The 42,850-nt window shown below is 46.7% G+C and carries 38 protein-coding genes; 20 read left to right on the forward strand and 18 right to left on the reverse strand.

All coding sequences use genetic code 11. The annotated features are described in order from the left end of the window. Positions 1 to 72: 72 nt before the first annotated feature. The 6 genes from QUB11_RS20965 to QUB11_RS20990 form a co-directional block, all read right to left on the reverse strand. Entirely contained in the window at positions 73 to 2,628 is a 2,556-nt protein-coding gene (locus QUB11_RS20965; protein ID WP_333391621.1) for a DHH family phosphoesterase, read from the reverse strand. A gap of 118 nt (positions 2,629 to 2,746) precedes the next feature. Beyond that, positions 2,747 to 3,562 (reverse strand): PD-(D/E)XK nuclease family protein, encoded by an 816-nt coding sequence (locus QUB11_RS20970; RefSeq protein ID WP_333199401.1) that lies wholly within the window; start codon positions 3,560 to 3,562, stop codon positions 2,747 to 2,749. Between the two features lie 163 nt (positions 3,563 to 3,725). Further along, a complete protein-coding gene (locus tag QUB11_RS20975) occupies positions 3,726 to 4,091 on the reverse strand; it encodes a DUF5615 family PIN-like protein (protein ID WP_333199403.1) in 366 nt (121 codons plus the stop codon). Further along, positions 4,088 to 4,390 (reverse strand): DUF433 domain-containing protein, encoded by a 303-nt coding sequence (locus QUB11_RS20980; RefSeq protein WP_333199406.1) that lies wholly within the window; start codon positions 4,388 to 4,390, stop codon positions 4,088 to 4,090. The genes QUB11_RS20975 and QUB11_RS20980 overlap by 4 nt, the downstream gene beginning before the upstream one ends. A 169-nt stretch (positions 4,391 to 4,559) precedes the next feature. Beyond that, positions 4,560 to 5,228, reverse strand: coding sequence for a Uma2 family endonuclease (locus QUB11_RS20985; RefSeq protein ID WP_333199407.1), 669 nt, complete (start codon positions 5,226 to 5,228; stop codon positions 4,560 to 4,562). Positions 5,229 to 5,459: 231 nt separating this feature from the next. Then, the gene (locus QUB11_RS20990) at positions 5,460 to 5,720 is read right to left on the reverse strand and encodes a hypothetical protein (protein WP_333199409.1); all 261 of its coding nucleotides are present in this window, start codon (positions 5,718 to 5,720) and stop codon (positions 5,460 to 5,462) included. Positions 5,721 to 5,884: 164 nt separating this feature from the next. Here QUB11_RS20990 and QUB11_RS20995 point away from each other — a divergent pair, with 164 nt between their 5' ends. Next, positions 5,885 to 6,124 carry a helix-turn-helix transcriptional regulator gene (locus QUB11_RS20995; RefSeq protein WP_333105633.1) on the forward strand — a complete coding sequence of 80 codons (240 nt, stop codon included), beginning with the start codon at positions 5,885 to 5,887 and terminating at the stop codon, positions 6,122 to 6,124. 42 nt (positions 6,125 to 6,166) lie between these two features. Here QUB11_RS20995 and QUB11_RS21000 read toward each other — a convergent pair whose 3' ends face one another. The 3 genes from QUB11_RS21000 to QUB11_RS21010 form a co-directional block, all read right to left on the reverse strand. After that, positions 6,167 to 6,607: a retroviral-like aspartic protease family protein gene (locus QUB11_RS21000; protein ID WP_333199411.1), complete on the reverse strand. Its 441-nt coding sequence runs from the start codon at positions 6,605 to 6,607 to the stop codon at positions 6,167 to 6,169. 83 nt (positions 6,608 to 6,690) lie between these two features. Continuing rightward, entirely contained in the window at positions 6,691 to 7,275 is a 585-nt protein-coding gene (locus QUB11_RS21005) for a PAP/fibrillin family protein (protein ID WP_333199413.1), read from the reverse strand. Between the two features lie 158 nt (positions 7,276 to 7,433). Continuing rightward, a complete protein-coding gene (locus QUB11_RS21010; RefSeq protein WP_333199415.1) occupies positions 7,434 to 9,110 on the reverse strand; it encodes a glycosyltransferase family 4 protein in 1,677 nt (558 codons plus the stop codon). A 412-nt stretch (positions 9,111 to 9,522) separates the two neighbouring features. Between QUB11_RS21010 and QUB11_RS21015 the strand changes: the two genes are divergently transcribed. The 8 genes from QUB11_RS21015 to QUB11_RS21050 all read left to right on the forward strand — a co-directional run bounded on the left by QUB11_RS21015 (position 9,523) and on the right by QUB11_RS21050 (position 19,029). Beyond that, entirely contained in the window at positions 9,523 to 9,762 is a 240-nt protein-coding gene (locus QUB11_RS21015; RefSeq protein ID WP_006631296.1) for a DUF3134 domain-containing protein, read from the forward strand. Between the two features lie 129 nt (positions 9,763 to 9,891). Next, positions 9,892 to 11,007: a phospho-N-acetylmuramoyl-pentapeptide-transferase gene (mraY, locus tag QUB11_RS21020; RefSeq protein WP_333199417.1), complete on the forward strand. Its 1,116-nt coding sequence runs from the start codon at positions 9,892 to 9,894 to the stop codon at positions 11,005 to 11,007. Positions 11,008 to 11,346: 339 nt separating this feature from the next. Further along, positions 11,347 to 12,330, forward strand: coding sequence for a glycosyltransferase (locus QUB11_RS21025; protein ID WP_333199419.1), 984 nt, complete (start codon positions 11,347 to 11,349; stop codon positions 12,328 to 12,330). 334 nt (positions 12,331 to 12,664) lie between these two features. Beyond that, positions 12,665 to 14,524, forward strand: coding sequence for an NAD(P)H-quinone oxidoreductase subunit F (locus tag QUB11_RS21030; RefSeq protein WP_333199421.1), 1,860 nt, complete (start codon positions 12,665 to 12,667; stop codon positions 14,522 to 14,524). Positions 14,525 to 14,628: 104 nt separating this feature from the next. Then, positions 14,629 to 15,348 carry a carbonic anhydrase gene (locus tag QUB11_RS21035; RefSeq protein ID WP_333199423.1) on the forward strand — a complete coding sequence of 240 codons (720 nt, stop codon included), beginning with the start codon at positions 14,629 to 14,631 and terminating at the stop codon, positions 15,346 to 15,348. 107 nt (positions 15,349 to 15,455) lie between these two features. Then, positions 15,456 to 17,006: an NADH-quinone oxidoreductase subunit M gene (locus tag QUB11_RS21040; RefSeq protein WP_333199425.1), complete on the forward strand. Its 1,551-nt coding sequence runs from the start codon at positions 15,456 to 15,458 to the stop codon at positions 17,004 to 17,006. A gap of 201 nt (positions 17,007 to 17,207) precedes the next feature. Then, a complete protein-coding gene (locus tag QUB11_RS21045; protein WP_333199427.1) occupies positions 17,208 to 18,530 on the forward strand; it encodes a CO2 hydration protein in 1,323 nt (440 codons plus the stop codon). Positions 18,531 to 18,822: 292 nt separating this feature from the next. After that, a complete protein-coding gene (locus tag QUB11_RS21050; protein ID WP_172190588.1) occupies positions 18,823 to 19,029 on the forward strand; it encodes a hypothetical protein in 207 nt (68 codons plus the stop codon). Here the strand turns inward: QUB11_RS21050 and QUB11_RS21055 are convergent. Beyond that, complete coding sequence (locus QUB11_RS21055; RefSeq protein ID WP_333199638.1) at positions 19,026 to 19,244, reverse strand: type II toxin-antitoxin system HicB family antitoxin; 219 nt, start codon at positions 19,242 to 19,244, stop codon at positions 19,026 to 19,028. The two genes, QUB11_RS21050 and QUB11_RS21055, sit on opposite strands and share 4 nt — an antisense overlap. A gap of 317 nt (positions 19,245 to 19,561) precedes the next feature. Then, positions 19,562 to 20,032, reverse strand: coding sequence for a hypothetical protein (locus tag QUB11_RS21060; RefSeq protein WP_333199429.1), 471 nt, complete (start codon positions 20,030 to 20,032; stop codon positions 19,562 to 19,564). A gap of 131 nt (positions 20,033 to 20,163) precedes the next feature. Here QUB11_RS21060 and QUB11_RS21065 point away from each other — a divergent pair, with 131 nt between their 5' ends. From QUB11_RS21065 to QUB11_RS21080, 4 genes are all read left to right on the forward strand, one after another. Then, positions 20,164 to 20,382, forward strand: coding sequence for a helix-turn-helix transcriptional regulator (locus tag QUB11_RS21065; RefSeq protein WP_333158825.1), 219 nt, complete (start codon positions 20,164 to 20,166; stop codon positions 20,380 to 20,382). Positions 20,383 to 20,458: 76 nt separating this feature from the next. Next, complete coding sequence (locus QUB11_RS21070) at positions 20,459 to 20,671, forward strand: helix-turn-helix domain-containing protein (protein WP_006631306.1); 213 nt, start codon at positions 20,459 to 20,461, stop codon at positions 20,669 to 20,671. 88 nt (positions 20,672 to 20,759) lie between these two features. After that, complete coding sequence (locus QUB11_RS21075; protein ID WP_006631308.1) at positions 20,760 to 20,972, forward strand: helix-turn-helix domain-containing protein; 213 nt, start codon at positions 20,760 to 20,762, stop codon at positions 20,970 to 20,972. A 142-nt stretch (positions 20,973 to 21,114) separates the two neighbouring features. Further along, the gene (locus QUB11_RS21080; RefSeq protein ID WP_333055355.1) at positions 21,115 to 21,309 is read left to right on the forward strand and encodes a hypothetical protein; all 195 of its coding nucleotides are present in this window, start codon (positions 21,115 to 21,117) and stop codon (positions 21,307 to 21,309) included. A gap of 79 nt (positions 21,310 to 21,388) precedes the next feature. Here the strand turns inward: QUB11_RS21080 and QUB11_RS21085 are convergent, their stop codons facing one another. The 5 genes from QUB11_RS21085 to psaA form a co-directional block, all read right to left on the reverse strand. After that, the gene (locus tag QUB11_RS21085; RefSeq protein ID WP_333199431.1) at positions 21,389 to 21,925 is read right to left on the reverse strand and encodes a hypothetical protein; all 537 of its coding nucleotides are present in this window, start codon (positions 21,923 to 21,925) and stop codon (positions 21,389 to 21,391) included. A 2-nt stretch (positions 21,926 to 21,927) separates the two neighbouring features. After that, positions 21,928 to 23,283 carry an AAA family ATPase gene (locus tag QUB11_RS21090; RefSeq protein WP_333199433.1) on the reverse strand — a complete coding sequence of 452 codons (1,356 nt, stop codon included), beginning with the start codon at positions 23,281 to 23,283 and terminating at the stop codon, positions 21,928 to 21,930. Positions 23,284 to 23,525: 242 nt separating this feature from the next. After that, complete coding sequence (locus QUB11_RS21095; RefSeq protein ID WP_333199435.1) at positions 23,526 to 24,611, reverse strand: DMT family transporter; 1,086 nt, start codon at positions 24,609 to 24,611, stop codon at positions 23,526 to 23,528. A gap of 86 nt (positions 24,612 to 24,697) precedes the next feature. Then, on the reverse strand, positions 24,698 to 26,926 hold the full coding sequence (gene psaB, locus QUB11_RS21100) for a photosystem I core protein PsaB (protein ID WP_333103716.1): 2,229 nt from the start codon (positions 26,924 to 26,926) through the stop codon (positions 24,698 to 24,700). 110 nt (positions 26,927 to 27,036) lie between these two features. Next, positions 27,037 to 29,331 carry a photosystem I core protein PsaA gene (gene psaA / locus QUB11_RS21105; RefSeq protein ID WP_333199437.1) on the reverse strand — a complete coding sequence of 765 codons (2,295 nt, stop codon included), beginning with the start codon at positions 29,329 to 29,331 and terminating at the stop codon, positions 27,037 to 27,039. A 761-nt stretch (positions 29,332 to 30,092) separates the two neighbouring features. Between psaA and QUB11_RS21110 the strand changes: the two genes are divergently transcribed. The 6 genes from QUB11_RS21110 to rppB all read left to right on the forward strand — a co-directional run bounded on the left by QUB11_RS21110 (position 30,093) and on the right by rppB (position 39,123). Continuing rightward, complete coding sequence (locus tag QUB11_RS21110) at positions 30,093 to 31,721, forward strand: hypothetical protein (protein WP_333199439.1); 1,629 nt, start codon at positions 30,093 to 30,095, stop codon at positions 31,719 to 31,721. A gap of 83 nt (positions 31,722 to 31,804) precedes the next feature. Then, positions 31,805 to 32,773, forward strand: a complete 969-nt coding sequence (gene arsM / locus QUB11_RS21115) for an arsenosugar biosynthesis arsenite methyltransferase ArsM (RefSeq protein WP_333199441.1) — start codon at positions 31,805 to 31,807, stop codon at positions 32,771 to 32,773. A gap of 391 nt (positions 32,774 to 33,164) precedes the next feature. After that, positions 33,165 to 33,824: a hypothetical protein gene (locus tag QUB11_RS21120; RefSeq protein ID WP_333199443.1), complete on the forward strand. Its 660-nt coding sequence runs from the start codon at positions 33,165 to 33,167 to the stop codon at positions 33,822 to 33,824. A gap of 106 nt (positions 33,825 to 33,930) precedes the next feature. Further along, the gene (locus tag QUB11_RS21125; protein WP_333199445.1) at positions 33,931 to 37,080 is read left to right on the forward strand and encodes an efflux RND transporter permease subunit; all 3,150 of its coding nucleotides are present in this window, start codon (positions 33,931 to 33,933) and stop codon (positions 37,078 to 37,080) included. Continuing rightward, positions 37,077 to 37,790, forward strand: coding sequence for a two-component system response regulator RppA (rppA, locus tag QUB11_RS21130; RefSeq protein WP_333199447.1), 714 nt, complete (start codon positions 37,077 to 37,079; stop codon positions 37,788 to 37,790). Before QUB11_RS21125 ends, rppA begins: the two co-directional genes overlap by 4 nt. A gap of 1 nt (position 37,791) precedes the next feature. Further along, positions 37,792 to 39,123: a two-component system sensor histidine kinase RppB gene (gene rppB / locus QUB11_RS21135; RefSeq protein ID WP_333199449.1), complete on the forward strand. Its 1,332-nt coding sequence runs from the start codon at positions 37,792 to 37,794 to the stop codon at positions 39,121 to 39,123. A 260-nt stretch (positions 39,124 to 39,383) separates the two neighbouring features. Here rppB and QUB11_RS21140 read toward each other — a convergent pair whose 3' ends face one another. Further along, a complete protein-coding gene (locus QUB11_RS21140) occupies positions 39,384 to 39,860 on the reverse strand; it encodes a DUF2726 domain-containing protein (protein WP_333199451.1) in 477 nt (158 codons plus the stop codon). Further along, positions 39,860 to 40,570: a hypothetical protein gene (locus QUB11_RS21145; RefSeq protein WP_333199454.1), complete on the reverse strand. Its 711-nt coding sequence runs from the start codon at positions 40,568 to 40,570 to the stop codon at positions 39,860 to 39,862. The genes QUB11_RS21140 and QUB11_RS21145 overlap by 1 nt, the downstream gene beginning before the upstream one ends. A gap of 295 nt (positions 40,571 to 40,865) precedes the next feature. Between QUB11_RS21145 and QUB11_RS21150 the strand changes: the two genes are divergently transcribed. Beyond that, positions 40,866 to 42,506, forward strand: coding sequence for a thioredoxin-like domain-containing protein (locus QUB11_RS21150; protein WP_333199456.1), 1,641 nt, complete (start codon positions 40,866 to 40,868; stop codon positions 42,504 to 42,506). Positions 42,507 to 42,850 lie beyond the last annotated feature (344 nt).

Consider the following 42,850-nt stretch of genomic DNA (forward strand, 5'->3'; position numbering starts at 1 on the left):
GTCCAAAAAGGACGGGCGGGACGCCCATCCCACAATAACAATTAAAATTGTAAGTTATTTAATTCGCGATCCTTAGAAGGGATTTGCTGTAGAATCTTCTTGGAAAACGGTTTCTCGGGCGATCGACACAATGGTGGACAGGGGTACTTCACAGAAATATTTCCGCCGGAATTGTTCTTCGGAGACTGCTGCTAGGAATTGCGCTGCAAAACGGGCGGCGATAGGGGAATTTGGCACGGAGGATTGGATGGATTGGCTATCTAATAAGGATTTGGGGATTTGCTCTGGCGCGTCTTCCTGCTGTGCGGTTTCGGGTTGTCTGGTGATGTGGAAAGCTCGATCGCGATAATTGATTTTGAAACCGAGATATGTTAGGGTTTTGAACCCTAGTTGCAGGGATGTGTCGCTGATACCGAGTTTTTGGCGAAGTTGCTGTCTGGTGACGGGTTTTTTGGTGCGGCTGAGGTATTTGGCGATGCCGATTAGTTGTTGGCAGATTTGCTGTGGGGGTACGAGTGGGGGTAAGGTGTAGGCGATCGCGAGTTTTTTCTGAGTGTGCTGTGCTTGCCGAAACCAGATCCGCAGTTCGTCCCAGCTTGCGGGGCATTCTTTGAGGACGATCGAGTTTTCGCGATCGACCTTTTCGGAATTGTAAACTAGATTGTCGATCGGCATTTGAAATTCTAAGTTTGTGCTAGCGCCTAACAACTCTTCCTCGTTATTTCTATTGCGCCAGTCTACAATCCAATCTATTTGAGTCGGGGAATTTATTTGGTTGTCTGCCGTGCGTTCCCGCACTGCTACGAGACGCACTTCATACCGCGATTTGTAAGTATTAAAATCGAGTTCTACGGTGACATCGCAGCGGCTTTGGGGAACTTCGTTTTGATTGTGTCCCCACCAAATGCCGGGAAATCCCATATCGGTAGATTCATCCCTAATTGTAAATTCTGTTTTAAGATATTCTACTTTTTGCCCTTTCAAATCCTTAATTTTTTGATTCCAGAGATTTTCAAACCAGCAGTTTTCAATCAGCAATTTGGGTGCGGGGTTGCCCATACCGCACGGTTCGAGCAATTTTAGTTCTTGAAATAAGTCTTTGCCTAATTCGGAGACAGTAATTTTTAGGTCTGCTTGAACTGGGGCGGCTGTTAAACTATCTGTACTGTATTGTTGTCGCAGTTGCTGATTTACCGCATCGGTAAATAGGGGGATATTTTCAACGGGGAGACTCAATCCGGCGGCGAAGGGATGACCACCAAATCTGTCCAATAAATGCGCTTGGTCTTTGACTAATTGGTAAAGGTCAATTTGATTGGCAGAACGGGCGGAACCCCTGGCAATTTTGCATGGGGAAAGTGTTTTTGATTCTGGATCTAAGAAAGAGGTAAATTGCGTTTCGGGGGAATTTTCGTTAATTTCTTCGCTTCCTTCTGTGCTGAATAAAATCACGGGGCGGCCGTATTCTTGGGCGATTTGTCCCGCTACTAATCCTAATACTCCTACCGGCCATTGGGGGTCGCTGAGGACGATGACGCTAGTAGTTGAGAGGTCGAGTTTGGCTAATTTGTAGGCGGCATCTTTGGCAACATCTTTTTGTAAAGATTTGCGCCGGGAGTTGGCAATTTCGGTTAAATTTGCTAGTTCTTCGCAGCGTTTTTTGTCGCGGCTGGTGAGGAGTTCTACGCAGAAGCTGGCATCGCCTTGAATGCGGCTGACGGCGTTGATTCGGGGGCCGAGGCCGAAGGAAATGTCGGTTGGGCGATCGCCCGATCTTTTGCACAGTTCGAGCAATTTTGCAACTCCTGGGCGGGTGGGATTTGCGAGTTGTTTTTGCAGTTGTTCGATTCCGAGTTGTGCTAGGTAGCGGCTGTCTCCTGTAAGTTGGACTAAATCGGCAATTAAGCCGATCGCTACTAATTCTAATAAATCTGTGAGTGGGCGCTGCGGAATATCCGGTAATGTGTGATATAATGCTTCAACTAATTTATAAGCTACTCCCACTCCTGAAAGGTTAAATAGTTGGTGGTTTGGGGGGAAGTAGCGGGGATTGATAATGGCTGTAGCTGGCGGGCGATCGTCCGGTAATGTATGATGGTCGGTGATAATTGTATCGATGTTTAAGCTGGTGGCATATTCGATTTCGGCGATGTTTGTACTGCCGGTATCGCAGGTAATAATTAAGCTAATTCCATATTTTGCTAAGGCATCTATTCCCGCGATATTGAGTCCGTGAGATTCGGTTAAGCGGTTGGGAATGTAATAAATTAGTTGGTCGTTTTGAGCAAAGAATTCTCCCAGTCCGTCCCAAAGTACGGAGGTTGAGGTAATGCCGTCGGCGTCGAAGTCTCCCCAAATTGCGACTTTTTCGCCACTGTTTCGTGCTTGCTGGATTCTTTCTATCGCCCAGTTCATTTCTAGTCCGAATTCAAAGGGACTTGCTGGTTGGTAAAGTTTTGGATTTAAAAAACCGGGTATTTGTTCTGGGTTGTGAATTCCTCTATACCACAGAAGTGCGGCGGCATAGTTTCCGGGGAGTTCTGGTGCATGGTTTCTGACAGCTTGGATCAGCCAAGCTGGGGGCTGGGATAGGGGTTGAGTTGGCAAATTTTGAAGTATTTCTGTCATAAGTTATTTCATTAATTCCTGTAGGGGCGGGTTCACCAACAATCTTTCATTCACATCCACAATATCTATAAACCCGCCCCCACCGGGCGACTAATAGTTGCATAGTACAAGATTTGAATTAAATAAATATTTCATCGATTATAGCAAGATTTGGCAGCCAATCTGTAGGAGTTTCTGCGAGAAGATCGGGTGAGGTAATTTTTGTGTCTGTTGTGCGGTTGCAGCGAGTGGCAAATTGACAGGAATCGCAAAGATTGGAACTAATTTCTACTTGGGGTAAGAATTCGCCGCCTTCGGTATAGCGCTGTCGCCAGTCGGTTAGCTGCTGCAATAGGTGGGTTAAATCTTGTTTTGTGCGATCGTGTTCTGTTTGGTTGTAATCAAATGTGAGTTTTTGCGGCGGTTCTTCTCCTTGCAATTGTACGAACCAGTATGTCATGGAAACTTGTTCGGGGGAATAGTCGCTGGTTTCTACTAACACGTATAAATAGAGGCGAGTTTGCCAACTTTCGGCTATCCATTTTGATTTTTGAGGGCGGGGATAGGTTTTCCAGTCGAGAATTTTGGCGGCGTTTGGTTCTGCTATTAGCAAGTCATAGATAACGGTGAATAGGTAGTCTTGGAAAATTAGGGTGCGGGGGTGTTCGGCTTGGCGGAAAACTCGCTCGCTATTTTCTGAATTGGCGAAAAGTTCGGGTGCGGTGTTGATAAATGCTGCCACACAGCGTCCCAGTTCGGGGTCTTGTTGGATGATGAATTCAATGGGAAGTCCGAGTTCTCGCTGCTGCATTAATAGGTGAAAGTGGCTTCCCCATGTGAGTTTTTCTTTGTGTTCTGGGGATGCGGTGGTGGCTAGGAGTTCGAGGTAGCTGTGTTGGAATTTGCGGGGGCATTCTTTGAGGATTTTGAGTTGGGTTTGGGAGAGTCGGAGCATTTTTTTAGGATTTTATCTTTTATATTTTTTATGCTGGTAAGCGAGGCGATTAATCTTTTTTTGGACCGCAGATTGAGGCAGATGACGCAGATGCACGCAGATAATTTTGATCGCATTTTTGGAGGAGAGTGCGATCGCCCTTGTCTTTCCCAAGTGCGATCGCTTATCCTTCACCCCAAGCACTTAAAAACTCGACTTGATTGTACATTTCCTCTGCAGATTTACTAGCTATAATTTTTAGCAAGCGACGCAATTGTTCCCCAACTGAATAATTCTGCTGTCCCAAAATTATCCCCATATGTTCTTCCCCTTGCGTGCTAAAATTAGTATGCAATCGATAAAAATCCCTAGTATTAAAGCTATATGTTACTCGATGATTTTCATGAGCCCAATACAAAAATTCTTCATCGCTGCGAGACAGCATTCCTATTTCTGCAACAGAAATAACATCAACACTCCGCAGGCGTAGAGCATCAAGCAGAGCCGAATTCATCGCATCTTCGTCTAGCAGCAGTAGAATAAGGCTCATGAATTTGTCTGGAGGTTTTTGTAGTGTAACTCTGCTAACTTCTCGTAAGCTTCTTGTTCCTCAGCTAAATCTGTATCAATCTCTTCTCGATTAGCATGATAATACGTTAAAGCTGCATAAACTTGTGCGATCGATAAGTGAGTCATCAGCCTAGCAATTTCTTCCGCACTGTTACCCTGCTTGTACAAAACGGCGATGCGGCGGACAGAAGTACCAGTTTCAGCAATAATCGGACGGCCGCCTCGAAGGTTGGGATCGCGGATAATTAAAGTCCCGATGTCTACTACAGTTGTTGTCATACATTTTCTCAAGTCACTTAACTTGATTATATAGATTTCTTCTAAAAATGTGTAACTGTTTATGCCCATGATGGTTCTCTTTAAGCGATAATTGCGTAAAGAATTGAGAAAAATTAAGAGCCATTCCCTACGGGATAGCTACGCTCGCGCGTGCTTTTCGCCAACCTCTCTACAAATTCCCAATTTGTTGAGCAAACCACATCGCCGCCGTCCCATTTCCCTCACCCAAAAGTTTCAAAGTCTCCGATAGTAAAGCAATTGGCAATCCCTCAAGCGCACCGGAAATTTCGCATTGCTGATATTTCCCGTTTTCCTGCAAGCGAAATGCCAAAACTCTCTCGCCCTTAATATCTACTACCCAATACTCAGGAATTCCCAAAGCAGCATACAACTGCTTTTTTTCATCTAAATCGCTGGCCAAAGTCGTATCGGAAGTTTCTATCACTAAATCGGGAATTCGCGATTTATTTAGATTAAGTCGGCGCGGTTCCCCTTTTTGCCACTGGATGAACTCTCCGCCGACATATAAAATGCGATCGGGCGCACCTCCTCCCACCTTTGGCTTCTCAATTACACATCCACCCAAATCATCGAAAGCTTGTCCTCCTTTGCTGACAAACCAGGCGTAAAATACCAGCGTCAAGAGGTTGTTAAATCTGGCGTGCTGAGGCCCTTCATTACCCATATCTATCCAAAGATATCCTTCGTAAAAAAATATTCTGGCTTCCTCCAAAGATGGATCTTCGCAGGCTGCTACATAATCTTCCCATGTCGCGGCTTGCCATTGAGGAATTTCACCCACTTGAGGCAAGATGAATTTTACAGTTGTAGAAGTCATGATTGAAAAGCAAATTGAGGATATTTTTATCCTAACTTAAGTCGCTATTTATAGCCGAAGGAAGAAGGAAGGCACTACACGGATGAGGACACGGATACACGGATGAATTATCGAGTCTGAGTCATTCTTAAAAAGGAAGAAGGAAAATACAAGAAAGATCGACTTGCAGTCAGACGAAGGGGGCGGGCACGGGGGCACCGCCCCTACAAATGACGATCGCAATCCTTGTGCTTATCGAATTGCTGTGGGCGCCGCAATTGGTACTTCTAAGTCGGGTTGCAAGTCAAAGACTACGACAAGTGTTGCTTGAGGCATCAGTTGACGCAGACACAGCAAGTGTCCGTCAGCATCCGATCGACTGCGAAATCGCCCCACAATCGCCCGCTGCATACTGGGCATGAGTTTGGCGATCGCCCAAGGGTAAAGGCGTTTTTGGTACGCGATCGCCCCAGGATTCGCTGCCAATCCCTGTTGATAACCGTTTTGTGGCATGATGGTTTAGTATCCTCTATGGACTACAGGAAAGGGCGTTAGTAAGTCTCTTGCCGGAAATCGACTAACGCCTCTACTACTATGATTAAACACCAAATCGGTCATATCCGTCAACTATTGACGGTAAAACTTAACGTTTTGTCCATCAAAAGGTTCGGTCAGCTATGGATCTGAGAGCCTTAAGAGAACGTGCAGGGCTGAAAATTATAGACGTAGCACATATACTAGAATGTGCGGAATCTTCAATTCGCAACTGGGAAAAGGGTCGAACATTGCCAAAAATGGAAGTTTGGCAAGTATTCCGAATGCGGGACTTGTATCGATGTACCGAAGCGGAGTTAGTGCTAGCTGTCAAAAAGTCAATGCCGATGGAAAAGAAAGAACAGACAAAACTGACGGAGTAACAATAAATTGCTTTTTATGTTATTTCCCAACCTATGCTAAATTCAAATTCTTAAATAACTCGCCGTCGGACTCAGCGGCAACAGCACGAGTGTTTGTTTCTGCAAATCTAATTCAATTCCTAATGCTTCTAAGGGAATGACGCCCAATAACGGATCGGCTCCTGCGGGCAGTTCTATGCACTCAAAAGTCGCGTCTCTTCCCATTAATGAAATTTTTGCATCTTCAAAAATGCGCGCCGTACCGATGCCTGTTGCCGTTGCGACAGGCACTGTTCTGAGGAGTTTTAAACCGAGTTGGGCGATCGCATCCTGCGGCAAGCATAAAGTAGTCGCCCCAGTATCTACCAGCACATTTTTGATTGTAATAGAACGTACTCGCTCAGCAGGAATCGCGCCATCTTCAAGGCGAATTTGATCGGCATGATTCGTGATTGTCAGCGTTGTGGTAATTTTGCCCATTGTTTCTTTGATTGTTGATGTCATAATTCTATCCCTCTCGGTATCATTTTAGACGGATTGCAACTTTTGAGTTAAGGGGCGATCGCACTTAATCACACATCACAAAATCACTCTTTTGTCAAGACAAAAACACTGTCTTTATTCCCCCGTCCAATCCGCAAATCTTTATCCAAATAAGTGATATCAAGCCATCCCTGCTGTTCGCGAGTATCCAGCCCAAAATCTACAGCAGCGAACTTTTTCCCCGACTCAATCTCATCGATAAACTTCCCCGGAAATTCATAGCCAATCAACCTGCTTAAACCGAAAATTGACCGCTCAAACTTGACCTGCACTCGCCGTTCGGAAGTTGGCTCAAATCTCGCCGCCACACTGACAATTCCTTCCAAATAAGGCAAGCCGTAAAGTTCGCCAATGTTGTAAATTTTAGATTCTTTGACGCGGATAGATTGATAAATTTGACCCAATTTTACCAAGGGAAAACTGTCGAGATTCAGCAGTTCGCGGCTGGTGGTATACAATAACCGCCAATCACCATTTAAAAGCTCTCCGGCTTCGACAGGGCGTGATGTGGGGTTGTAATCTTCCAATTGGGCGATCGCGCTTAAAATCGCTTGTTTGTCGGTGGGAGTAGCCAGCAAACCTCGATTCTTACCAGCAATTATCTCTAATAGTGCAGATTTTCTAAGCATGATTTTTTAAGAAGGAAGGCACGACACGGATTTTGACACGAATACACGGATTAATTATCGAAGGTGAGGCAAAAGTCAGACCGCTCTTTTCTTCTGTCTCAAGCGAGAGGGAGGAAATTTTGTGTAGTAGCGATTTTAATCGCCGAGTCCGCAGAGTATTAACAACTAATAACTAAGATACCAAATTTCACCAGATAGAGCAGAGTCCGATATAGGTCGGCTAATTCTTGCTCGTTTTTAACGTAGCGTCGGATAAGTTCCCCCACGCCGATCGCACCTTCCTGCTTAATTGTGTCCAATATCTCCATCTGAATGCTAACAGATCTTCTCCTATCCTCACCAAAACTGGTAAACCTAATTGTCTGTACCTGCTTTAAAAGTTCTGGTGTGGCGATCGCACCCAGACTCAGCATCATCTCATTGCTTAAACTTCTAGTCGCATAATTAGCCAATACCCGAAACGGATCGTCGCCTAGGGGATAAGGTGGCTTCCCAGGTTTTAAAGGTGCTGACTCCGGTGCCCCCTGGCGAATTTCTGCTAATTCCCGCCACAATTGTTCGTAAGCAGCAATTACTACTTTCCAATCATAAATTTCCCTCGCCCTTTGTCTGGCATTTTCCCCCATCCGCTTTCTCAATTCGGGGTTTTCAATTAATTCACACAACGCCAGGGTGCAAGCATCAATGTCTACTGCTGTCGCGAGGGAAGTGTGACCCATGTAAGTCGGCCAATTTAAGCTGTCGTCAAGATAATTTAGGGCTAAATCTAAACAAGATTCGGGGGGCGGGATGAGTGTGGGAATGCGGAAGCCGTCTATTTCGTGGCGTACAGATTCTTTGTATCCGTTCCAATCGGAGACTATGGCCGGCAGTCCGTTCGCCATAGCTTCTATGGGTGTCAGTCCAAAGGATTCTTGAATGTTGTCGGACAGCGAAATGAAAATGTCGGCGGCCGACCAAATATTTATTCTAATTTCCGGCTGTCTCCCATCTAAAAAAATAGCATTCACCGAGGGACAAAATATTTGTGCGCTATTTTTAAAGTCGGGTTCTTCTCTCGGATCTTCGATCCAACCGGCTTGAATTAAGTGGATTTTGGCTTTTGTCTGTTGTGCGGCCCGTTCTAGGGAGATGTACATGGGTACCGGATGAGCTTTTGCAGAAAAAGTCAATCGACCGACAAATAACACAACAATATCTTCGGGAGAAATGCCGAGTTTTTCTCGCAGTTGGCGGCGACTATTAACTGCTTCCACACCCTGCGGAAACGCGCTGCAATCCACTCCTAGGGGAATAACGGGGAATTTGACCAAAATTTCCGGTTTACCGCCGTTACGCTGGGCTAAATATTCAGACCACTCCCTCATCACTCCTTCTACTGCAGTTTTCACGGCTGCAGAGGTGCAGATCAGGGCATCCCAAGGCTGCATGGGTGCGGTGATCAAATCGCCGATCGCCTCCATGATGTATTTTGTACCGATCGTGTGAGTAACGCCGCAAACGCTGTACGCCCGCTGATCGACAAATCTGCGCGCCCAAACCATCTGCGACAGAACCGGATCGGGTCGGTAAATTGTGCCCGGTTGAGATAGCAAATCCGGTCGTTCCATCGGAATCCAGCGCACTTTCCGAGGTTTTTGCAGCCAAGGTTGGATGTGCGAACAAAACTCCTTAAAGGTTGTTGCGCTATCGGCGCAACAATAGAGAGAGTCAGCGGTTCCGTGTTGGACTAAGCTTTTGAGAAACCCTTCTCCGGCTGAATGACGCCCCAGAAGTTTTTTGCCTCCGGTGTGGTAGCCCTCTTTGTTGTATAAAACCGCTGCCGTTGTATCCATTCTGAGATTTATTGCTTGAGAGTTGACTGAAGAAGCCAGAGGGCATTCGAGCTCAGGCTTTGATGAAAAACCAGGAGACTGTTGTGAATCAAACCCTTGCCGTTAGCGAAGCTTGCACAATACGATCGCCGCTTGTCCCGCGATATCTTAAAGACGATCGTCTTAGATTACAATGCTTACGGCTAAAGAAGGATTGGCAAGAGCGGATTTTAGTGTTATTCTGAGGCCGATGCTTGGGGGCGATCGCCTTTTCGGTCTCCCATCTTATCCGATCCGGAACCAAACAGTGCCTGTGGTATAATGCTTTAGCCTTGCTAAATGCCCGATTTGCAAGTGCTTGATCAAAGGAGCAGTTCGTCGGCAAAACGTTACCTCTACTCGATCGCGTCTTTGTCTTTAAAAACCAAGAATCATGTACAACCCATCTCTGCGTCAAATACCTCGCCATTTACCTGCGGATGTAATTCCATTAAAACAGCAATCTTCTCTTTTAGACTGGTTGGAATCTAACAATCGCCTGTTAGCAAGGGATGTTCAAGAACCCGACTATCTGCACGAAGAAGAAATTTCTGAACTGATGGCAGTTGACGACAGTCCTTACGATGATTTAGAAGAGGAAGTAGAAGAGGATGTGAGTGTAGGCGAAGAATAACGGGTAGAAGGGTGAAGAAATCAACCGGAAACAGGGAAGAAAAACTAAGAGATTTCTCAATCTCCTGTATCGCACCCTATTCCCCATTGTCAATTGCTTATTCTCAAATAGTGTGTGGTGAGGAGTGTTATGGATAACTTTTTGGATGAGAAAATCCCTTTAAGTCTGCCTTTCAAACTTACAGGCAAGAATTTATTCCTGCTGCTGGGTTTGGGGCTCGGCACTGTAGCGATCGGTTTAGATGTAGCAGCGGGTAGATTTTTGAATTTACCTGCATCGCTATTTATGCCGCTAGTTGTTTGTGCTTTAGTTGCGTCGGGGTTGGGCTATGCAGTTGTGCCCGTACTCCAGCAACTAAAAGCAGGACAAATAATTCGCGAAGACGGCCCCCAAGCTCATTTGAAAAAAGCGGGAACGCCGACAATGGGAGGCATCTTTTTTGTACCTGCAGGGGTAGCAGTCGCTTTACTTTGGTCTAAGTTTAACTCAGATGTTGTTGCCGTATCGGCTTTAACTTTAGCTTACGGTTTCATTGGCTGGATCGATGACTGGCAAATTCTGCGACGGAAGTCGAACAAAGGTATTTCCCCTCGGATGAAATTGGCTTTGCAAATAAGTTTTGCTGCTCTATTTTGTCTGTGGCTGATGTTTCATCAACCTGCTATTTCTACAAATGTGGCTTTGCCTTTCGGTTGGGTATTGCCATTAGGTTTGCTGTTCTGGCCACTGGCTGGTTTTGTGCTAGTTGCCGAAAGCAATGCTACTAATCTTACCGATGGTGTTGACGGGTTGATGGGCGGTTTGGGCGCGATCGCACTTTTGGGATTAGGTGCATCTGTAGCCTCAACTTCGCCAGAATTAATGATATTTTGCGCTTGCATCAGCGGCAGTTGTTTCGGTTTCTTAGCTCACAACCGCAATCCAGCCAAGGTGTTTATGGGTGATACAGGTGCTTTAGCTTTGGGCGGTGCGTTGGGTGCGGTAGCTTTATTAACAAATAGCCTTTGGATATTATTAATTATCAGCGGCATTTTCTTTATTGAAACGCTGTCAGTAATTGCTCAAGTAGGTTATTACAAAGCTACAAAAGGGCCGGATGGAATCGGCAAGCGTCTGTTAAGAATGGCTCCTCTGCACCATCATTTAGAGTTGTGCGGCTGGTTGGAAACTCAGGTTGTTGGCATTTTTTATATAAGCAACGGGGTGTTAGTGTTAATGATTTTGATGTTGACGGGAAACAGTTGAGAACGGATGGGGTGACGGATTGTACAGGGGATGTAAGAGATATTTTCTACTATTTCAAAGAAACAGGCAAGATGCCTGTTCCACAATAACTGAATGCAGTTGTGGAACAGGCATCTTGCCTGTTTAAGAGTCCGAAGTTATAATTTTGACAAGTTATATCCCCGTTAAGGCAATGGAACTTAGTAACACTTTTTAATTATTTGAAGAACCGCGAAGACGCTTATAGGACAAAGTAAGAACTACATTTGCTTATTTATCTTCCTTAGCGTCCTTAGCGCCTGCGCGGTTCGTTTAATATTACTCAATATTAGTTATGCTACCGTTTACGGTTGTTTGTGAATGACTAAAACGTTTTTACCTCAAGTTTCGGTGGTTGTGCCTGTTTACAACGGCGAGATGGATTTGCCGGAGTTGATCGAGTGCCTGCGATCACAAACTTATCCGCCACACAGAGTAGAATATCTCTTAGTAGACAACAACAGTCGCGATCACACTTCAGCAATCCTCCAAACAACAGCCTCTAACCCCCCCTCAGTCCCCCCCTTGGTAAGGGGGGGAAGCAATTTCAATCAAATAACCATTCGCCACCTCAGCGAAAATCAGATTCAAAGTTCCTACGCCGCCCGCAATAAAGGAATTCGCGCATCCACAGGCGAAATGATTGCATTTACCGATGCAGACTGTCGCCCGGAATCTGACTGGCTGGAAAATTTAGTTAAGCCATTTGTTGACTTAGAAGTAGGAATTAGCGCTGGGGAAATAGTCGCACTACCCGGTAAAACTATTTTAGAACAACACGCCGATCGCCAAAATACTTTATCTCAAAAACATACTCTCGCTCACCCTTTTTGTCCCTACGCCCAAACCGCAAATTTAGCTGTACGGAGGCTAGTTTTACAACAAATAGGGTTATTTCGCCCGCATCTCACCAGCGGCGGCGATGCTGACTTATGCTGGCGGATTTTGCGGGAAACATCCTATAAATTACATTTTGCCGAAAATGCGATCGTCCGACACCGCCACCGTTCTACAATAAAACTGTTGCAAAGTCAATGGTATCGGTACGGCGAATCTAATAAATATTTGCACGAACTCTACGGTGTCGATTTGATGCGAGAATTCACAACAGGGGAATATTTTTACCGGCTGGCTAGGTGGCTGTTAAAGGAATTTCCGGTGGCAGCGGCCAAAAGTGCGAGCAGCCGATCCGATATGGTAGATTTGTTTAATACGCCGATCGGTCTTTTGAATGTTAGGGCAAGGTCGATGGGACAGCGCCAAGCCAAACTTCCCGAATCAGCTTGGCAGATTGAGCGGTTTTAATCGGTTTTAATATTTTAGAGCAATAAATCATTGTTCGATCGCACTTGCGATCGACAAATATTCGTTTGTACACAATCCGCCCCTATATATACCTATAAGTAGAGCTTATCGGTACCGATAAATATGCTGAATCAGAAATATGATAATTTAACGCAATACTTAATATAAAATTAATAAGTCTATTCTTTCCCCCTAGTCTCAAAACAACGAGTAACTCGAATACTGACGCCAAAATAGCCTCTAATTCTGCCTTCTGGCTTTTCAGTGCTGTCGTCAGCGCGATCGTAATTATTCTCAGAATTTTAAATTTTTGTAACCTTTACAGGTAATGCCAATGGCTCAAATCTTACTCCAGACGGTTTGGTTTATACCTTGCTATCCACTCATCGGTGGAGTTCTGTCGATACTGTGGTTTCCGGCAGTTACCCGTCGCACGGGGCCAAGACCATCAGGTTATGTGAACGCCATATTAACGTTGTTCGCTTTCCTACACGGCGTCATCGCCCTCACAGCTATCTGGAACCAACCAGCGCAACACCAGTTCATTCCCTGGCTGAATGTAGCAGGTTTAGACTTAACCATTCCCGTTGAAATCTCTGCTGTCACCGTCGGGGCGACAGTTTTGATTACCGGACTGAACTTGCTAGCGCAGATTTATGCTTTCGGTTACATGGAAATGGACTGGGGCTGGGCTCGGTTGTTTTCCTTGATGGGGCTGTTTGAAGCGGGGATGTGCGGCTTGGTACTGTGCAATTCTCTCTTCTTCAGTTACATGATTTTGGAAGTTCTGACTTTGGGTACTTACCTGCTAGTCGGGCTGTGGTTCAATCAGTCTTTGGTGGTGACAGGAGCCCGCGACGCTTTCTTAACCAAGCGGGTGGGTGACTTATTCCTGCTGATGGGAGTAGTCGCAATTCTGCCGCTGGCTGGAACTTGGAATTTTGACGAGTTGGCTGTTTGGGCCGAGACTGCAAAGCTTGACCCCACTGTAGCGACGCTGTTGAGCTTAGCTTTGATTGCTGGCCCGATGGGTAAGTGCGCTCAGTTTCCCTTGCACCTTTGGCTGGATGAGGCGATGGAAGGCCCGCTGCCGGCGACAATTTTGCGGAACACCGTAGTTGTGGAAACTGGTGCTTGGATATTAATTAAGTTGCAGCCAGTGATTGCTTTGTCGCCAATCGGACTGAAGACAACTATTATTGTAGGTGCTGCGACGGCGGTTGGTGCTTCATTAATTGCGATCGCCCAAATTGACATCAAGCGCACGCTTTCTTATATAGTCAGCTCTTACATGGGCTTAGTATTTATCGCCGTCGGCACCGGACAAGCCCAGACAGCCCTGACATTGATATTTGCCTACAGCTTGGCAATGGGTTTGCTGGTGATGAGCATCGGTTCGGTAGTTTGGAACAGCATCACTCAGGATGTCCGAGCTCTCGGCGGTTTGTGGAGAAAGCGGCCGATATCGGCGATATCGTTTATTGTCGGTAGCGCTGGATTGGTGGGACTGCCGCCCTTCGGCTGTTTCTGGGCTTTAGAAGACTTCACATCCGGGCTTTCGCAAACTCACCCTTTCTTGTTAGGAATAGTGCTGTTTGTAAACGGCGTCACTGCTTTTGGCTTGGTGCGCGTCTTCGGTTTAGTTTTCGGCGGCAAACCAAAGCAAATGACCGAACGCTCGCCGGAAGTTCACTGGCCTTTTATCTTGCCGATGACTGTTTTAATGGGCTTTACTTTGCACGTTCCGCACTTGCTGGCGGCGTGGCATTTATTGCCGGGGGCAAGTTTGAATTATACCGCAACTGGATTGCTAGTTTTGTCAACGGCGATCGGCATCGGTGTCGGAGCATTTATTTACCTGAACGAGCAATGGGAAAAACCGGTGCGAATCGGTTCTCAAGCTTTGCAAGACTTTTTTGCCTACGACTTTTACACCGCCCAACTTTACCGCGTGACAGTGATATTTGCAGTCGGTTTAGTTGCTCAAATTATCTCTTGGGTCGATCGCAATATTGTTGATGGATTCGTAAATTTAATCGGTTTTGCAACGGTTTTCGGCGGGCAAAGCCTCAAATACAACGTTAACGGTCAAACTCAGTTTTACGCCCTGACAATTCTGTTCGGAGTCGCAGTTTTGGGACTGCTCGTAAGCTGGCCGCTGCTAGCTCGCCTGTCGCTGATTGTAGGCGGGTAAAGAGATATAAATTTTAAGATTTTAGGTAACAGTTTTAATCTAAAATCTTAAAAAGATGAAGTCTTGAACAAAGATTTCCCACTCGTTCAAATAAGGCAGCATAAATGACCTCAAACAACAGACACTTCAATCTTTCCCGCCGCAATTCCCTCAAATTTGTCGCAGGAGCCATTGGTACAGGAATACTCGCAGCACGAGCAGGCGCTGATTTGGCTGCACCCGAACCAGCAATTGCTCAAAATGACTTGACTCCCGATGCAGCTCTGAAACAGTTAATGGACGGAAACCAGCGATTTGTTGAGAGAAAACGCCAAAGTCCCAACCAAGACTTACCCCGCCTCGTCGAAGTTGCCAAAGCTCAAAAACCCTTTGCTGCTATTCTCGGCTGTGCAGATTCTCGCTTTCCTTCCGAGATTATCTTCGATCAAGGATTGGGAGATTTATTTGTCTGTCGCGTGGCCGGAAATGTTGCTACTCCAGAAGAAGTTGGCAGCCTGGAATTTGGCACGCTGGTATTGGGAGCAAAAGTGCTTGTGGTAATCGGGCACAAAAGGTGCGGTGCGGTAGACGCAACCATCAAAGGAGCTCAAGTTCCCGGTCAAATTGGCAGTTTGCTCGACGCAATTAAGCCTGCTGTCGAAAGCTCGAAAAACCAAGCGGGCGACAAGCTAGAAAATGCCTCAAAAGCCAATGTGGTGCTGCAAGCTCAAAGGTTGAAAGCATCTCCAGTTATCTCTAAGTTAATTGCGGAGAATAAACTGAAAGTTGTCGGTGGATACTACGATTTAGACACGGGAAAAGTCAATATTCTTGTTGAGTCATGATGCAATTTTAGATTGATAATTGAGGTAAAAGTTAACATCTAAACCCTCAAATTATCAATCGCAACAGGGTACAAAATTGATAATTTACTCTTCACTCTTCACAGATTATGCTTAGTGCCTTGCTCTGGTTGCCCGCGTTGGGCGCTGCGGTAGTCGGGTTCCTGCCCGGAAACATGAATACGATGCGGCTACGTTCAGTAGCCTCAGCTTTTGCTGCAGCTATTTTCCTGTTAAATATCTGGCTGCTTACTCAATTCGACACGACAAATTCAGGACTGCAATTTCAAGAATATTGGCCTTGGATTCCGCAATTAGGTTTGAGCTACAACTTGGGCATTGACGGCTTGTCCTTGCCACTGCTGGTTTTAAGTGCTTTGCTGACGCTATTAGTCATTTATGGCACTGGCGAAAAGATGGAGCGCCCCCAGCTTTACTACGCTTTGATTTTGCTAATCAATGCGGGTGTGGCGGGAGCTTTGATGTCTCAAAATTTGCTGCTGTTTGTACTGTTTTACGAACTAGAATTAATTCCTTTTTACCTGTTGATTGCGATTTGGGGCGGAAAGCAGCGGGAATACGCTGCCATGAAGTTTTTGATCTACACGGCAGTTTCGGGACTTTTAGTGCTGGCAGCATTTTTGGGTGTGGCTTGGCTGAGCGGTTCTTTAAATTTCGATTACAGTGCGATTACCACTCAAGAATTGCCGAGAAATTTGCAGTTAATCCTGCTAACAATTTTGCTAATTGGGTTGGGAATTAAAATTCCCTTGGTGCCGCTGCACACTTGGCTGCCGGATGCCTACGTCGAAGCTTCGCCTGCAACAGCAATTCTGCTGGGAGGGATTCTGGCGAAGTTGGGAACTTACGGTTTAGTGCGGTTCGGCTTGCAGATGTTTCCCGAAACTTGGTCGATTATAGCTCCCGCTTTAGCGATTATCGGGACTGTGAGCGTGATGTACGGTGCTTTGAGCGCGATCGCCCAAAAAGACATCAAGCGCATGGTAGCCTATAGTTCGATCGGACATATGGGTTACATCCTAGTTGCCTGCGCCGCGGGTACGAAGCTGGCATTAATCGGCGCTGTGGGGCAAATGGTAAGCCACGGCTTGATTTTAGCTTTGCTGTTTTATTTGGTAGGCATCATCGAAACCAAAGTTGGCACGCGGGATTTGGACGTGCTCAACGGTTTGATGAACCCGATGCGGGGTTTACCCACTGCCAGTTCCCTGTTAGTTTTGGGCGGTATGGCAAGCGCCGGAATTCCCGGTTTGGTAGGTTTTATTGCCGAATTTTTAGTGTTTCAAGGCAGTTTCTCGATCTTTCCAATTCCAACTTTACTCTGCATTTTAGCTTCGGGTTTAACAGCAGTTTACTTTGTGATTCTGCTCAACCGCACCTGTTTTGGGAAGTTGGACAATGCCACGGCTTACTACCCTCCAGTTACCTTTGCGGAAAATATGCCGGCGCTGGTTTTGGCGGGCATCATTTTTGTATTGGGAATTCAACCTGCTTGGCTGCTCAAGTGGAGCGAATCTACTACAAATGCGATCGTTGCTACTCTGCCTGCTGACAGAAATACCCAAGTTGCTATTAGCTATCCTGGGGAAAAGTCAGCGATTGAAATCGCATCTACACAAACGAAGTCCGCCAGGGAATGAATTCCACGGGGCTTATAGCGAAAGTCCTCGCTATGAGGACTAATGAGTTTTCTAGTCCTGATAGCGAGGACTTTCGCTTTGAGGCAGGGGTTGAAACCCCTGCCGGACTTCTGGACTATCGGTTTTACGTTAAGTTCTCACCAATAGGCAGAGGCTGGAAGTAGATAAATATTCAATTTCACTCAAACAAAGGAAGAAACAATGGTACAAACCCCTAATAAACCAGCAACTAAACTACCTCCTTCCAAACACGAATTTGCCGAAATAATTCACAGGCTAGAAGCGGGCGGCGCAATGATTCCAGATACGCCGGAAAATCTGATGCAAATCATCGCTATCTGGAAAGCTTACGCAGTGCCGATGGACTTTTACTGGCGGGATTTGCTTTATATCGCCGAACGAGTATTTTTACAGCCGCTTCCTTTCTTTAAATACTTCTTGCCCCAGGAGTATTTAGACTTGCAAAATCACTATGCAGGCGACGGTGCAGATTTGCGGATTTGGCGCGGGACTGGAAGTGTTCACCCGGAACTTTTGGAGTTCATGGAGAAGGGTGAAACTGGTAAACTCCCGCGGCTGTTTCACCATTTGTGGCACGATCGCATTAACATGGAATTTGCGGAAGAGTGCATGAGGTCAATGCTTTGGCACCGGGGCTTGTACGTGCCCACCAATCAATTCGATCCTTATTTGGACAGTGACGAATATAAGGCTAATGCCGATCGGGCAATTAAAGCTTACTTCAAAAAAGACCCGTTCATGCTGGCACTTCACAAAGCATTTCCCGAAATGTTTTTAGAACAATGCCGCCAAATGTCTTATTACAGCAATCTCGGTTTATTCTGGGAAGTCATGGCGCCGGTGTTTTTTGAGGTTTCCGACTTGTACGACGAAGGGAAAGTTACCACAGTCCCGCAGGCTATGGATTTCCTAGTAAATGGCATATTTGCGATCGCCGGACGCCCGATTTACCACCACGTTTACATCGACGGCGAGAAGTACGAAATTATCCCCAAATCTAAAGGTTTCACTTGGCTTTACGAAGCAGCGTTACCTTACGTGGAAGCTGTATTTTATCGCACTTCGCCGTTCCGAGGCACCAAATCTTACAACGCTCAAGCTAGAGAAGTTCCTGACGACCAAAAAGACTTCCACTTCGGAGTGCTTTATGCAGACAAATTCCCCGTAGGTACGGCAGGGATTCCGCCGACTTTGCTAGCACAAGATATGCTGCATTTCCTGCCGCCGTATTTGATGGATTTCTACAAACAGCGCTGTCGCGGCGAAGATGATATCCTCAATCAAATTGGGGTGACATTTCAGCGATCGATGTACTGCGTTACTTCGGCGGTGATTCAAGCTTTGCGGACTGCTCTTTTGTATCCTTTAGATGACCCGAATCCCAAGCATTTGAAGGCAAATCGGGCTTTCTTTGAGTCTCAGATCGATCGCTTCTGTCGCCCGGAATACGGCATGAAATATGCGGCGAAGCTCAAGAATATTCAGACTTCGGATTATAGGTAAAAGATGTTTGCGGGAGACATCTTAGCTTCCAAGTCCGCCAATCCGTTAGTCCGCCAGTCCGCCAGGGGTTGAAACCCCTGGCTCAAAGCTCAAGTCGGTTGACACCGACTGGGAAAAATTAGAGCTTTTTTAAGCCGTTTCAAAAGTCCTATAATATTAAGCTACTTGGCATCATAATTATTCCTCTCTCTCTTCTTTTCCTCTGATTTCTCTGCGTTCTCTGCGTTCTCTGCGGTTTAATCATTCCCATACAACCGGAAACGATCTAACCAATAACAAATAACCAATAATTATGGACAGCAAAGATCTAGCCAAATATATCGAAGCAAAGGACGGGATTTCCAAACCTTGGCTGTTGGTGCAACTGCGGCTGAAAAAATTGCAAGAAAGGCGATCGGAGATTTCTGCTGAAGAGTATATGACAGAACTTACTGACCTTCACAAAGATTTAATGAATCTCGGCGAATGGTGGCTGGGAATTGAAGATGAAGTCTTCTAAGCGATTTGAAGAATGTTGGGTGGGGGGATGAATTCACCTTCTTCCTGCCAAGCTTCCAGATACATTTCGATCACTTCTTCGCCATGTCGGATTGCTTCTTCGCGGGTTTGGCCGTGGGTACAGGGCATGACAACGCGATCGGCAAACTCTGGAATCGTCACGAGGAAAAGTTGATCCTCGTCAGACCATTGGACGATCATACTGTATCGATTCATGAATCTTCCTCCTTTAACTCGTCGAGTTCGGCTAACAATATTGACAACTGCTTCTCTCTCATAGCGTGGCACATCATCTCCGTCTTTGCCTGGAATTGTTAATGTCTTGCCAATCAAAGGATGCTGCCATCTCTCATGGCTGCCTTTTCCGCGTTTTGGCAAATAAATAAAGCCCTCACGGGTAATCTGAGCTTTTAACTCGCGAATTTTTCTAGACCTGGTGATTGTCCATTTTCTACCTCCATTTTCTCACTTAGCCATTTATTTTAATTTTTCCTTGCCCCATTCTCGCAATTGCTTGTCGGGGCGATCGCACTTTAAAATTTCTCCATCAAATCTTTTTCTTGGGCATAGACATCTCGTAGCTGTTGCAGCGCGGCCCCAGAAATGACCGATTTAACAGTAGCTACCAATTTGCCCCACTCTAGCAAGCTGTCAACTGAAACAGCTTTTTTGAACTTGTGGGTGTAGAATTTCGTCCAAAATGCTGGTGCTTGCTTGCTTTTCCAGCGTTTGTACCATCTGCCAAAATCTTGAGGTGCGATCGGCTTTACCTCTAAAATAGGGGGAAAATCGGCGTAGCTGACAAAGCGGCTGATGCCTTTGGCGTGCACGTACACCATGTAGCGACAGCATTCGATGCGATAAATCTCGTCTGCTGCGATATTGAACAGGAGTGCGACTGTTTCTTCGGTAACGAATCTCGCCAGCGGATGCAGGATTGGCGATTTGTGGAGAATTTTTGAGCAGGTGAGGGTGCTTGATTTTAGCTGGGATGATGCTATCATGGCTTGTAGACAGCTAGTAACTGTCTATTTAATTTTTGAAGGCGATCGCCCTTAGTTGTCCAGACGTGAGGCGATCGCTTTTTCAGATATCTAATATTAAACGACAGCAGATTGTCATTTGTCAAGTAAGTATGAGCAAAGGCTTGGTGAGGTTGCGGATTCGGGAGTTTGCAGACCAGAACGGCTGGACACTTAAGGAAGTTTCAGATCGATCGGGTGTTGGTTACAGCACCATTAGAAACTACGCCCAATGTCAAGGCATGACAACCGTTAATTTTGCCTACTTGCACAGGCTGGCTCGCATTTTCGATATTATGATTGAGGATTTGGTGGAGATTTTAGAGGAGTAGCCGATCGCCGCTAAGTATTCTTGGTCAAATAATCTATTTTTACAAAAACACTACGCAATTGCCTGAATTGTCAAGCATGGGTTTAGTCAGAATTAAAGTCAGAGAACTAGCAGCAGAGAAAGGTTGGACATTCAAGGAAGTTTCAGAACGTTCTGGGGTGGTATACAACACGGTCAAGCATTATGCTCGCTGTCCAGGGCTGACAACGGTTGACTTTACTTTGCTGCTGAAGTTAGCTCGGACTTTTGATGTGATGATTGAGGATTTGGTTGAGGTTTTGGAAGAATAGGTCGATCGGCCTTTAGTTTTCTACGCCGGAGGGCGATCGCTTTTTCAGATGCAATTATCTTAAAACGCAACTGCATTATTTGTCAAGCATGGGTTTAGTCAGAGTTAAAGTGCGAGAGCTAGCGGCCGAGAGGGGCTGGACATTCAAGGAGGTGGCGGAGCGATCGGGCGTGATCTATAGCACCATAACCAGCTATGCTCGTCGTTCAGAAATATCAATGGTTGACTTTACCGCCCTGTACAAGTTAGCGCGGGCATTTGATGTGATGATTGAGGACTTGGTGGAGATTATTGAGGAATAGGTCGATCGGCCTTTCCACATTTCGACGATAAACCATTGTATTTCGTCTTGTCAAGACGCGCTTAAGCATTTTGCATCGCAGCTAAAAGCTCAGCTTAAAGGTGCTAAGATTTAGTCAAAGTTGTTAATCTCCGGTTAGTTTTGTGACTAGAGCCAGTACCGCCATTGGAGTCAGCCCCATAATTAAGGAACTTGTGCAGAAAAAGGCGCTAGCAACCCGACTAACGCTGAAGGAAATCATCTATGTCGGGATGCTGGCGATTGACGAGTTGGACGAAAAGCGCCTGCAAGAGTTGGCTGACAAGGTGCATCAGATGCAGGTGAAAGGGGAGATTTGAGGCGATGAGGGCGATCGCCATTTTGGTGAAGTGAGGTTTGGGGCGATCGCACTTCTCAAAACTTCAAGAACTGGCGAGCTTAGCTTTTTGATTGCTTGTATGCTCTTAGCCAATTTAAGCCCCGCTTAGCACCTAGTTTTTTCTGCATATCTTCCAGAGAACTGTAAACACGCTTATCGCGGATCAGCTTTGCGTATCCATCTTTAACTCCAGGGATTGAGGTAAGGTCAGATTTTGGATTGTTAATAAAATCCAAGAAATCTGTAACGTCTTGAGGCTCAACCACTCTTTGATTCAGCTTTGACTGCAAAACAGCTTGTTCAATCGCTGATTCTACTTCTGGTTGTTTGGCTGCAATTAGAAATACCCAAATTCGCTCAAGCTCTGCTTCAACTGCTGCTTCATAGATTGGTAGCCCAGTTAGCAAGTGGTATTTGTCTTCCTCATCAGTAATACAAACGATTGGCAGGGCTAAGTTAAATTCCCACACCTTCAAGCTTTCGGAAACTTTTTTTAAATCAGACTTTGAAGTTCCCGATTTTTCTTGAGAAACCTCTATCTGATTTAAAACCACAAGGCTAGGCTGACTCTCAATCCCTTTATAAAATTTTACCATTTCTACATTCCTACTGAACTTTCAATCTGATTGATTCTTAGCACTATTTCTTGGGTTAAGGCGGAGAATTGCTTTGCAACTTCGGCTGCTCCTTTATTATGTTCAGCAAACAAAGAAATAGGCTGACGAGCTTGAGATGCTTGACCAACAGCAGTAGCTCTCTTTATTTCTGGCAGAATCGTGATCCCCTGAAATCTTTTCTCTACTGACTGCTTAATTGTAGTATGAATTTTCACATTTTTTTCTGTCATCATTGGTACAATTCCCAGAATAGCTCCCCGCTTTCCCATTTCATCTTGAACTTCTCTAGCTCGTCCGATTGGAGTTCTGATGCCATAGACTGAAAGATATTCCATCTGGGATGGTATCACCACATATTGAGCTGCATAGAGTCCATTACTAGCAATTGTAGTAGCGCTTGGCGGTGTATCAATAACTACATAATCGTAATCATTAGCTATACCGGATTGTCGCAAAGCCTTATCTAGCCGCTTTTCACGAATACCGCCCAAGTTGGCCAGAGCAACATCTGTAGTTTTGTAGCTACTGGGTAAAACATCTATTTTCCCAAAACTCTTTGTTTTACGGAAAATTTGATTAATTGGGGAAATCTGTATATATTCTTTGTAGTTAAAACTTTTGGTGTCATAGTCTTTCAAAAACTCTATAACTTCTTTTCTATCCTGAAAAGAATCCAAAACTTTGTCAAATTCTTCTAAGGTTGAAGCTTTGTCAAATTCGTCAGCTTTGTTGACTCCCAAGGATAGGCTTGCATGAGCTTGATCGTCTAAGTCAATAACTAAAACTCTGTTACCTAATTTTGCCAGCTCATAGGCAATGTTGACAACTAAAGTAGTTTTACCAACCCCGCCTTTGGATGTATGAATTGCAATTGTACGCATTTTAACTGTATCCAAAAAACTTCTAACGAAATTTGCTACTGGTTGAATTTGTTCTGGGTTTTCTATATTGTCCTTACACTTTAGAGTCGCGAACCCTTGTGTATATTCGTAAATCTCCACTGAAAATGGGTCAATCAGTATCCCAAATCTTGTATTAGAATATTTCAGATACGTTTCTAATTGAAGGCGAGCTTCCGCATCAAGTCTAGTTTTAGCCGTCTTAATTTCAACCAAAAAGTTAATATACCTACTCAAGTCTTCTACTAAGAAATCAACTTCTTTTTGAGTCCAAACTATCTGACCATTGGCAGTCAGCTTAGGTATTTTAACCTTAAACTCTGGAATCCAGTGAGAATAACTACTCTTGCGAGGCAAATCCGCCATTTCCAGCATTGTCTGAACCAGATGCAGAGACACATAAGCCTCATTATTCCAGTCAGAAGACAGTTGAACCATGTTGAAAACTCAGGCTTTTTTCTATTATTACCCAAAATGAGGTTTAGAGGATAGATCGCACTTTTATTCCCGCTTGACAGACTCAGCCAACCGCTTAGCATTCTCCCGCTGACGAACATTAATCGGACTATTGCGAATATCAACTTCTAGGGTTACTTATTGTAACTAAGAATCTGTAGTATGTTCCAATCCCTTTTAAGTTTTGACTCGATCGCCCCTTAACTAAGGCTGGGTATTCACCATTAAATCCCTTTGAATCCCACCTCCATATCCATCTCTTTTGCCGGACTTACAGGAGGTTGAGGGGTGGGTTGGGTTTGCTTGCGAAAAACGCCAATTTGATTGAGAACGATCCCGATTAAAATGATGCTGCCGCCGATGTATTGAGCTGTTGTGGGCGTTTCCGATAAAATCAAATAGGCGGCTAAAATCCCCGCGATGGGACTAAACGAACTGGCGAGGGATACATCGGCAGCGCCCGTCGTTTTTAGTCCGGTAAACCAGCACAGTTGTCCGCCAACAACAATAATCGCACCATAGACGAGCATCCACTGCCAGAGGAAGGGCGCAAAAACATCGATAAAGTGGGTGGGAGTATATAAGATTAAAACGACAATAAAGAAAACAACTGTTCCCAGTGTTGTTCTGATAATAGAGAACAATCCTAACGGAATTTGTTTGAGCGTGACTTTACTAATAATCGTCGAAATGGCTAACGCGATCGCCCCGGATGCTGCCATGAATTCGCCTCTGCCGATCGTCAATCCGCCCATGCCCATCATATCGGTAGTCGGGGCTTGCAATACAATAGTCAGTGCAACACCGACAAACGAAACCATCGCCCCCGCAATCACCCAAAGATTGACGCGATCGCCCAAAATTAGAATGGACAGCGCTAAAATCAGAGGCGGCTCAATGCGTCCAATCAGTACCACATTATTGACAGCGGTTAAATCCAATGCCATAAAAGTTAAGGCTGGAGCCAATGCCCCAGATAGCAAAGAAATTCCCATCAACCCCCACCATGTTTTACTGGGAATCGATCGGAAATTTTGCACTGTACATTGCTGGCGATAAACCAGGAATAAAACTGCTAACGCGCAGAGATTCCCTACAAATAAAACATTACAAAGTGAAATCAAATTTCTGCCGTCTATCGGGTTCTGCGCTCCTAAATCGGTCAGTTTGCGAATGACAGAGTTAGAGGCAGCAAAAATGAGGATTGCTAGTAATAAATAGGTTCGTCCAGGGATGCGGTTGAATAATTGAGACACGATAATATCAACATGAATATATAATGGCATATCTTCTTTATACCACTGTTGCATAGGCGGTAATTGACACAAATATAAAAAAAATCCCCCGCTAGAAGGCGGGGGATTTTAGTTAATTACCTAGAAACCAGAGTTCAGAGTTACCCGAATTTCCCGGCTGTCGAGGCAATTACAAAGGCCGCGTAAGTGAGGACGTTGCCCACAGTAAAGTGAACTAAGCCAACCAAACGACCTTGGACGATCGACAAAGCAACAGGCTTGTCTTTCCAGCGAACCAAGTTAGCCAAAGGAGTGCGCTCGTGAGCCCAAACCAAAGTCTCGATCAACTCTTGCCAGTAACCTCTCCAAGAGATCAGGAACATGAAACCAGTTGCCCAAACAAGGTGTCCGAATAAGAACATCCAAGCCCAGACTGACAAGTTGTTAGTACCATACGGGTTGTAACCGTTGATCAACTGAGAAGAGTACAGCCAGAGGTAATCGCGGAACCAGCCCATCAGGTAGGTAGAAGACTCATTGAACTGAGCCACGTTACCTTGCCAGATGCCCAGGTGCTTCCAGTGCCAGTAGAACGTTACCCAAGCTAGGGTGTTCAACATCCAGAATACAGACAGGTACATCGCGTCCCAAGCAGAGATGTCGCAAGTACCGCCACGGCCGGGGCCGTCGCAAGGGAAAGCATAACCGAAGTCTTTTTTGTCCGGCATCAGCTTAGAACCGCGTGCATCCAGAGCGCCCTTGACCAAGATCAAGGTGGTGGTGTGCAAGCCTAGTGCGATCGCGTGGTGAACCAAGAAATCGCCAGGTCCGATCGCCAAGAACAGAGAATTAGTACCGCTGTTAATCGCGTCCAACCAGCCTGGGAGCCATACGTTGCCGTAGTTCGGCCAAGCGGTAGAAGCAATGCTGTCAGGGTTAGACAACAGCACGTCCATGCCGTAGAGAGCTTTTCCGTGAGCAGCTTGGATGAACTGTGCGAACACTGGTTCAATCAAGATTTGCTTTTCAGGAGTTCCGAAAGCAACTACAACGTCATTGTGAACGTACAAGCCGAGAGTGTGGAAGCCCAAGAACAGCGACACCCAGCTCAAGTGAGAGATAATCGCTTCTTTGTGCTGCAACACGCGATCGAGCACGTTGCCTTTGTTTGCTTCAGGATCGTAGTCCCGCACCAAGAAGATAGCTCCGTGGGCGAAAGCGCCGACCATGATGAATCCAGCAATGTACTGGTGGTGGGTGTAAAGCGCAGCCTGAGTCGTGAAGTCCTTACCTATGAAAGCGTAGGGAGGCATCGCGTACATATGCTGTGCTACCAAGGAGGTAATTACGCCCAAAGCAGCGAGGTGAAATGCCAGTTGGAAGTGCAGCGAGTTGTTGTAGGTTTCATACAAGCCTTGGTGAGGCAAGTTGAACTGTCCTTCACTCTTGCCGCCGACCAAACCAGCCTTAGAATCCAACATCTCTTTGATGCTGTGACCGATACCGAAGTTAGTCCGGTACATATGACCGGCAACGATAAACAGAACTGCGATCGCCAAGTGGTGGTGAGCGATGTCTGTCAGCCACAGGGATTCTGTTTGAGGGTGGAAGCCACCCAAGAAAGTCAGAATTGCGGTTCCAGCGCCTTCGGAAGTACCGAAGACATGGTTTGCTGCATCTGGATTCTCGGCGTATACGCCCCAGTTACCACTGAAGAACGGAGCCAAACCGGCCGGGTGAGGCGGAGTAGACAAGAAGTTGTCCCAACCTACGTGCTGTCCGCGAGATTCGGGGATAGCAACGTGAACCATGTGACCAGTCCAAGCCAAAGAGCTGACACCGAACAAACCAGCCAAGTGGTGGTTGAGGCGAGATTCAGCATTTTTGAACCAAGACAAGCTGGGGCGGTACTTGGGCTGGAGGTGCAACCAACCTGCGAACAGGAAGACAGCCGCCAGTAGTAGCAAGAAGATAGCTCCTTGATACAGGTCGGCGTTTGTCCGAATCCCTTGGGTGAACCACCAATGGTAGACACCAGAGTAAGAGATATCCACCGGGTTAGAAGCGCCGCCTTGAGTGAAAGCTTCTACTGCTGGAGCGCCGAATTGCGGGTCCCAAATCGCGTGAGCGATCGGGCGGACGTTTAGAGGGTCTTTAATCCACTGTTCAAAGTTACCTTGCCATGCTACGTGGAACAGGCTGCCCGATGTCCACAAGAAAATGATTGCTACGTGGCCGAAGTGAGAAGCAAAAATCTTTTGGTAAAGATTTTCTTCGGTCATGCCATCGTGGCTTTCAAAGTCGTGTGCTGTGGCAATCCCGTACCAGATCCGCCGTGTGGTCGGGTCTTGGGCAAGGTCTTGGCTAAATTTTGGAAATTTCGTTGCCATAAGCCTTGATTAATCCTGAATCCTGAACAAAATTGAAGGGATTCGGTTCGGAGTTTGGATTCTCGATTTGAGATTCCTCCCAAATCGAGAATCCAAAACCTAGGGGTAGTTTACCCTACCGAAATGATTCGCGCTAGGAAAAATGCCCACGTAGTGACAATTCCTCCTAGGAGGTAGTGAGCTACACCCACAGCCCGACCCTGAATAATGCTCAGAGCGCGAGGCTGAATCGACGGAGCTACCTTGAGCTTGTTGTGAGCCCAAACAATCGACTCAATTAGTTCTTGCCAGTAGCCGCGGCCGCTGAACAGGAACATCAAGCTGAAGGCGAAGACGAAGTGTCCAGCTAGGAACATCAGACCGTAGGCCGACAGTGCCGAACCGTAGGACTGAATCACCTGAGAAGCTTGCGCCCAAAGGAAGTCCCGCAGCCAGCCGTTAATCGTGATCGAACTTTGTGCGAAGTTGCCGCCGGTAATGTGAGAAATTGTGCCGTCTGGCGATACTGTTCCCCACACGTCCGACTGCATTTTCCAGCTAAAGTGGAAAATCACGATCGAGATGCAGTTGTACATCCAGAACAAGCCTAGGAACACGTGATCCCAACCAGAAACTTGGCAGGTGCCGCCACGGCCGGGGCCGTCGCAAGGGAACCGGAAGCCCAAGTTGCCTTTGTCAGGAACCAAGCGAGAACTGCGTGCAAACAACACGCCCTTCAAGAGAATCAGGACTGTAACGTGAATGGTGAAAGCGTGGATGTGGTGGATCATGAAATCCGCCGTACCCAACTCGATCGGCATCATCGCTACTTTGCCGGCGACTACTACTGCACCGCCGCCAAAAGCGTGGCTAACGATTTCCGTAGCATTAGGCGCTGTTGTGCCCGGAGCCAAAGCGTGGATGTTTTGCACCCACTGGGCAAATATCGGACGCAACTGAATCCCGGTATCCGAGAACAAATCTTGAGGACGACCGAAAGCCCGCATTGTGTCGTTGTGAACGTACAAACCGAAGCTGTGGAAGCCCAAGAATATACAAACCCAGTTCAGGTGGGAAATGATCGCATCTCTATGACGGATCACGCGATCCAACAAGTTGTTGACATTTCCAGCGGGATCGTAATCCCGAACCATGAAGATTGCTCCGTGAGCGGCTGCTCCAACAATCAGGAATCCGCCAATCCACATGTGGTGGGTGAACAGGGATAGCTGAGTCGGGTAGTCGGTCGCGATGTACGGATACGGAGGCATCGCGTACATGTGTTGGGCGACGATGATGCTCAAAGAGCCCATCAGTGCCAAGTTAATCGACAGTTGCGCGTGCCAAGAATTAGTCAGGATTTCGTAGAGACCTTTGTGACCTTCACCAGTGAAGGGGCCTTTGTGGTTCTCTAGGATTTCTTTCATGCTGTGGCCGATGCCCCAGTTCGTCCGGTACATATGACCAGCGACGATGAATAGCACTGCCAAAGCTAAGTGGTGGTGTGCTGTATCAGTCAGCCACAAACCGCCTGTGGTGGGGTTCAGACCGCCTTTGAAGGTCAGGAAGTCTGTATATGCGCCCCAGTTGAGGGTGAAGAAGGGGGTTAAACCTTTAGCGAAACTCGGGTAGATGTCAGCCATCAAGCCCGGTGTCAAAATCCACTCGTGCGGCAGGGGGATGTCGGCAACTGTTTTGATCAGCTTACCGCCGACTGTCAGCGGTGCACCTGCATCGATCGCGTCCATGCAAGCATTGATCGGCAGAGCAACGTGAATTTGTTGTCCTGCGAAGCCCAAGCACCCGCAGCCTAACAAAACTGCCAAGTGGTGGTTCATCATCGATTCCACGTTCTGGAACCATTCCAGTTTCGGAGCGCGGACGTGATAGTGGAACCAACCGGCAAACAGCATCAAAGCTGCCATTACCAGGGCGCCGATCGCAGTGCAATATAGCTGGTATGAGTTAGTGATGCCGTTGGCGCGCCACAGTTGGAATAGACCAGAGGTGATCTGAATCCCGTGAAAGCCGCCGCCTACATCTGCATTTAAAATTTCTTGACCAAAAATCGGCCAGACCACTTGAGCGCTGGGCTTGATGGCTGTAGGATTTGTCAGCCAAGCTTCGTAATTGGAAAATTTAGCGCCGTGGAAATATGCGCCACTCAACCATACGAAGATTACTGCCAAGTGGCCGAAGTGAGCGCTAAAGATTTTGCGCGAAACGTCTTCTAAGTCACTTGTATGACTGTCAAAGTCGTGAGCGTTAGCGTGGAGGTTCCAAATCCAAGTGGTGGTTTTTGGCCCCTTAGCTAGAGTGCGATCAAAATGACCGGGTTTTGACCACTTCTCGAAAGAAGTTGGAACCGGATTTTTATCGACTACTACCCTAGCTTTTACCTCTCGCTCTGGAGGACTAATGGTCATGAAGACTCTCCTCTCGGTAAGACAAGGAACGAGAACTGAACACTGTACCGGACACTCCCCACGCTTGATTAGGCGGGGGATTCTCGAAAAAGCCGACACTTCACTGCACTTTACTCTTTGCAGAGCTAGACGCAGGTGCATCGTCTCCCCAAGCATTTTGCTTCTGTGAAGAAGCCAGTTTCCCAGTGTCGCTAACAATGTGACTGGGTACTGCCAACTCTTCTCGCTATCTGGAGCCGCCGATCGCCTCCTTGATTCTGACTTGATACGGCTGCTCCTTTTGAGGGAGTTTTATGAATTATAAGCTTGCTAGAGGAGTATTAATCGCTTGTTAACAATACTTAAAAAAGCCTCTATTCTTGATGTAATAACGCCTTTAAATCCCACAGTCGCTCTAAAAAGTCAAGGGGTACTGCCATTAACTTTACAAAACTCAAAGATAAGGTAATTTAGGAATACTCATTTCTAGATATATAGCCTTTCTCAGTAACATGAGGTGCTCTCGCGGGCATAGGGCATAGGCCTCCGTGGGCATAGGCCTAGGCCTAGGACAAAGCCCCCATACCTCACCACGCTTGAGAACCGCTATATGTTTTGGAAAAAGGCTGCGGCAATTAAGAGTGGGAGAGGATGGGTTGCCCGCTGCTGCCTCAATCCGGGTTCCTACGCGACTTGGGAATTCCAAAGCCGGCAATTCCCCAATACTAAATTCATTTTTGGGCTATAGTTCCCTATGAGAAGGCTTCTAGGAGTATGGTTGCGTGATTGGGATCAATTGGCACAGAACGGTTGCGGGCAGGCTGCTGGCATTGTTCGCAGTAGCATTATTAATTTTGGGTTTAGCAAGTTGTGGGGCGGGCCATCCCGAATTGCCCAAATCAGGGAACAAGAGCGGCTCAGCTACCGCCCCAGTAAACAGAATCTCAGAGGTTTCTCCCCCAGAAGCCATTCAACAACTGCGTCAGGCTCTAGACATCTACCAGCCTCAAATTAGTATTTTGAATCCAAAACCTGACGAAGTGCTTCAGGATATAAATGTGTCTGTTGAGTTCCAAGTGAAGGACTTGCCCATGTTCAAAGAGGCAAACTTGGGTTTGGGCCCCCATCTACAAGTTTTATTAGACAACCAACCTTATGCAGCAGTTTACGACATCAACCAACCTTTAACGCTGTCGAATTTAGAACCCGGAACCCATACCCTGCAAGTGTTTGCCGCTCGCCCTTGGGAAGAAAGCTTTAAAAACCAAGGTGCCGTGGCTCAAACCACCTTTCACGTTTTTACCAAAACAGACGACAATAATCCCGATCGAACATTGCCCCTATTAACGTACAACAGCCCCCAAGGCAGCTACGGGGCAGAACCCATCCTGCTCGACTTTTACTTGACAAATGCCCCTCCGCACGAAGTGGCGCAAGAAAATTCCCAAGATGAAATACTCGATTGGAAAATTCGAGCCACAGTCAACGGCCAAAGCTTTGCGATCGACCAGTGGCAACCTATATATCTTAAAGGATTCAAACCAGGGAAAAACTGGGTACAGCTAGAATTAATTGACGAACGGGGAAATATCGTCAAAAACGCCTTTAATAATACAGTCAGACTGATAAATTTCCAACCGCTCGGCCAAGAGCCTCTTTCAAAATTAGTGCGGGGCGAACTAACAGCAGCAGAAAGTCGCGGTATAGTCGATCCCACCTACCAAGCCCCCGCACCCACACCAACCCCAACCCCCGAACCGACACCGACACCTGCATTAGAAAAAACACCAGTTGTCCAACCCTCACCAGCGGTTCCAGAAACCCCTGTTACCCAACCAAGCTTACAGCCAACAGTCGCTCCCGAAATTGCTCCCATTCAAGTAATAGAACCGACACCGACAGCAACCCCCCAACTCGAAGCGCCGAAAATTGTAGAACCAATTCAAGCAATAGAACCAACACCAACAGCAACCCCCCAACTCGAAGCACCGAAAATTGTAGAACCAGTTCAAGTAATAGAACCGACACCGACAGCAACTCCACAGTTAGAAACCCCGAAAGTTGTTGTACCCGTTAAAATAATCGAACCGACCCCAACAGCATCTCCCCAAACCAAAAAACAGGAATATAAAGGATACTACAATCGGTTCCGCAACTTCTTGCATCAAGAACCCCAACCTGCTAATCCTTCAGAGCCACCAACTCTGCCAGAAATAACAGAAAAAGCTCCAGTACCAAAAGTAGTCGCTCCCGCGATACCAGAACAGTCTCCCAATCTTGTACCGCCAACGCCACCAGTTGCCGCTGAAACTGCTAGCCAGCCAACCAGCGAATTAGCCCCTCCCGAACCAACAGTTTCCGAACCCGAAAATCAGCCAAAATCCGAACAAAAAGTCGAATTTTCCACCTAACAAAAACTTTCTGGGATTCGTGGCATGGGCGTCTCGCCCGTGCTCCATCTGCGGTCAAAAATCAAAAATTAGCACACTAAAAAATGACCTACCTCGAAACAGCCGCCAAATTCTACAGCGATGTTGCCGAAACACCCCAAATCGGACTTTGCTGCGTCCAAAGTAGCCCCTTGCAATTGCCAGGATTAAAAATTCCCCAACAAATGCAAGAAATGAATTACGGCTGCGGCACAACCGTTCACGCCGCCGAACTCGTCGGCAATCCCTTCGTGCTTTATGTAGGTGTAGGCGGCGGCTTGGAAGCACTACAATTTGCATATTTTTCTAGACACAAAGGAGCGGTTATTGCCGTCGATCCGGTTCCAGCAATGCGAGAGGCGGCTGCACGAAACTTGCAAATAGCCGCTCACGAAAATGATTGGTTTGATCCGAGTTTTGTAGAAATTTGTGAAGGCGATGCTTTTGCGTTGCCGGTGCCGGATGCTTCTGTAGATGTTGTGGCCCAAAACTGCTTGTTTAATATCTTTGAACCAGCGGATTTAGCTAAAGCATTAAAAGAGACTTATCGAGTGTTAAAACCGGGTGGCAGATTGTTGATGAGCGATCCGATCGCAACTCGGCCCATTCCGCAGCATTTGAAGGAAGACCAACGCTTGCGGGCCTTGTGTTTGTCCGGCGCTTTGACATACGCAGAATACGTTCAACACCTTGTAGACGTTGGTTTTGGGCAAGTCGAAGTGCGGGCGCGCCGTCCTTACCGATTGCTGGATAAACACAATTATCAATTGGATGCAGATTTGCTGTTAGAAAGCCTAGATTCGGTGTCTTTCAAAGTGGATGTACCGGATGACGGAGCTTGCATTTTCACTGGCAAGACGGCGATTTATACGGGGTCTGAAGAGCTGTTTGATGACGGGGCGGGTCACGTTTTGCAGCGGGGAGTTCCGGCGGCTGTCTGCGATAAAACTGCTGGAAAGTTGGGGGGATTAATGCCGGATAAGGTGTTGATTACTGATTCGACTTGGCATTATAACGGCGGCGGTTGTTGTTAGATTTATTTCGCAATAATGTGGCTGTAATCTTTGGGGAATAGAGCGTTTCTCAAAGAAGTGAGGTGTGGGCGCTTCCTATGCCCTCTTTGCACCTCATGTTAGTGAGCAATGGTATAAGCTGTCGCGCATTTGAATTGTATATTCAGGGCGGGCGGGACGCCCAACCATACTCCCCACAAGACTTTGATTTTTTTTGACATACAATTTAAAGGCCGCAACAGCTTAGAGGTCTCTAATTTTAGACTTCGCCTCAAATTTTCATCAAATTTTTATTTCCCCCTGACATCCTAGCGGGAGAAGGTTCACAACTCTGAAGTAAGGAATAGATTGCTCTTGAGAGGAGTGGCTGTCTTCATCACCCCCGTTCGCTAAATGTGAGGAGGAAATTTCCATGCTATCGAAATCTTTAAATTCAAGTTCATTATCGATCGTCCGTTACGGGTCTAGTTTTGTTTTGGGATTAGTTTTGTGCACGGCTTCGGCCCCGGTGCTGGCACACGTTGGGCATGACAACGAGTTTGCAGGTGGCGATGCGGCGAAGATTATGCAGCCGATCGAAGTTGATGCCAGTAAAGCAACCGCATTGGGAATTAAGACAGAGGCAATTGCCCCTACAACCGATGGAGGTATTCTCAAAGTTCCCAGCACCAGCTTAGTTGATGCCAATGGGCAAAAGCTCGTCTACATCCAGGAAGGAACAACCTACAAACCAATCTCAGTTCAGATTGGTAGCGACTCTGGAGATGTGGTGGAAATTAAAGAAGGCAATTTAGTTCCGGGAAATCAGATTGTGATGCAGGGGGCAACGTTTTTGTACTCGGAGGCATTGCGAGGTAAACCGCAGGCCCAAACCCAGGCATCACCCGCTACATCGCAAGTAGAAACGCAAGCATCACCCGCTACATCGCCAGCAGAAACGCAAGCATCGGCCGCTACATCGCCAGCAGAAACGCAGCCTGCTCAAGGATCGTCACCTTTGATGTGGGTAGCAGGCGCAGGAGTTTTACTGATGGGTGGATTCGCCCTCTTTGGGTTAAAAGGCAAGGACTAATAGACATTCAAAAACCAAGATTTTTGGTAACAGTCGATCGCGACGGAGTAAAGATATTTACTCCGTCTCCTAAAAACTTGCCTAATGCTATCCAAATTTCATTTTTATGTTAAACGTCATCCCCAAATGGTCTATTGCTCAACGATGGTTAGTGGTGATCGGGGCGATCGCCCTAACCATCTGGAGTACACATACTGTAAGTCGAATGCCCCTCGACGTGTTGCCCAACTTTGCGCCCCCTCAAGTAGAAGTACAGACAGAAGCCCCCGGTCTTGCGCCGGAAGCAGTGGAATCCTTGGTGACGTTACCGCTAGAAAGTGCGGTAAACGGAACACCAGGAGTTGAAGTCGTCCGTACCTCCTCAGCCGTAGGAATTTCTGTATTGCGGGTGGTGTTTAAATGGGGTACTGACCCCTATCAAGCTCGTCAACTCGTGGCAGAGCGCTTGCAGGACGCGCAAGACCGACTTCCAGAAGGCATAGGTACACCGCAGATATCGCCCTTAGCTCCCCCCATTGGGACGGTGATTCAATATGCGTTCACGTCTGACACTACATCGATCATGGAAGTGCGACGTTTGGTGGATGGCAAAGTCAACAATCGGTTGTTGGCAGTTCCAGGCGTATCGCAAGTGCTGGTTTACGGCGGAGATTTGCAGCAGTTTCAGGTGATTGCGAATCCTGAAAAACTCAAAGCGTTGAAGGTTTCGCTACAGGAAGTCGTCAAGGCGGCAAACGAGGCAAATGCCAAAACTGCCGGTGGATTGTTGATTGACCCCGATCGCGAATTGGTCATTCGGGGAGAGGGACAAATCCAGACGATCGCAGATTTGCAAAAAGCTGTGGTCAAGGTGCAGGAGGGAAAACCCATTCTACTGCGGGATGTGGCAGAGGTGAAGATTGGGGCTGCACTCCAGCGAGGCGATGCCAGTTGGAATACTAAACGGGCTGTGGTCGTGATGGTCAACAAGCAACCTTTGGTGGATAGTCCCACCGTCACGCAAGCCATCATCGAGGCGATGGAGGAAATTAAACCAGGTTTACCCAAGGATGTAAAGGCGAATGTCACTTTCCGGCAAGATGCCTACATTGATGCCTCGGTTGGTAATGTGCGATCGGCCTTGATCGAAGGCAGTTTGATTGTCGCAGCCATCCTGATTCCCTTTCTGATGAACTGGCGCACCCTCACCATCTGTTTGCTGGATTTCTTTCTCTCGCTACTGTTCTCGCTGTTAGTGTGTTCCTGGATCGGACTGGAACTCAACACCATGACCCTCGGCGGATTGGTAGTGGCGATCGGGACAGCAGTGGATGATGCGATCGTCTACTGCGAAAATACCGACCGCCGCTTACGGGAAAATCGCCTCTCGCCCAATCCCAAGCCAGCAATGGAGATTATTTTTGAGGGTTCTCAGGAGGTGCGCGAGTCGCTGATTGGAGCGACGTTAATTGGGATTATTGTCTTTTCACCGATTTTCACACTCTCTGGGGTAGAGGGGCGGATCTTCACCCCGATGGGCATTGCCTACCTAGTGGTGGTTGTCATCTCCAGCCTGGAATCGCTGATTATCTCGCCTGCATTGTGTGCCATTCTGTTACCGCACAGCCGGATGCAGACGACAGAACCCTTCCTAGCCCGGTGGTCTAAACAACTTTACGATCCGTTGCTGCGAATGGCGATGCGTCGCTCTACCTTAATTGTAGGATTGGCCACAGCCTCAATGGTAGCGGCAATGTTGATTGTGCCGACGTTAGGACGGGATTTTCTGCCAACGTTCCAGGAACGATCGCTGATGAATGCGATCGCCCTTTATCCGGGTTCGTCATTGGAATCAACCAATCGCGTTGGCTTAGCGATTCAAACCGCCCTTAAGGATGACCCCCGGTTTGAATCAGTACAACTGCGATCGGGGCGTGCTCCGGGCGATCCGGATGCGGCATCGGTGAACTTGGCACACTTGGACGTGGAACTGAGTGAAGCAGCGATGCAAAACCGTCCTGCGGCAATCCAAGCTTTGCGCGAAGTATTGGGTCAGTTTCCGGGAGTTGCCGGCAATGTCGGTGGATTTATCAGTCACCGGATGGATGAAGTGTTGTCGGGGGTGAGAAGTGCGATCGCCATTAAAGTATTCGGCAACGATTTACAAGAACTACGGCGCATTGGAGAACAAATCGAAACGACAATGAAAGGCGTGAAGGGATTGGTAGACCTTCAGCTTGAGCCCCAAATACCGATCCGTCAAGTACAAATTCAATTTAACCGAGATGCAGCCGCCCGCTATGGATTGACGATCGCCCAATTGTCCGATTTCACGGAAACAGCCCTGAATGGTCGCGTGGTGGGTCAGGTGCCGGATGGTCAACAGTTGGTCGATGTGTTGGTTTGGGTCAACGAATCAGCCCGTCGCAATCTCAACACGATTCGCAACCTCCAAGTTAATACCCCAACAGGTCAAATCATCCCGCTTTCGCAAGTGGCAAAGGTTGACTTTGGCAATGGCCCGAACACGATTAACCGGGAAAATGTCTCACGTTTAATTGTAGTGTCAGCCAACGTACAGGGACGCGATGTTGCTTCGGTCGTCGGTGACATTCGCTCCAAGGTTAAGCAATCAGTGCAACTGCCCCAGGGCTACTATATTCAGTACGGCGGACAGTATGAGTCGGAACAACGGGCTGCTCAAAACTTCCTAATTTTCGGAATATTAGCAGTGCTAGCGATCGCCGTATTGATGTACTTCACGGTGAAATCCGTTCCTGCCATGCTGATGGTTATGATCAACTTACCATTAGCCCTGGTTGGCGGTGTTATCTCAGTCCTGCTGACGGGCGGCGTTATCTCAGTTCCGTCAATGGTGGGCTTTGTTACCCTGTTTGGCGTAGCGACGCGAAATGGATTGCTGCTTGTAGACAACTACAACACCAAACTGGCGCAAGGAATGCCGCTTCCCAAGGTCATTGTGGAAGGTTCGACGGAACGGTTGCTGGCAATTTTGATGACAGCACTCACCTCGGCATTAGGGATGATTCCCCTGGTTTTAAGCGGTGGGGCTGGTAAGGAATTGTTGCAGCCGCTAGCGATCGTCGTCCTCGGCGGACTCTTTACCTCAACTGCTCTCACCCTACTGGTTCTACCTGCATTGTATGCTCGATTTGGCAAGTTTCTAATGCCTAAACGGGTGATGAAAGTGCCCGATCTGAGAAACTACAACGTGGAGCAGCCACCAACGAAAGGGGATGAGGTAGCGATCGAATGAGAATTCTGCTGGCGGAAGACGAACCCGATTTGGGTGCCATCGTGCAACGCACCTTGAGCCGAGAAAAGTACCTAGTGGATTGGGTGCAAGATGGCACAACTGCTTGGAACTATCTGGAAGACCAATGGATCGAGTACACGGTTGCCATTTTTGACTGGTTGCTGCCGGAAATCTCTGGCGTCGAACTATGCCAACGCTTGCGCCAGCAGAATAATCCATTACCCGTTTTGATGTTGACGGCAAAAGATCGAACAGAGGATATGGTGGCAGGGCTAGATGCGGGTGCTGATGACTATCTGATGAAACCGTTTATTAAAGCAGAATTGTTAGCTCGGTTGCGGGCACTCCAGCGACGAGGACGGAGTTTGTCTCCAGAACAGTCGCCCTATTTCAATCCTGCCCAACTAGAGGTGGGGCGATTGCGGCTTGACTATACTAAATCCATCATCTTTACTACCGATGACGAAGGACAGCTAACGGTGATTCCTCTGACGGCTAATGAGTTTCGGTTACTGGAATATTTCATGCAGCATCCGAACCAAATCCTCACGCGCGATCGACTTTTGACTCGTTTGTGGGATGTTGATACTGACCCGATGAGCAATGTAGTTGCTGCTAGAATTCGTCTGTTGCGCCGCAAGCTGGCAGATTATGGCTGCGACGGGATGATTGAAACGGTTCATGGATTCGGGTATCGCTTGAGCAAGTAATATGCACTCCAACAAGCTATTTAACCGCACGCGCTGGCAACTTGCGGGTTGGTATGCGATCGTCCTGGGGTTGTTGTTAGGTATATGCGGTGTTGCAGTCTATCAGGTTGTGTTTCACACGCAGCGATACATTCTCCAGCAAAAACTACAGTCCTTAGCCGGAACGCTGCATGACACTATCGAACCACAATTACAACAACCGGGACAGCTTTCATCCAGCTTGAAAACTATTTTGCCCGGTTTGTGTCTGTGGAATGAAAACTGTTACTCTTCAGGCAATGACGGGGCGCGACATACTGCTAGGGTGTTTCAGCAGGAGGGATATTATCTCCGCTTTTTAGACCAATCTGGGGAAATATTAGCAAAGGTTGGAGAGCAGCCGGATGTATTAGAAAACTTTGCACCAAAAGAGTTTTGGCAAATTCTGCATCTTTCTAATGGCGATCGCTTTTATCAAATTTCTCTATTACTCAGAACAAACAGCGGTTTGCCTTGGGGTTATATGCAAATTGGACGATCGCTCAAAGAATGGGATGCCTATCTTAACACCTTGCGATTGTTGCTCTTTTTAGGCTTACCCTTGGTCATGCTGCTAGTGGGAGGAGCGAGTTGGTGGTTATCTGGATTAGCGATGCGACCAATTTATCAGTCCTATCGCCAGATGCAACAATTCACCTCCGATGCCGCTCATGAATTGCGAACGCCTCTGGCTGTCATTCAGGCTACTGTTGAGGATACTCGTCTGGCTGAAGATTTACCGGAGGTTAGTCAAAACCTCGATATTATCGAACGACAAAACATCCGCCTTTCTAGGTTAGTGAAAGATTTATTGTTTATTTGTAGACTTGAGCAACAACAGATTCCGACTCAATTGCAGCATTGCTGTTTCAACTATCTGATCGGCGATTTAGTAGAAGAACTTGCAGGTTTAGCAATGGTGGCTTCGGTGGAATTGAAGTTAGAAATTCGTGCTTCGCGAGCCGTTGTAATTCTTGGGGATGAAGCCCAACTTTACGGGATGGTGACGAACTTAATTACCAACGCTATTAACTACACTCCCCCAGGAGGGCTAATCCTTGCCATCCTCGATTGCACCGACAAGGAAGCCATAATTCAAGTTCAAGATACAGGTGTTGGTATCAACCCAGCCGAGCAAACGCGAATTTTCGATCGTTTCTACCGAGTGCAGAGCGATCGCTCTAGAGCTACAGGTGGGGCAGGATTAGGGCTATCGATTGCGGCTGCGATCGCAGTGGCTCATCAAGGCAGCATTCAAGTCCAGAGTGAGTTAGGAAAAGGCAGTACATTTACAATCCGTCTACCACTCAAATGAGAACAATCTTACTGCGATCGCGTCAAGATTGCCTTTGCAAGGGGAACCGCAGAATATCAATCTGTGGGTTAACTCGATCGTAAGTGCGATCGACCAGACCAAAATTAACGGAGTATTGGTTATTTGGGAAAATAACCGCAGGGAAAAGTAAAGATAAAATTTTGGAGAAGCAAGAAGAGTGTATTGTTGGTGACTCCACCCCGAAGCCATATATTAATTAGCTTGGTATTTTCGGACATAAATAACCTAACTATTCCTAGTTACCAAGCTACAGCCGGGACTTGATGCGCGACTGATTCCCTGCAATATTGTGTGATTAGTGCTTGGGCATTTTCCCGGTTTTGTCCTGTGTATAAATTGTAAACTACTTCCTCCTCTTGAGAAGAGAGATATAACAAACCCCAGTCTTTTACCCGCGAGTAAATTAAGGGAACTTTGGCAAACTCAAGTAAAGTAGCTTTTTTGCGATCGCGCTCTTTCGCTTCTGGGCTATCGTGGTATTGAGACTGAAACTCTACTACTAGGCAAGGATTGTAGTTCAAGTCTGTGATTAGAGCATCCACAGCACTGCTAAATAAAAACTTTTTTAGTTCCCAGTCAAGGTTGCTAACTTGTTCGCACATTTGGGATAAGCTCACCTGTGTATGAATTTTATAGTTGTTGCCTACACAGGTGTGAAGGAACTCAAGCATTCTTGCTTCGTAAGGGTTGACAAGTTTTTTAGCTTTTACAGACATTATTGTACCTCCATGAGAATTTTTGCAAAGTAACTAAGGAACTCTTCTAGAACTTCACTTGAATTGATAGATACTTGCCATGCGTAGGGAAACAGTTTATCGGGATTAATTATTAGATAAGATTGGGGGTCATTGCTCAAAGTATCTGCTTGAAATTCATCCAGTATCTCGCTGGGAAAAACTTCTACCCAATTTGTATATGAGTTTTCGTAATCTTTATAAGAATTTAGGTAAACATCTCCTTTGATTTCCCTCTTGACCCCTATTTCAAATTCCTCAAAAAGATGCCAATATTCTCCTTTTATGGAATTCAAAAACTGCTCTCTTTTACTAGGTAATATCCAATAACTTGCTTTTAGATTTTCACCTCTAACCACTTGTTCTTGGATGACTACATGAGACTTCATGTTGAGGAGATATGGTTCTAATCTGTCTTGGGGAATGGAAATACATAAACCCTCTTTCCGCTGAGCTAAAACAAGTTGATAGCGCTTATCTCCTTTCCTCGGGTTTTTAAGTCTGTACCCTATATATTGAGATGTGCGCTTTTCGTCAAACTTGTCATAGAAGCCCAGTTGCTTGAGTAAATTTGCAGCTAAAGACATCAAATCTTCGCCACCTTCAATCACTTGAATATTGGTTGAAATCAGGCGGGGTACGCCTTTTTCTACCTCAAAACGCTGGATGACATCATAGATAGTTTTGGACATTGGGTGATTTCTCATAACCTTAGCTAAAGTTCCTAGATATAGCTTAAGCTTGTCATCCTGAAATGTCAAGTACCTTTGATAATTTTTTTAGATATTAGGTCAAGAGGAATTTTTTGAGTATTTATACGCAACAAGGACAATGAAGCCCGATCGCCCCCCTCGCCCCCCTCTTGTCGCACTCGCATCTTGCCTATGTCCAAAAACCCTGGTTTAATCAGCTTTCTTCCCATCCTGCCAAACTTCCCGCTAAATTAAAGAAGTAAAAAAATCATTCACATCCTACCCAGGAGATGCCATGCCTCGCGTCAGAGCACCAGAATTCCCCGGAAACTACCCCTGGCTAAATACCGAGAAACCTTTATCCATTGAATCTCTCAAAGGGCGCGTCGTCCTCCTCGACTTCTGGACGTACTGCTGCATCAACTGCTTGCACGTCCTGCCCGACTTAAAATACCTCGAACAAAAATATAAAGATTCCCTCACGGTTATCGGCGTTCACTCGGCTAAATTTGAAAACGAAAAAGAAGTAGAAAACATCCGCCAAGCTATCCTCCGCTACGATATCGAACATCCTGTAATCGTTGACAGCGGCATGAAAGTTTGGCAAAGCTACGCGGTTCGCGCTTGGCCGACTTTAATGGTGATCGATCCTGAAAGTTATGTCGTCGGCTTTGTTTCGGGCGAAGGCAATAGAGAAGCACTTGACGAGTTAGTTGGCAAGTTAATTGCTGAATACAAAGACAAAAATGCACTTAACTTTAAACAACTGCGTTTTACCTTAGAAAAACAGCGCAAACCTGTATCAACACCGCTGGCTTTTCCCGGTAAAGTGCTGGCATTTGCGATCGCTGCAACGGAGGCAAAACATCTTCACCAACAGGTTGCGCTTTTGGGCGAAATGAGTCAGGAAAATGAATCTGTAGATGAAACTGTATTGCCAGGGCCTGCTAATTCAGTTATACAAAACTTAGTCGGTTCTTGCTTATTTATTGCCGATTCCGGTCACAATAGGATTGTTGTCAGCACCCTCGAAGGTGAGGTGCTGCACGTCATCGGTAGTGGCAAACCGGGTTTAGCTGATGGGGACTTTGAAGAGGCTGAGTTTTATGCACCTCAAGGTATGGCTTTTGATGCAGAAAGTCAAATTCTATATGTTGCTGATACGGAAAATCATGCTCTCAGAAAGATTGATTTTACGACTCAACGGGTGGAAACTGTTGCTGGTACGGGCGAACAAAGTCACGAAATTTCACCCCGCAGCGGCAAGGGTTTAGAAACGCAATTGAATTCGCCTTGGGATTTAGAAAGAGTTGGAAATAGACTTTTTATTGCAATGGCGGGTTCCCACCAAATTTGGGAAATGCAGTTAGACACTGGCACGATCGGCACTTATGCAGGTATTGGCCGAGAATCCTGTGTTGACGGGAATCTTGCAGAATCTGCTTTTTCTCAGCCCAGTGGCCTGTCTACGGATCGATCGGAGTTGTTTGTTGCCGACAGCGAAATTAGTTCGATTCGTGCTGTGGGTATAGATGAAGACCCGAAGGTGCGGACTGTTTGCGGTAGCGGTGAATTGTTTGGTTTTGGGGATAAAGATGGTCGCGCTGATGAGGTCAGGTTACAGCACTGTTTGGGTGTTGAATACGCTCAAAATTACCTCTGGGTGGCTGATACTTACAATCACAAAATTAAGCGGATCGACCACCGGGGCGGTACGTGCAGAACAATGATTGGAGATGGTACAGCAGGTTTGGTTGATGCTAAAGGTCTCAAGGCTCGATTTTTTGAACCTTCAGGGTTGAGTGCGATCGGGCCTCATTTGTTTGTTGCTGATACGAACAATCATGTAATTCGGAGAGTTGAGTTGGATACGCTGGAAGTCACAACTTTGGATTTCCCCAGTTTGTGCGCCCCGGATGTTTGTCTTCCTGATTAAGTCGATCGACCTTTTTCCTATTAGCCAGGGTTTTCAATTCTCCTGATTGCCCGATTGATTGTGGTAAAGTAGGGTGCTCTTCGGCGCACCTTACCACCATTTTCAAGCCAAGTAAGTTAACCTAATTATTCGCGGTGAGTGCAGTGCCTCACCCGCAATTCACTCCTGGATGGAGAACCTATATATTTAGGGTGTACGGCCAAAGAACACCTAACCGATATAAGGAATGAAAATTAAATAACTTCCACTCTTGAAAGTGGGATGGGCGTCCCGCCCGTCCAAAAAGGACGGGCGGGACGCCCATCCCACAATAACAATTAAAATTGTAAGTTATTTAATTCGCG

Source organism: Microcoleus sp. B6-A1 (assembly GCF_036705085.1).
GTDB lineage: Bacteria > Cyanobacteriota > Cyanobacteriia > Cyanobacteriales > Microcoleaceae > Microcoleus.

Bases quoted from the DNA above. Each gene is read 5' to 3' on its own strand.
- rppB (WP_333199449.1), top strand. From the start codon at position 37,792: ATGCACTCCAACAAGCTATTTAACCGCACGCGCTGGCAACTTGCGGGT.
- psaA (WP_333199437.1), bottom strand. From the start codon at position 29,331: ATGACCATTAGTCCTCCAGAGCGAGAGGTAAAAGCTAGGGTAGTAGTC.
- QUB11_RS21040 (WP_333199425.1), top strand. From the start codon at position 15,456: ATGCTTAGTGCCTTGCTCTGGTTGCCCGCGTTGGGCGCTGCGGTAGTC.
- QUB11_RS21055 (WP_333199638.1), bottom strand. From the start codon at position 19,244: ATGAATCGATACAGTATGATCGTCCAATGGTCTGACGAGGATCAACTT.
- QUB11_RS21075 (WP_006631308.1), top strand. From the start codon at position 20,760: ATGGGTTTAGTCAGAGTTAAAGTGCGAGAGCTAGCGGCCGAGAGGGGC.
- QUB11_RS21070 (WP_006631306.1), top strand. From the start codon at position 20,459: ATGGGTTTAGTCAGAATTAAAGTCAGAGAACTAGCAGCAGAGAAAGGT.
- QUB11_RS20965 (WP_333391621.1), bottom strand. From the start codon at position 2,628: ATGACAGAAATACTTCAAAATTTGCCAACTCAACCCCTATCCCAGCCC.
- QUB11_RS21035 (WP_333199423.1), top strand. From the start codon at position 14,629: ATGACCTCAAACAACAGACACTTCAATCTTTCCCGCCGCAATTCCCTC.
- QUB11_RS21065 (WP_333158825.1), top strand. From the start codon at position 20,164: ATGAGCAAAGGCTTGGTGAGGTTGCGGATTCGGGAGTTTGCAGACCAG.
- QUB11_RS21060 (WP_333199429.1), bottom strand. From the start codon at position 20,032: ATGATAGCATCATCCCAGCTAAAATCAAGCACCCTCACCTGCTCAAAA.
- psaB (WP_333103716.1), bottom strand. From the start codon at position 26,926: ATGGCAACGAAATTTCCAAAATTTAGCCAAGACCTTGCCCAAGACCCG.
- QUB11_RS20995 (WP_333105633.1), top strand. From the start codon at position 5,885: ATGGATCTGAGAGCCTTAAGAGAACGTGCAGGGCTGAAAATTATAGAC.
- QUB11_RS21015 (WP_006631296.1), top strand. From the start codon at position 9,523: ATGTACAACCCATCTCTGCGTCAAATACCTCGCCATTTACCTGCGGAT.
- QUB11_RS21005 (WP_333199413.1), bottom strand. From the start codon at position 7,275: ATGCTTAGAAAATCTGCACTATTAGAGATAATTGCTGGTAAGAATCGA.
- QUB11_RS21120 (WP_333199443.1), top strand. From the start codon at position 33,165: ATGCTATCGAAATCTTTAAATTCAAGTTCATTATCGATCGTCCGTTAC.
- QUB11_RS20990 (WP_333199409.1), bottom strand. From the start codon at position 5,720: ATGCCACAAAACGGTTATCAACAGGGATTGGCAGCGAATCCTGGGGCG.
- arsM (WP_333199441.1), top strand. From the start codon at position 31,805: ATGACCTACCTCGAAACAGCCGCCAAATTCTACAGCGATGTTGCCGAA.
- QUB11_RS21140 (WP_333199451.1), bottom strand. From the start codon at position 39,860: ATGTCTGTAAAAGCTAAAAAACTTGTCAACCCTTACGAAGCAAGAATG.
- QUB11_RS20975 (WP_333199403.1), bottom strand. From the start codon at position 4,091: ATGAGCCTTATTCTACTGCTGCTAGACGAAGATGCGATGAATTCGGCT.
- QUB11_RS21085 (WP_333199431.1), bottom strand. From the start codon at position 21,925: ATGGTAAAATTTTATAAAGGGATTGAGAGTCAGCCTAGCCTTGTGGTT.
- QUB11_RS21150 (WP_333199456.1), top strand. From the start codon at position 40,866: ATGCCTCGCGTCAGAGCACCAGAATTCCCCGGAAACTACCCCTGGCTA.
- QUB11_RS21010 (WP_333199415.1), bottom strand. From the start codon at position 9,110: ATGGATACAACGGCAGCGGTTTTATACAACAAAGAGGGCTACCACACC.
- rppA (WP_333199447.1), top strand. From the start codon at position 37,077: ATGAGAATTCTGCTGGCGGAAGACGAACCCGATTTGGGTGCCATCGTG.
- QUB11_RS21000 (WP_333199411.1), bottom strand. From the start codon at position 6,607: ATGACATCAACAATCAAAGAAACAATGGGCAAAATTACCACAACGCTG.
- QUB11_RS21145 (WP_333199454.1), bottom strand. From the start codon at position 40,570: ATGTCCAAAACTATCTATGATGTCATCCAGCGTTTTGAGGTAGAAAAA.
- QUB11_RS21030 (WP_333199421.1), top strand. From the start codon at position 12,665: ATGGCTCAAATCTTACTCCAGACGGTTTGGTTTATACCTTGCTATCCA.
- QUB11_RS20980 (WP_333199406.1), bottom strand. From the start codon at position 4,390: ATGACAACAACTGTAGTAGACATCGGGACTTTAATTATCCGCGATCCC.
- QUB11_RS21125 (WP_333199445.1), top strand. From the start codon at position 33,931: ATGTTAAACGTCATCCCCAAATGGTCTATTGCTCAACGATGGTTAGTG.
- QUB11_RS21090 (WP_333199433.1), bottom strand. From the start codon at position 23,283: ATGGTTCAACTGTCTTCTGACTGGAATAATGAGGCTTATGTGTCTCTG.
- mraY (WP_333199417.1), top strand. From the start codon at position 9,892: ATGGATAACTTTTTGGATGAGAAAATCCCTTTAAGTCTGCCTTTCAAA.
- QUB11_RS21045 (WP_333199427.1), top strand. From the start codon at position 17,208: ATGGTACAAACCCCTAATAAACCAGCAACTAAACTACCTCCTTCCAAA.
- QUB11_RS21095 (WP_333199435.1), bottom strand. From the start codon at position 24,611: ATGCAACAGTGGTATAAAGAAGATATGCCATTATATATTCATGTTGAT.
- QUB11_RS20970 (WP_333199401.1), bottom strand. From the start codon at position 3,562: ATGCTCCGACTCTCCCAAACCCAACTCAAAATCCTCAAAGAATGCCCC.
- QUB11_RS21050 (WP_172190588.1), top strand. From the start codon at position 18,823: ATGGACAGCAAAGATCTAGCCAAATATATCGAAGCAAAGGACGGGATT.
- QUB11_RS21025 (WP_333199419.1), top strand. From the start codon at position 11,347: ATGACTAAAACGTTTTTACCTCAAGTTTCGGTGGTTGTGCCTGTTTAC.
- QUB11_RS20985 (WP_333199407.1), bottom strand. From the start codon at position 5,228: ATGACTTCTACAACTGTAAAATTCATCTTGCCTCAAGTGGGTGAAATT.